The organism is Planctopirus limnophila DSM 3776, assembly GCF_000092105.1.
Lineage (GTDB): Bacteria > Planctomycetota > Planctomycetia > Planctomycetales > Planctomycetaceae > Planctopirus > Planctopirus limnophila.
The window spans coordinates 4,775,146-4,832,816 of record NC_014148.1 but is presented as its reverse complement, the minus strand read 5'-3'; the positions used below and the strand labels follow the sequence as shown (position 1 = coordinate 4,832,816).

The 57,671-nt window shown below is 55.1% G+C and carries 40 protein-coding genes (1 of these 40 running past the window's edge); 19 read left to right on the top strand and 21 right to left on the bottom strand.

Annotated features, from left to right (window positions below):
• Window positions 1–98: 98 nt before the first annotated feature.
• Window positions 99–1,697 (top strand): cryptochrome/photolyase family protein, encoded by a 1,599-nt coding sequence (locus tag PLIM_RS19320; protein ID WP_013111998.1) that lies wholly within the window; start codon window positions 99–101, stop codon window positions 1,695–1,697.
• Window positions 1,698–1,701: 4 nt separating this feature from the next.
• Here the strand turns inward: PLIM_RS19320 and PLIM_RS19315 are convergent, their stop codons facing one another.
• Window positions 1,702–2,568: a bifunctional NADP-dependent methylenetetrahydromethanopterin dehydrogenase/methylenetetrahydrofolate dehydrogenase gene (locus tag PLIM_RS19315; protein WP_013111997.1), complete on the bottom strand. Its 867-nt coding sequence runs from the start codon at window positions 2,566–2,568 to the stop codon at window positions 1,702–1,704.
• A 276-nt stretch (window positions 2,569–2,844) separates the two neighbouring features.
• Here PLIM_RS19315 and PLIM_RS19305 point away from each other — a divergent pair, with 276 nt between their 5' ends.
• Window positions 2,845–5,112 (top strand): SLBB domain-containing protein, encoded by a 2,268-nt coding sequence (locus PLIM_RS19305; protein WP_013111996.1) that lies wholly within the window; start codon window positions 2,845–2,847, stop codon window positions 5,110–5,112.
• Between the two features lie 2 nt (window positions 5,113–5,114).
• A complete protein-coding gene (locus PLIM_RS19300) occupies window positions 5,115–6,230 on the top strand; it encodes a disk-shape morphogenesis protein volactin (protein ID WP_041402282.1) in 1,116 nt (371 codons plus the stop codon).
• 123 nt (window positions 6,231–6,353) lie between these two features.
• Here PLIM_RS19300 and PLIM_RS19295 read toward each other — a convergent pair whose 3' ends face one another.
• The 6 genes from PLIM_RS19295 to speD all read right to left on the bottom strand — a co-directional run bounded on the left by PLIM_RS19295 (window position 6,354) and on the right by speD (window position 14,810).
• Window positions 6,354–7,709, bottom strand: coding sequence for a hypothetical protein (locus tag PLIM_RS19295; RefSeq protein WP_013111994.1), 1,356 nt, complete (start codon window positions 7,707–7,709; stop codon window positions 6,354–6,356).
• Window positions 7,706–9,349, bottom strand: coding sequence for a hypothetical protein (locus tag PLIM_RS19290; RefSeq protein ID WP_013111993.1), 1,644 nt, complete (start codon window positions 9,347–9,349; stop codon window positions 7,706–7,708). The genes PLIM_RS19295 and PLIM_RS19290 overlap by 4 nt, the downstream gene beginning before the upstream one ends.
• A 137-nt stretch (window positions 9,350–9,486) precedes the next feature.
• Entirely contained in the window at window positions 9,487–10,419 is a 933-nt protein-coding gene (locus PLIM_RS19285) for an ABC transporter ATP-binding protein (protein ID WP_013111992.1), read from the bottom strand.
• Between the two features lie 429 nt (window positions 10,420–10,848).
• Window positions 10,849–12,648, bottom strand: coding sequence for a SulP family inorganic anion transporter (locus PLIM_RS19280; protein ID WP_196349486.1), 1,800 nt, complete (start codon window positions 12,646–12,648; stop codon window positions 10,849–10,851).
• A 989-nt stretch (window positions 12,649–13,637) separates the two neighbouring features.
• Window positions 13,638–14,138, bottom strand: a complete 501-nt coding sequence (locus PLIM_RS19270; protein WP_013111990.1) for an FKBP-type peptidyl-prolyl cis-trans isomerase — start codon at window positions 14,136–14,138, stop codon at window positions 13,638–13,640.
• Window positions 14,139–14,381: 243 nt separating this feature from the next.
• Window positions 14,382–14,810 carry an adenosylmethionine decarboxylase gene (speD, locus tag PLIM_RS19265; RefSeq protein ID WP_013111989.1) on the bottom strand — a complete coding sequence of 143 codons (429 nt, stop codon included), beginning with the start codon at window positions 14,808–14,810 and terminating at the stop codon, window positions 14,382–14,384.
• A 774-nt stretch (window positions 14,811–15,584) separates the two neighbouring features.
• On the opposite strand from speD, the gene PLIM_RS19260 reads away from it, so the two are divergent.
• The 7 genes from PLIM_RS19260 to PLIM_RS19230 all read left to right on the top strand — a co-directional run bounded on the left by PLIM_RS19260 (window position 15,585) and on the right by PLIM_RS19230 (window position 26,010).
• The gene (locus PLIM_RS19260) at window positions 15,585–16,394 is read left to right on the top strand and encodes a hypothetical protein (protein ID WP_041402278.1); all 810 of its coding nucleotides are present in this window, start codon (window positions 15,585–15,587) and stop codon (window positions 16,392–16,394) included.
• 213 nt (window positions 16,395–16,607) lie between these two features.
• On the top strand, window positions 16,608–17,447 hold the full coding sequence (locus tag PLIM_RS23280; RefSeq protein ID WP_013111987.1) for an RDD family protein: 840 nt from the start codon (window positions 16,608–16,610) through the stop codon (window positions 17,445–17,447).
• Complete coding sequence (locus tag PLIM_RS19250) at window positions 17,444–18,442, top strand: stage II sporulation protein M (protein ID WP_013111986.1); 999 nt, start codon at window positions 17,444–17,446, stop codon at window positions 18,440–18,442. Before PLIM_RS23280 ends, PLIM_RS19250 begins: the two co-directional genes overlap by 4 nt.
• Window positions 18,439–20,355 (top strand): DUF4129 domain-containing protein, encoded by a 1,917-nt coding sequence (locus PLIM_RS19245; protein ID WP_013111985.1) that lies wholly within the window; start codon window positions 18,439–18,441, stop codon window positions 20,353–20,355. Before PLIM_RS19250 ends, PLIM_RS19245 begins: the two co-directional genes overlap by 4 nt.
• Window positions 20,352–21,608: a DUF4350 domain-containing protein gene (locus tag PLIM_RS19240; protein WP_013111984.1), complete on the top strand. Its 1,257-nt coding sequence runs from the start codon at window positions 20,352–20,354 to the stop codon at window positions 21,606–21,608. Before PLIM_RS19245 ends, PLIM_RS19240 begins: the two co-directional genes overlap by 4 nt.
• Before the next feature lie 278 nt (window positions 21,609–21,886).
• A complete protein-coding gene (locus tag PLIM_RS19235) occupies window positions 21,887–23,062 on the top strand; it encodes a KpsF/GutQ family sugar-phosphate isomerase (RefSeq protein ID WP_013111983.1) in 1,176 nt (391 codons plus the stop codon).
• Window positions 23,059–26,010 (top strand): hypothetical protein, encoded by a 2,952-nt coding sequence (locus PLIM_RS19230; protein WP_013111982.1) that lies wholly within the window; start codon window positions 23,059–23,061, stop codon window positions 26,008–26,010. The genes PLIM_RS19235 and PLIM_RS19230 overlap by 4 nt, the downstream gene beginning before the upstream one ends.
• 75 nt (window positions 26,011–26,085) lie before the next feature.
• On the opposite strand, the gene PLIM_RS19225 is transcribed toward PLIM_RS19230, so the two are convergent.
• Window positions 26,086–27,942: a GTPase family protein gene (locus PLIM_RS19225; protein ID WP_013111981.1), complete on the bottom strand. Its 1,857-nt coding sequence runs from the start codon at window positions 27,940–27,942 to the stop codon at window positions 26,086–26,088.
• 308 nt (window positions 27,943–28,250) lie between these two features.
• Between PLIM_RS19225 and PLIM_RS19220 the strand changes: the two genes are divergently transcribed.
• Window positions 28,251–29,450 carry a S1C family serine protease gene (locus tag PLIM_RS19220; RefSeq protein ID WP_013111980.1) on the top strand — a complete coding sequence of 400 codons (1,200 nt, stop codon included), beginning with the start codon at window positions 28,251–28,253 and terminating at the stop codon, window positions 29,448–29,450.
• A gap of 79 nt (window positions 29,451–29,529) precedes the next feature.
• On the opposite strand, the gene PLIM_RS19215 is transcribed toward PLIM_RS19220, so the two are convergent.
• The 3 genes from PLIM_RS19215 to PLIM_RS19205 form a co-directional block, all read right to left on the bottom strand.
• Window positions 29,530–30,840: a UDP-glucose dehydrogenase family protein gene (locus tag PLIM_RS19215; protein WP_013111979.1), complete on the bottom strand. Its 1,311-nt coding sequence runs from the start codon at window positions 30,838–30,840 to the stop codon at window positions 29,530–29,532.
• A gap of 102 nt (window positions 30,841–30,942) precedes the next feature.
• Window positions 30,943–31,956 carry an NAD-dependent epimerase gene (locus tag PLIM_RS19210; protein WP_013111978.1) on the bottom strand — a complete coding sequence of 338 codons (1,014 nt, stop codon included), beginning with the start codon at window positions 31,954–31,956 and terminating at the stop codon, window positions 30,943–30,945.
• 198 nt (window positions 31,957–32,154) lie between these two features.
• On the bottom strand, window positions 32,155–32,988 hold the full coding sequence (locus tag PLIM_RS19205) for a DUF1223 domain-containing protein (RefSeq protein ID WP_013111977.1): 834 nt from the start codon (window positions 32,986–32,988) through the stop codon (window positions 32,155–32,157).
• Between the two features lie 443 nt (window positions 32,989–33,431).
• Here PLIM_RS19205 and leuS point away from each other — a divergent pair, with 443 nt between their 5' ends.
• Both leuS and PLIM_RS23275 read left to right on the top strand, forming a co-directional pair.
• A complete protein-coding gene (gene leuS, locus PLIM_RS19200) occupies window positions 33,432–36,242 on the top strand; it encodes a leucine--tRNA ligase (protein ID WP_013111976.1) in 2,811 nt (936 codons plus the stop codon).
• Window positions 36,243–37,203: 961 nt separating this feature from the next.
• Window positions 37,204–37,614, top strand: a complete 411-nt coding sequence (locus PLIM_RS23275) for an SMI1/KNR4 family protein (protein ID WP_013111973.1) — start codon at window positions 37,204–37,206, stop codon at window positions 37,612–37,614.
• Window positions 37,615–37,923: 309 nt separating this feature from the next.
• On the opposite strand, the gene PLIM_RS19185 is transcribed toward PLIM_RS23275, so the two are convergent.
• Both PLIM_RS19185 and mfd read right to left on the bottom strand, forming a co-directional pair.
• Complete coding sequence (locus PLIM_RS19185) at window positions 37,924–38,988, bottom strand: TolB family protein (RefSeq protein ID WP_013111972.1); 1,065 nt, start codon at window positions 38,986–38,988, stop codon at window positions 37,924–37,926.
• A 97-nt stretch (window positions 38,989–39,085) separates the two neighbouring features.
• Window positions 39,086–42,397, bottom strand: a complete 3,312-nt coding sequence (gene mfd, locus PLIM_RS19180) for a transcription-repair coupling factor (protein ID WP_013111971.1) — start codon at window positions 42,395–42,397, stop codon at window positions 39,086–39,088.
• A gap of 331 nt (window positions 42,398–42,728) precedes the next feature.
• On the opposite strand from mfd, the gene PLIM_RS19170 reads away from it, so the two are divergent.
• The 5 genes from PLIM_RS19170 to PLIM_RS19145 all read left to right on the top strand — a co-directional run bounded on the left by PLIM_RS19170 (window position 42,729) and on the right by PLIM_RS19145 (window position 47,392).
• Window positions 42,729–43,334 (top strand): hypothetical protein, encoded by a 606-nt coding sequence (locus PLIM_RS19170; RefSeq protein ID WP_013111970.1) that lies wholly within the window; start codon window positions 42,729–42,731, stop codon window positions 43,332–43,334.
• Between the two features lie 761 nt (window positions 43,335–44,095).
• Window positions 44,096–45,022: a DUF1559 domain-containing protein gene (locus PLIM_RS19160; RefSeq protein WP_013111969.1), complete on the top strand. Its 927-nt coding sequence runs from the start codon at window positions 44,096–44,098 to the stop codon at window positions 45,020–45,022.
• A 186-nt stretch (window positions 45,023–45,208) separates the two neighbouring features.
• Window positions 45,209–45,544, top strand: coding sequence for a hypothetical protein (locus PLIM_RS19155; protein WP_148227190.1), 336 nt, complete (start codon window positions 45,209–45,211; stop codon window positions 45,542–45,544).
• Between the two features lie 298 nt (window positions 45,545–45,842).
• A complete protein-coding gene (locus PLIM_RS19150) occupies window positions 45,843–46,844 on the top strand; it encodes a DUF1559 domain-containing protein (protein ID WP_013111967.1) in 1,002 nt (333 codons plus the stop codon).
• Window positions 46,845–46,969: 125 nt separating this feature from the next.
• Complete coding sequence (locus PLIM_RS19145; RefSeq protein WP_013111966.1) at window positions 46,970–47,392, top strand: hypothetical protein; 423 nt, start codon at window positions 46,970–46,972, stop codon at window positions 47,390–47,392.
• Between the two features lie 103 nt (window positions 47,393–47,495).
• On the opposite strand, the gene PLIM_RS19140 is transcribed toward PLIM_RS19145, so the two are convergent.
• The 5 genes from PLIM_RS19140 to PLIM_RS19115 form a co-directional block, all read right to left on the bottom strand.
• Window positions 47,496–47,927: a response regulator transcription factor gene (locus tag PLIM_RS19140; RefSeq protein ID WP_013111965.1), complete on the bottom strand. Its 432-nt coding sequence runs from the start codon at window positions 47,925–47,927 to the stop codon at window positions 47,496–47,498.
• Between the two features lie 425 nt (window positions 47,928–48,352).
• On the bottom strand, window positions 48,353–49,645 hold the full coding sequence (locus PLIM_RS19130; RefSeq protein ID WP_013111963.1) for a DUF1501 domain-containing protein: 1,293 nt from the start codon (window positions 49,643–49,645) through the stop codon (window positions 48,353–48,355).
• Between the two features lie 150 nt (window positions 49,646–49,795).
• Window positions 49,796–51,793 carry a DUF1549 domain-containing protein gene (locus tag PLIM_RS19125; RefSeq protein WP_041402264.1) on the bottom strand — a complete coding sequence of 666 codons (1,998 nt, stop codon included), beginning with the start codon at window positions 51,791–51,793 and terminating at the stop codon, window positions 49,796–49,798.
• A gap of 192 nt (window positions 51,794–51,985) precedes the next feature.
• The gene (locus tag PLIM_RS19120) at window positions 51,986–52,657 is read right to left on the bottom strand and encodes a ParB N-terminal domain-containing protein (RefSeq protein WP_013111961.1); all 672 of its coding nucleotides are present in this window, start codon (window positions 52,655–52,657) and stop codon (window positions 51,986–51,988) included.
• 108 nt (window positions 52,658–52,765) lie between these two features.
• Entirely contained in the window at window positions 52,766–53,221 is a 456-nt protein-coding gene (locus PLIM_RS19115; RefSeq protein ID WP_148227189.1) for a hypothetical protein, read from the bottom strand.
• Between the two features lie 236 nt (window positions 53,222–53,457).
• Between PLIM_RS19115 and PLIM_RS19110 the strand changes: the two genes are divergently transcribed.
• Window positions 53,458–54,522 carry a ThiF family adenylyltransferase gene (locus PLIM_RS19110; protein WP_013111959.1) on the top strand — a complete coding sequence of 355 codons (1,065 nt, stop codon included), beginning with the start codon at window positions 53,458–53,460 and terminating at the stop codon, window positions 54,520–54,522.
• Between the two features lie 49 nt (window positions 54,523–54,571).
• Here PLIM_RS19110 and PLIM_RS19105 read toward each other — a convergent pair whose 3' ends face one another.
• The 3 genes from PLIM_RS19105 to PLIM_RS19095 all read right to left on the bottom strand — a co-directional run.
• Window positions 54,572–55,108, bottom strand: coding sequence for a dihydrofolate reductase family protein (locus PLIM_RS19105; RefSeq protein WP_013111958.1), 537 nt, complete (start codon window positions 55,106–55,108; stop codon window positions 54,572–54,574).
• Window positions 55,109–55,367: 259 nt separating this feature from the next.
• Window positions 55,368–56,636, bottom strand: a complete 1,269-nt coding sequence (locus PLIM_RS19100) for a glycosyltransferase (protein ID WP_013111957.1) — start codon at window positions 56,634–56,636, stop codon at window positions 55,368–55,370.
• Between the two features lie 344 nt (window positions 56,637–56,980).
• On the bottom strand, window positions 56,981–57,671 hold the 3' portion of the coding sequence (locus PLIM_RS19095; protein WP_196349485.1) for an endo-polygalacturonase. Its footprint extends 902 nt past the window's final position; 691 of the gene's 1,593 nt are visible here — the last part of the coding sequence; its start codon lies off the right edge, out of view; it ends in the stop codon at window positions 56,981–56,983.

Here is a 57,671-nt window from a genome sequence, read left to right as displayed (position 1 = left end):
GGGTTGCCTGCCCCGCTGGATCATCGCTCAGCCGCACTGTCATTGTTTGATGAGATGATCTGCCGGTTCGAGAGGTGAGCCATTTTCAGGGTCATGATATGCCGCGCCGGTCTGCCGTCAGTCACACGCCGCCTCCGGGGGCTCATCGCTTCCTGATCATTCTGGGCGATCAGCTCGATGTAAACTCCGCTATCTTTTCGCAGTATTGCCCTGAGACGGACATTCTCTGGATGGCCGAAACACCGGAAGAGGTCGAGCAGATCTGGTGTCATCGACTGCGAATCACGTTCTTCTTTTCAGCCATGCGGCATTTTCGTGATGAACTGCGAGCGAAAAAGTTTCGTGTGCACTATCGCGAGATGAACCAGGATCCGGCGAAGGATGAAGGGCAGACATTCACGGACTTACTGTTGCGTGATGCCCATGAGGTTGGGATCAGGGAACTGGTGGTTGTCGAACCCGGAGATTGGCGGGTCAAGCAGCGACTCGAAGCTGCGGCCCAGAAATTGGGTGTCCCACTGACGTATCTCGACGATACGCACTTCTTTGCCACGCATATGGACTTTCAAAAGTTCGCCTCAGGCAAGAAGAAGCTGATTCTCGAATACTTCTATCGCGAGATGCGAAAGAAACATCAGATTCTGGTTGATGAAGCAGGACAGCCGGAAGGTGGGCAATGGAACTTCGATCATGAGAATCGTGAGAGCTTTGGTTCGAGCGGGCCGGGCAAGTTGCCAGCTCCGCTTAAGTTCTCCGCTGATACAATCACTCAAGAAGTGACTGACCTGGTGCGTGCCAGGTTTCCATCGAACCCCGGGGAGGTGTTTGATGAAACGTTAGCGGTGACACGGGTCGATGCACTGAAACTCCTCAAGCATTTTGTCAGGCACCATCTCCCGCGATTTGGTCGATATGAAGATGCGATGTGGACGGGAGAGGCCACTCTGCATCACTCCCGGCTATCGGTTTATCTCAATGTCAAACTGCTCAATCCGCGGGAATGTGTGCAGGTGGCCGTGGAGGCTTATCAGGCGGGCCATGTCGATCTGGCGAGTACTGAGGGATTTGTGCGGCAAATTCTTGGCTGGCGTGAGTTCATTCGCGGCATTTACTGGAGCCATATGCCCCGATATGCGGAACTGAACTTCTTTGAACATCAGCAACCGTTGCCCTCGTTCTTCTGGGATGGCCAGACGGAGATGGTCTGTGTGCGTGAATCGATGAGCCATGTGCTCAAGCATGGGTATGCCCATCATATCCATCGGCTGATGGTGCTGGGCAATCTTTCTCAGACCTTTGGTGCTCATCCTTATCAGTTTCATCAGTGGCATATGGCGATGTACCTGGATGCCATTGACTGGGTGTCGTTGCCGAACACACTCGGGATGAGTCAGTTTGGTGATGGTGGAATTGTCGGTACCAAGCCTTATTGTGCCACGGGTGCTTACATCAGCCGGATGAGTAACTTCTGTCAGAGCTGCCAGTTCGATCCCAAGAAATCGACAGGGAAAGACGCTTGCCCGATCACCACCTTTTACTGGGATTTTCTTTCGCGTCATCGGGAACAATTGCGCGGGAATCAGCGGATGGCGATGCAGCTGAAGAACGTGGATCGGAAGACCGAACTGGAACTTCAAGAAATCGCACAGCGTGCCAAAGAGCTTCGAGAGCAGTGGACGTCTCTGGAGCCGAGTTGAATCGCTAGGCCAATGCTGTCAATTCGCGAGCAATTTCCAGCATGGCCTGGGTATCGAGCTTCAGGTCATTTGAAGTAAACAGCTTTTCGATCGCTGCTCTATGAACCTTGATCTTGAGGTTCCCGACACCCAGTGCGCCGTAACAGATCATCCCTTCCCGCTCTTTGGCTTTATCGGTGGATTCAACGCCTCGAACTCCCAAGGGCGGAACGGCATTCACATCGACCACCACCCGGATTCCGGTTGCTTTCAAATCTTCGAGTGCTGCCACTTCGATCCCAGCTGCACCGGCTGCGATTAACAGATCCGCTCCCGCACACAGAGCGATCGTCTCCTCAAAACTGGTCGAGACATGCGGCGAAACGGTTCCCGGAAGTTCCAGCAGCTTCAGTTGGACGCAGGCTTCACTGGCTTTGGCGGCATGACGTGAGACCAGTTTGACACGCGCACCTTGAGAAGCCAGGAGTTGTGCTGCTCGAAATCCCACGGGGCCGGTGCCACCCAGAATGACCGCTTGTGTCTCTTTCAGTGCAAGATGTTTGCCGGCAGAGGCGACAGCTGCAGCGGCTGTGGTGTTGGAACCATTCGAATCGAGCATGACACTGACACGCATGGGCCCGAAGAACGAATGCAGAACTTTGGCGTAGACCGCTTCTCCGGCTTGAACATCGCTGCCACCGACAAAGATCGCGGTGGATTTCAGGTCAGCCACTTTGCGGGTAAAGATCGCCCCATGCGTCAGGCCCACGGCAGCTTCGGGTGAAACGCTTCCGTAGCTGAAGAGCTCATCGACGCCGGCATCGACGGCGACAACCCGGTCAAACACGCTGGCCAGAGGATCGGTATCGAGCTGAATCAGTATGCGTTTCATGAGATCTCCTGACCGCCTTCTGCAGTGCGAATCAATGCCGGTGATGGATTGGAACTGTGAATATATCCATCTCACGAGAGAAAAGTTGATTGATTGAACCGGCAGAAACTGCTGCTGAGGAAACGATGCTGGGAAGAACTCGAACGAAGAATACCTGTGCTTATGTTCAATTTTCTGCTGCAGAATCCATTTCGCTGATGGCTGTTCGCGGTCGTGCCGATGATGACAAACAAGGCGGCTGTGCGCCCACTAACGATTGCAGCGGGAGTGAGCATTATGTGGTGGCCAAAAGTGGCGACCTTGGTACTGGGGTTGTTCTGGGTGGGAGAAATGGCTTTGGCCCAGTCTCGTCCATCGTCGCCTCGTATCATCAACTTCCAGACAACCGTTCGCGAAGAGATGTTCGTGGCTGTGGTTGGCGAAGTCTCACAACCTGGTGTTTACCGCCTCCCCGCCGGTGCGGATTCACAGAATCGAGTCGCGACCATCGAACAGTTGGTGGCACAGGCAGGTGGCCTGAACCCGACAGCATCGCCCAGTTTGCGCGTGATTCGAAAATCGAGGCCCGATCAACGGGTGTACTACCATCCCGCAGGGGCGACGTCATTAGAGGCTGGTGATGTGATCATCGCGGAAAACCTGCCAGACTACGCACCACCCGATGCAGCCAGAATCGAGCAAAATGGAGTGCAACTGGTTCTTCTGGGTGTACTTCCCAGACCGATTGTCGTGCGCGTCAAAACTCAGCAGGCCAGTGTCAGCAGTATTTGTGCAATGCTGGGGCAACCTCCTGAGTTATCACGAAATGTCAAAGTCCTTTCTCCAGCGAGGATTGAACACGTCGATCAGACGATCCCGCAGACCGCTTTGCTGATCTTTGCACCGGGCTCGATCAATCCTGCTCAATTGCCTGAGTTTCCACCAGTTCGCGAGTGGGTGGCGAACGCAGGAACCACCACAACCAATGTCGCTGGGCCTCAACGGGATCCTCAGATCACTCCGACTGCCATGTTGCGCACTCCCTCATCGAACCAGACCACTGAAGAAGCCAATCTGGCTCTGCTCCAGCAGGCTGAGATTGGTGTTGGTCGAACAGAGCCACTGGGTGAACCCTATGTTCCCGGAAGTCAACCGCGAGAGGTGGCATCGAATCCTTCTGCTCCATGGCCAAGACAGGCTGCGAACCCGGCTTATCCACAACCCCGCACAAATCGCAGTCAGGTCGAAGATGTCCCACCTCCCCCGGGAATGGATGGCCATGCATTGACGGCTGATCTTCAGCGATCGGCCAGTCAGAATCCTGCCTACCCCAGAGAGACCATTCCGGTACAGACGACACAGCTTCCCGGAGGATCAAATCCGGGTGAGAGGTATTCGGCATCGGGGATGAGTCTTCCGCTGCTCCCGGCGATTTCTGCAGGTACGGCTGGCCGAACCGAAGCAGCGATGGCCTCTCAATCGGGAGCTTCACCATCAGGGACCAGTGCGGTCTCCTCTGCACCGATTTCCCTGCCAGCGCCAGAAGCTTCGTACACGGGGTCTTCGTACGCAGGTTCTTCATACACTGGACCGACCCGTGTAGAGATCCCTGCTTACTCGCAAAACAACGCGTTGTCAGGCAATTCGTCGATCCCGGTCGCGCCACTTCCGCCGGAGGTTGCCGACATGGAAAACGAAAGTGCTGCCAGCCAGGGATTGGGAAGCTATCTGACCACGATGGCTTTGATTCTGGGGACCGTGATCGGATTGATGGGAGCAGCTTTTGCGGCCGGTCGATTTCTGGACCCGCTGCATGGTCAATCTGTGAAAGAGAATCATGCCCGCGAAGAGCACGAGATGGCACAGGATTTCAGTCTGGCCAGATTGCAGGCTGAGATGCCAGCTCCACTCGTTGGTCAGTCGATTCTCAAACCCGCAGATTCTTCTGTGCAGGAAGAGAAACGACTCATTGATGATGAAGATCAATCCTATCGAAGCATTCTGAAGCCGGCTGCCAATCGAACAGGGATGGCACGAGCTTCGATGGAGAGCGAAAGTTTGCCCGCTGAGCGGACTTTGCCTGAACAGCCAACTCTACCGACCAGTGAGACGGCATCGATTCAGCAGATGATTGAAGATCTGTTGCACAACCGGCTGGAGCTGCATGAAGAACCCGCCTGGATTAACCGCCAGTTGCGATTCCAGGAATTGCCTGCTGATCGTCGCTTTGCCAGGTTTGATCCGGCTGAAGCACCTCTTTCTCAAGAATCTGGCCAAACGCCACACTTCCTCTTGAGCCAGAGTTCGCGGACGCTCCGCGAGCCCAGCATGGGAGATCGACCGATTCATCGCGAGACTCATGAAGAACTGCCGCGTCGAAGCAGTCTGGGTGCGAACCAGAACCGCAGTTCCCATTCGAGTTCGGCAGTTTATCGGCGAGTCGATACGGCGCAGGATGCCCTCTCACGAGATCGAACAACACCTCCCGGGAGTGCTGCCAGCAAAGGAGCGACGGCTCCCTTTGAACAGGCTCTTGTGCAATTACGAGGGACAAAAAAGTCATGAGTATGGGTCTTGATCTTGGAACCTCGGTCTTTCGATCTGTCCGTGCGCATGGGCGTGAGCTTCGAGCCCGGAGATTTCCCGCCAGTTATGCCATGATTCCTGATCAACCGGCCAATCGCCAGAAACTGGAGCGATCCGAAGGACTGTTTGTCCCCTGTGGTGAGCATCTGGTGGTTCTGGGAGATGCCGCTCTGGAATTGGCACGCAGCCGATCGCTGCCACTTTATCCGCTGTTGCCTGGCGGTAAGCTCGATATGCGAGATGCACTTTCGCGGCAGATTATGGCTGCGATGGTGGATGCTGTACTTCCTGAAGCGAAAACGCCGGGAGAGATCTGCTGTCTGACGGTGCCATCGACGCGTATGGCAGAGACGCAGATCGCACTGAGCGGTGACTTGCTGGACGACCAGAGTTCCACATTCGACTGGCCCGAACTCGATTACAGTTGCCAACTGGTGAAGCTGCGCGGCTACCAGCCAGTCGCTGTTGGTCAGGCCTTGGCGGTCACTCTGGCAGAACTTGTGGGTGAGAGTTTCTGCGGAGTCACGGCTGTCTTTGGTGCGTCTGTAACCGAATTTGCGGTGGCCCATCAAGGGCGAGAAATCGCCCGAGTGGTGATTCCCCGTGGTGGGGACTGGATTGATGAGCAACTCACGACGATGTCGAGCTCGAAAATGAATCCACACGAGCGAAATCCGGAGACAGATCGAATTGATGCGGATGTCCGTCATCTGCTGAGTATTCAGAAGGCGCGACATGATCGGGAGCAGGCCTCACGGGCACCATCGAATGAAGCACATGCTTCCATGATGGTCGAGGGGCGTTATGCCGATCTGTATCGACAGTTTCTGATGGCGGTTCTTTCGGAAGCTGGTCGAAGGCTGCATCAGGTGGTGGCACTCGCGAACTTCCCGCAACCGACGGTACTGGCCTACGCGGGGGGTCTCAGCCGCGCCACGGGATTCCCGACCATGTTGAAAAATGCCATGCGGCAGATCGACTGGCCGATTGCGATTGAGTCATATCGATCAGCCGAGCTTTCGCCCTTTGGTGTGGCTCGTGGCTGCCTGATTCATGCCGCCTTGGAAGAATTGGCGATCCAAAAGCCAGCCGCCTGATTCATCGCGGGATGCAGCGATGAGAATCAGTGAAGATAGCTCAGCATGACGAAGTGAAGAGGGTGCAATCCGTCGGAACTTCTTGCACCATGCCACTATCACAAAGCCTGAAAGCAACCCGGGTTATTTTTTGTCGATGTTGCGAGACTGTTCGAGCAGCCAGCGATCGAGGCGGGCCTGAACATCCGGAATGCGTCCCTGCTGGCTATCCCAGATGACTTTCAGTGGATAGTCGTCGGTGGGAGTTTCGCCACTGAGTTTGAGAATGTACTGCCACATGAGCACTGCAGTCAGTGCGTCTTCGAGCAGCAGGTCATCGTATTGCAGCAGGTCGGGATACTTCTTGAGCATGGCCGCGAAATTCTTCATGCCCGATTCCACGAGGGCTTTCGCTTCCGTCAAACGCTGTTCGCTGTAAGCAACCTGTGCTTCGTAGATTTCCCGGTGAGCATCAGCCATCTGCGGTTCACGTTCACAACGGGCACGTTCTCGCCAGTAGCGATAGTTGCAGATTTTCTGATAGTCATCGACGGCTTTACGAAGCCGGCGTTCTTCGTCGCCCGTCTTGGCCTGTCGGCTGATATCGTCCTCAGTCATTTCCATCGACATGCCGACTTCGGGGACTTCGGGAACGTAGAAGACTTCCCGGCCGAACTTCGTTGTCCAGTCGCGATAGGCATCATCCCAGGCCACGCGTGTCTGCTCGCCGAAGACGCCGTCTTTTTGCAGAGCGGCGGCATAGTCGAAGTACGAGCGTGCGGGATAAGACCGGAAGAGAGTCCGGTCAAGAATGCGCTGGCGCTGATTGAGTTCGCGATCGTTGGCCTTCAGATACCAGTCACGGGCGACGAGATAGTTATCGAGCCCCTGTTCGTTGAGTTTCGGATCGGGCCCGCCTTTGTAAAGTTCGGTGTCCGGATCGTTCTTGAAGAACTTGCGGAAGTAGCGGGCTTCGTCGGACATACCAATTTTGAAGCCGATGATCCGGCCTTCTTCCCAGGCGAGATCGGGATTCTTGGCGTTGATATCAATCCCGTTCTGCAGAAATTTGGCCCCTTCCTTCACCCAGTGGAAGCGATCTTTGACGCTGTCCCATTCGGCACTCACATTGAAGGCGAGGTTCCAGCTGGTGAATCGCCAGACTGAGATGAAGTGCGGCTGCAAGCGGATGATGGCATCCGACGTGGACTTCATTTGAGCCCAGTTCTTCGTGTTCTTGTAATGATCCATATTGGACCACAGGGTGTTCACGGCAATCCCTCGAAACCCGAGCAGCACCATATTCATGGCGGCACTGGTGGGATCGATCTTGCCGATATCGGATTCACCCAGTTCGAACTTGGATCTCATCGAAGAGAGCAGACCCGGAGGGGTGGAACTTCCACCACCTGGCATCCCCAGGAGAACGATGGGAACGAGGAGCAGGACGATAAAGCCGAGATAGGCCAGTTTTCGATTACGTGATTCGGACTGGTTCATTTTGCCTCCAGTTCACGCGAACGCAGACAGTAGTAGCCGATAAGTACACAGGGAATGAAGTAGCCAATCGTGACCAGCACTGCGGGAAGCAGTGTGTTCCAGTTATCTACGTCGAAACCGTTGGCAACGTAGCCAGTCATATTGAAATAACTGACATTCGGGAGAATCTGCTGGATGAGCCATAAGAACCCATTCATGATCCAGTCGACCCACTTGATGAGTTGAGTGCCCGGATTGCTGGGCAGATCGGTCGTATCGTTCATGTAGGTCGGGATGCGGTAAGCCGATTCGAAGGCCCCACCACCTTTCCATTCGTCAGAAAGCAGCTTCCTGATGAATTCACGGCCAGTGATGCTGACCGTCAGGAACGTGAAGATCGTCATAATGGCAAACGGGCCCTTCACGAACGTACTGGCTGTGACACCTAAGGTGACAGTCAGCACCATGAATAACCAGATCCCCAGAATGGCTTTGAAGAATGTGACTGCAAAGGGTGCATCAGGAAGGCGAATGAAGAGATCTGACCTGGCCATCCCCAGGTATTGGCCGGGATCGGTACAGGCGACGGCAATGGTGAGGCTGCCATCTTTGGCGACGAGATCGTTGATTAAGTCGACCGTCTTGGACTCATTGTCTTTCGTTTCGGCAATCAGCGTGCGGCGAATGCCATCGGTTCGGCCGCTGAATTCATCACCAATTTCGAGAGTGGCGGCAGTCACCTCCAGATTTCGCTCGGGATTCAGGATGATGTACTGAAAGCGGGTGGTGCGATCCATATTCCCTTTATGAGAACGGAACGCTTCGATACGGGATTCGAGCCGGAGAGCTTCGTAGGTTTTGCCATCTTCGTCCGTCATGGTTGTCAGCATGGCGGGAGTGACGTTTTCGAAGCGCCAGATGGCCCGACTTTTGGTGGCCCCTTCGATATAGCTGCGGTAGTCCCAGATATCGCCCACATTAATTCCAGCTGTGGTCTCGTTACCCATGCGATCAAGAAAACTCAACTGACCCCAGATGGGCTGTCTGGCAGTGAGTTCTGAACGGGCCGATACCGGTACCTGGCGATAAATCCAGACCAGTGACGTGGCGGACATGATTCCCAGCAGCACTGTCCCGACGCCGACGTAACCCAGGATACGCGAGAGAACAATTTCGAATCGCCGGGCGGGTTTGGTCACGACGGTGTGAATGGATCGCAGCCGGATATCTTCGGGAATGCCGATGCAGGCCAGCAGCAGCATGACAATCATCGTCAGCCACGTGAGGACGTTGAGAATAAAGGTCACGTGGATTTTGACTGCATCTTTGGCGTATTTGGCGGATTGATCGGGATCCGAAAGGAACCATCCGGCAAACATGAACAGGACAGCAAAGACCACAAAAACGAAGAGTGCTTTGCGGCGAATGGCCTCGGTAAATGTCAGTTTGGCCAGAGCGTAGCAGCGAGAAACAGAGGTCGAAAAAATCTCGACAAGGCTTTGGCCCAACGATTGGCCATACAGGGCAGCACCTGCGGCACCGTTTGAAACCAGATTCGAGGTGAAGGTGATGAGCAGGACGCTCGAAAAAATGACCGCGATCACAGCCAGCCATTGCAAGAAGGCCGAGAGCAGCGGAAAGGGATCCGGAAGGAAGTCCATATTCGATTACGCCGTAGAAAACTGATGATGATAAAGAGAAAATCCCAAACGCATTCACGGGCCATCCCTGAATGCCTGCCCTCGATGATTTTCAAAGAAGACAGGCCAGTGGCCACAGGCTTTGTAGCCGGGGTTGCCTAGACCGAAATGCGGCGACCAGGACGTTCGCGGCTTTCCTGAACGGTCCGCAGGAAGAGGTCTTCCAGCGACGATGTGGGTTGATCGATCTGCACGTCGGAGACGCCATGTTTCTTGAGGACATCAAGCACTTCTTTGGCAGCGGCTTCGGACAGCTTGCTTGAACGGATCTGCGTGGCATCCTGTTCTTTGACCAGTTCATCGACCCGGCCCATCACCTTCAGTTCGCCGCCGTAGAGAATCGCGATCCGGTCGCAGACGTCCTGCACGTCGGCAAGGAGGTGGCTGCACATGACGATGGTTTTGCCCTGCTCTTTGAGCTTGAGGATGAGGTCTTTCATATCCCGGTTCCCCAGAGGATCGAGACCGCTGGTGGGTTCATCGAGAAGAATCAGTTCGGGATCGTTGATCAGAGCTTGAGCCAGACCGATACGTCGAGTCATCCCTTTGGAGTACTCTTTGAGTTGCCGCTTGCGGGCATGAGAGACTTTGACGAGTTCGAGAAGTTCGTTGGTGCGCTGCTTGCGAACATCGGCGGGGAGACGGAAAAGGCGGCCGTAAAAATCGAGGGTTTCTTCAGCATTGAGGAAACGGTAAAGATACGACTCTTCGGGCAGGTAACCAATGCGTTCATTTTTGGAGACATCGGTCGCGGGTTTGCCGAGGATGGAGATTTCGCCTTCTGTCGGGAAGAGCAGACCGAGCAGCAGCTTCATGGTGGTGGTTTTGCCGGAACCATTGGGGCCGAGGAGGCCGAAAACTTCGCCTTTGCGAACTTCCATGGTGAGCGATTTGAGCGCCTTCACCTTGGGGCGACCCCAGAAATCCCGATAGTCTTTCGACAGGTTTCGAATCGAAATGACGGGTTCATTCCCGGAAGACAGGGAGGATGAATCTTTAGCCGCTGTCGGAGAGGCGACATCTGTGCTCATCAGTGACTCAACTCTCAGAATGTGCTGGCTTGGCCAGCGGGTAAAATGAACAAATCACCAGTATAAAGACGGATCAATCTCGATCATCGGTGGCAAACTCTGGAATTAATATTGAAGGGCTGATTCCAGATTTCGCAAGTGTCAATCGATCATGTCTTCACCAGCCACTCTCCGCAACCGGTGGAGGCACTGGATATACGAGGCTCATCGAGAATTCGCGGGAGAATACGAATTCGCGGGGGATTTCGCGGGTTGAGGAGGCTTAAGATTCGTGGAAACTTCATGAAATGGGAGTTTTCGCTGACCAGAAGCCATTGCGGAGGCACATCAGAAGTGGCTTTATGTACACAATTTTCTGCCTTGGAGATCCGGAGAAACAGGCAGAACAGCGATTTGCCCTTGGGAATTTTTCAGCAGGTCGACTCCGGGTTAAACCGAGTCGGAAGGAACGACTGACGGTGCGGTTTCCTGCGGAAGGGATGCTTTGGAGGTGGAAGCGGGTTTTTTTCGGCCGGCCAGCGGATGCAGGGAAAACGGTGTATGGTCATCGAGGCCGACCACCTCGAAGGTGCGATTGCTGCTCCGGCAGTGGGTTTCGAGTTCGTGGAGTTTTTCCATGACGGTATGATCGACAAAAGTCGTTTCTGTGAGATCGAGGATGACTCGCTCTCGCAGGGTAAGCTGCTCTTCGATGGTCTTCTGGAGCCGGGGCCAGTTGCTGAAGACGACAGCCCCACTCATTTCGAGTGTGACCGCAGATTCCGTCTCAGCTTCGATCGAAAGCTGTGGTGTCAGCATGCTGCGGGGTGACCGGCTGTGCCAGAGATTGATCATCAGCTTGCAGCCCACACCGGTCACAATGCCAATCAAGAGGTCAGTGGCCAGCGTCGTGACAATCGTGACCATGAAGATGGCCAGTTGCTCACTCCCCACGCGATAAGTACGCACAAATGTGGCTGGCGAAGCGAGGCGAAAACCGGTGTAAACCAGCATGGCTGCCAGTGCTGCCAGTGGAATACTGTGAATCAGACCCGGAAAAAGGAGCACGAATGCGAATAAGAACAATCCGTGCCAGAGATTTGCGAACCGGCTTTTGGCACCACTCGCGATATTGGCCGATGACCGCACGATTTCGGAAATCATGGGGAGTCCGCCGATCGCAGCAGCGATGGAGTTCGCCACTCCCACGGCCAGCAGATCGCGGTCGTAATTCGTTTTGCGTTTTTCGGGATCGAGCAGGTCGACGGCTTTGGCACTCAGGATCGATTCAAGGCTGCCAATCAGCGTGAAGAGCAACAGATACTTCAGACCAACCCAGCTTGAAAGACTGCGAAAATCGGGGAAGGTAATCGCTGCGAGTGGATCGCTCAGCACATCCGGAATCGTTACGAGAAACTTGGGGCCGACGACGTACTCGATGGCTGTTTCTGAGGAGAAGGCACCAATGGGAAACAGATATTTGTGCTCGTGTTCGAGATCGAACCACAGACCCATACCAATTGAGACCACAATCACAACCAGTTGTGCAGGGACCAGGCGGAAGAGCTTCCAATAATGTCCGATGATGGGCAGGGTGAACATGATCAGCAGGCTGACAGCGCCAATCAGAAAGATTTCCGGATTGGATTGCAGAATGGCTGCGGGGAGGCTGGCGAGCAATACCAAGGGAGAAGCTGGCTCGTGCCCATGGCCCAGGGGTGCATCAGTTCCCAGGAGACCATAAGCCTGTTTGGCAATGACAATCAAACCAATTGACACCAGCATGCCATGCACTGGGGTGGAGGGGAATAAATCGGAGATTTTCCCGAGTTTCAGGAGACCAATCAGCACCTGGAGGAGGCCGGCAGCGAATCCGATTCCCAAAGTCAGGCGATAACCCAGCAGCATCCCTTCGGCTGTCGTTGTGTCTCCACCAAAAGCAGCGCTCAGTTCCATAACAGCACCAGCGACAATCACAATCAGACCGGCAGCAGGCCCTTTGATAGTCAACTGAGAATTGCTTATGAAGGTACAGACAATTCCACCAATAACGGCTGTCCAGATACCGGCAATCGGCGGGAAATTGCTGGCCTTGGAGATGGCCAGACACAATGGCAAGGCAATGAGAAAGACGAGAAATCCCGAGACGAGATCAGCAGTCATCCCCGCTATGATTGACGTGGAATGAGGCGACTTTCGCCCTGAAGGATTCAAGACCTGGGAATTTTCCAAAGTACTCGGCGTTTCCATCTGCATGTTCGCGACACACTCAAGCGGTTGTCAGGTCAATTTCTCTGATGACTTTCAAGGTCAAACCCATCGTTCTGGTCACCTTCCACTGGCAAAGCCCGCAACCGGACGCATTCCTGTCTCGATTATCCCCAAAATTCTGCAATTGCAACTGCCACGCCAATCCGTCGGCTTGATCGCTGAATTCGTGGAGAAGAGTTGGCATTCCCAATGAGACGGCTCGCCAGAAAACGATTTCCAAGAGTTTGACATGCATTTGGCTGGGGGCGATTGTCGGATACGAAGCCTGACAGAACTTTCAGGAAAAGCTTGTCGTTTTGCCAGATGTTCGTGATCAACGACCTAAGAAAATGTCGTGTTTGCCGATCGAATGAGCTGTAATGACAGCTTTTCCAGCAGGAGTGCCTGCTGAGTTGAGCGGCAGAATGACGACACCTCGGGTTCAGAACAAGCTGAATTGTGAGTCAAAATGCCGAGAGATTGTACGGTTCCCAGGATAGGACAACGCTCTGTGGGTTGGGAAGACAGGCTTGCCCGGTATTAGTTCAAGACGGGCTGCAAGCATGGCACATTGCTGAAGAATGGGTGGCTGGAGATGATGTGGTTGGGGTCAAACGAAAGTCTAATGGGCTCTCTGGCAGCGGAAAGCCCCATCGCGAACAAACGTTGGGCCCACATCCGCTGCCGCAAACCCCGCAACACATCCCCATCGAATGTCTTGTCGGCTCACTGGCAGCGGAAGACCCAAACGTGAATGAACGTTGGGCCTTCATCCGCTGCCCCAAACCCCGCGAATCATCCTCATCGAAAGTCTTGTCGGCTCACTGGCGGCGGAAGACCCAAACGTCGATGAACGCTGGGCCCACATCCGCTGCCCCAAACCCCGCGAATCATCCCCATCGAAATCTTGTGGACTCTCTGGCAGCGGAAGACCCAAACGTCGATGAACGCTGGGCCCACATCCGCTGCCCCAAACCCCGTCAGGGGGGCTACTTGACTTTGAGAGTTTCGACGAGGAAGTGGAGTTTGGCGTTGGGGGGGATGACGCCACCGGCACCGCGAGCGCCGTAGCCGAGTTCGGAGGGGATTTCGAGTTCGATCATGCCACCTTCGCCGACGAGTTGCATCCCTTCGGTCCAGCCGGGGATGACCTGGTTGAGTCCGAAGGAGATCGATTCCTTGCGGTCGTAGCTGCTGTCGAAGACTTTGCCATTATCGAGCCAGCCGTGATAGTGAACTTCGACGGCGTTGGTGGCTTTGGGCTTGGCCCCTTTGCCTTCGCGGAGAACGCGGTACTTCAGACCTGATTTGGTGGTGGTAAAGGTCTTGGGGGCATTGGCATCGACGGCCCCGGCACCGGCTGGCAGCTTGGGAAGTGGAACTTCGGTTTCAGCACTCATAGCGACTCCTGTAATGCTCATTGTCAAAACGACAGCCATGGCCCGGAAGGCAATTTCCTGAAAGGCAAATCTCAGCAGAGAACTTTTCATCTGGGTCTAACTCCCTGAAATGTGATCGCCACGATCACTGGACTGACGGCAGACGCACCTGGTCTGACGATGAATAGCAGCGGACAGTGGCTGCAACATCTTCATACCGTAGCGAAACCCGTCTTTCGAGGAAAACCAGCCACTCAAGAAACCATGTTCGCGTCAGTAAAAGGACCCGGAACCTTGATGGTCCCGGGCCGATTGGAAATTCGAGTTTCTGGTATCTTCGAGAGGTCAAAGGGATTAATTGATGGTGGCTGTCAGAGAATTGTGTTCGGGTTGATAGTTGAGTTTGCGACGTCGGAGCGATGGCTTGGCTCCGGTTTCGGGACGCACTCCGCGGATGACTTCCTGAACATCGACCTGGCTGGGTTGGAAGTACTCACAGAGAACTTCGGCGGCAGCGACAGGCCGCGTGGTCTGGCCGCAGGTAAAGACGTCGGCAGCCAGGTAGCCATGCTCAGGCCAGCTATGAACCGAAAGGTGGGATTCCGTCAGAACAGCAACTCCCGTCACTCCCTGGGGGTCGAACTTGTGAACGTCAATATACAAGATCGTGGCTCGAGCAGCTTTGACGGCGTCCAACATGGCTTGCTTCATCAGATCGGCGTCGTCGATCCCGCTGTTGCAGCCCCACAATTCGATAATCACGTGCTGACCCAAGTGTTCCATCAAAACCCTCCTTTTGGCATCTGTTGGCCGATGCCCACCATGTGGCGTCGCTAGGACATAAAACCTCAAACTGACTCGGACACGGACAACCCACCCGTCAGAAACTTGCGGCTCCAGCCGTCATGATGGCTCCCATCTCGATGACCAGTGCCAGAGCGAGGCTTCCGCGGGAACATGCAGATTCTCAGAGAATTGGGGGGCGTAAAGCCCTGCCCAGGTGCGGGGGGTTAAAATTATGGGGGTCACCATGCGAAAGGTCAAGTCGCACAGAATTTTCCGACAGTAAAACCCTCTGGATTACCCCTGCAATCGACATAATCTTTTCACCCGGCCCTGGGTGGCACGACCCTGTAGGCCCAAAAATCAAAACCGTGCGTAAGGGTGTGGTCTTGGCGTCTTGACGCCACCTTTGATAACAGGCCGGGTGGCAGGGGTCGAATGTCTTCATTCGCCCCCTGGCCATTCGAGTTCACCAGCACCAATGCATCTGTGAAGTTCCTTCCCGTCAAAATCGAGAGAACAACCAGCGCCGAACAACCTGGGGGCAAACGAGGACGTTTGACCCCAGGCACCCTCACGCGTCTTTTCGAACTGTCTGAAACTCGACGCGTAAATCATGCACTGGTAGTGATTTGGGCGGATTTGAGGCCCTTCAGAAAAATATTCAAGTTTTTCTCAAGTTTCGTTCCAAAACCGTCGATTCCATCTTGCAGTGGAAGAATTGCTCGCGTTGGTGGGAAAGTCTTCCTGAGAAAATCCATTTTGGAACAGATCATGTCCCGCTCGGGTTATCGCGCATTCAGCCTGCTGGCTCTTGCAGCTTGCAGTGTGGTGTGTGGCCTGCCCGAGTCGGCCCAGGCTCAGCTTACGCGGAACTGGTGGACACGTTCTCAAATGGCCTGCCCTTCCTGTTCGCTCGCCTCATCTCATAAGCATTCACAGACTCCTGCCTACTTTCATTCGTCTTCCATGATTCCCACAACCGAGGCTCAAGCACCCGGCTGCGATTGCCAGTCCGTGGGTGAGTGGCCATCGGCGGAACAATTCACGCCTCAATATCAATCCTCGCCAGGAGTTCTCCCCCCGGAGTACTACCAGTCGAGGCTGCCCGATGTTCGTTCGCAATCGACCGATCTGATTCCTCAGTCACCACTTCCTCAGGCACAGCCTGTTGATCCGGCTGCGATTGCTCCGTTACCTGTTGATCTCACACTGATTCCTCCCTCACCGGCTGCGAAAATCACGACGCGGCCCGTGGGCACATCCGTACCATCGACATCATCATTCGATCCACCACCCCCATGGCAGCCTGTGCTGCCGCCCGAACCACGGATTGTCCGCAATCCCAAGTCGGGCCCCATTCCTACTACACCTGTTCGCTCGTCGGCTGTTCTCGATCTCCCGGTCATGAACATCCTTCCTGAAAAAACCGGCCCGATTACAGTTCAGCCGTCGAAGGCTGATTCTCAGATCACGGAACTACCAACAATCACTGTCCCCGCACCACGAACTGCCGTACGAGACGATTGGGAGTCGATTCCCGCTCGAATCTCGAATGAAAAACCAGCGTCAACACCCCGTTGATTTTCTTGTCGAATCAAGTGCCTGTTCCTGTGAGAGAAGCGTCGTCCCCCGAGTTCGCAGGCGGGGGACGACGCTTCGGCGTTTTGATGTGTTCAAAATTGAGCTTTTCGTCGTTCGCTCACAAATGTGCTGTGAAGCTCAGCCCGCCGCTATCTTCTGACCAGATCTCCCTGATACGATTCATCTGCGGTCATGTTTCCCGGGAGAATCTGTGTGGCTGCTGAAGTCAGTTTGAATGTTCGTATCGAGACGCCGGAAAATGTCCGGCTCGCCTACCAACTGGCAGGCCCAGCCCTGCGCAGTGCGGCCTACGCCATCGACTGCCTCTTCCGCGTGTTGCTCATCACAGCACTTCTGATCGGTGCCTGTCTAATGGCTGCCATCCTGCCCGGGTTCACAATTGGTGGCATCCTGCTGGCACTCTTCTTTATCGAGTGGCTGTACTACATCGTTCAGGAAGGCTTCTGGAATGGCTATTCGATGGGCAAATGGCTGGTAGGGATCCGGGTGATTCATACCTCGGGAGCACCACTCACCTTCTGGGGGGCTGTTCTGCGGAATCTTTTACGTGTGGCCGACATGCTGCCTATTGCCATGGTGTTTGAGGATGTGGCCTGGCTCGGAATTCTCCCTTTCTATGGCCCGGGGCTTCTGGCCATGTCGATGACCCAAAAGTTCCAAAGGCTGGGCGATCTCGCTGCGGGAACAATGGTCGTGCAGGTTCACCCGATTGTCCTGCCGAAACAACCGATGATCCTCGACCATATTGCCCCGATCACCCGGTACGAATCGAATGGCTTTACCCCCACTCAGGCGCAATTGTCGACGATTGCCGAGTTTCTCGGGCGACGTTCCAAACTGACTTATCAGCGGGGGCATCAGCTGGCTTCCGAACTGGCGGATACTCTGGCAGAGCGGATGGAATTCACCGGTGACCGCGAACAGGTGCGCAAGTTCCCGATGGCCTTTCTCGCCCGGGTCTGTGCTACATTTCAAACCGCACGAGATGAGAAAGCGGCCGTCATCACGCCTGCGAAAGCGAGGCTCATGTGAAGCGAGCCACTTTTCTGGCCCAGCGAAAACCGGCCTGGCAAAACTTCGAAAAATCGCTCAGACGTGTCGAAACCGTCAACCAGCGGCGGCTCTCGTCTGAGGAAGTGCTGGCCTTTTCGCGTCAACTGCGCGAAGTCGCCCACGATCTCGAACTGGTACGGACACGCGACTGGGGCCTTGATCTCGAAGAATATCTGAACCGGCTGTTGGCTAGGGGGCATGATTATTTCCACGCCCCTCGCGCGGGAACGTGGCATACCATCGGTCAGTTTCTGTTCATGGAGTTTCCCCGCATCTTCCGCACCTGGTGGGGCTATCAACTGCTGGCCGCTCTTCTGTTCTTTGGGCCGCTGATCATCAGTTGGATTCTGATTCAGAATGAGCCCCCACTGGCAGCACGTTTCATGTCGCAGGAAGCGCTCGATCAGTACGACATGATGTACTCGAGCGAAGATTCAGCCTCTCTCGACGAGACGGCCTTCTCGTTTGATTCGTGGAACGATTACGGCAACGAGCGGGCTTCGATGGCTGGCTTCTATGTCCAGCATAACGTTGGGATTGCCCTGCAATGTTTTGCCCGCGGGATTCTCCTGGGCATTGGGACGATCTACACGCTGCTTTTTAATGGCATTTCGATTGGAGCCACGGCTGGTTATGTCCTTTCGCTCGGTCATGCCGATCGCTTTCTGGGCTTTGTCGTTTCTCACGGCTCATTTGAATTAACAGCGATTGCGATTGCTGGTGGGGCCGGGCTGCTTGTGGGAGATGCAGCACTTCATCCGGGCCAGTTGTCACGCTGGTCGGCACTGCGTTTGCGAGGGAGAGATGCCGGGCAAATGGCCGTAGGAGCAGCCTTCATGCTGGTGGTGGCGGCACTCATTGAAGCGTTCTGGTCACCTGCTCCGATTCCATCGGAATACAAATTTCTGGTGGGTGGATTTCTGTGGTTCAGCGTCGCCATGTACCTGGGCTGGTCAGGCAGGGAGCGCACATGAACCAGAAGCCAACCCTTGATGCCGCTTCTTCGGATCGACGAGAGCCAGCCGCAGTCCCTCAGGTCGATCTGCGTGGCCTCTCGCTGCTGAACTCGATCGATCTGGCCTTCCATGCTCTCCGCTGGCAGTGGAAAGGTTTGATTCTGACCTACCTGGCCATGGCCTTGCCCACGGCATGTGCGATTGCCGGGTTGTCGATGATTGATTATCGCCTGGCGTGGTGCGCCCCGGTTCTCTGGGTGCTGGTTTCGGGCCCATTGGGTGCCGTCATTGCCACCACCATGACGGCTTTACTAATGGGAAATGCCACCACCTATCGAGAGGCGTTACGACAAGTCCGTTCCAAGCTCATTGTGATGTCAATTCTCCGCCGGATGGCTGCACTGGCGGGTCTTTTGATGTGTGGTATTGGCAGCCTGGTGGCTGCTGTCCATTTCACTTTTCAACCCGAAAATCATGCGTTGCGGTCGCGGCGGAAAAGTGGACACGAACACCATCTGAAGAAGCTGATCAGCTCGCATCATTCCGATCTCGTGGTCAATGCCTTTGGTCTGGGGATCTGGATCTTCTGCCTGTCGATCGTGCTCCTGATCTCTGCAGATGTTCTGGCGGAAGTCTGGTTTGGTGCTTCGTTCTGCCTGGGGCCACTGCTGAAAATGAATCAGGGATTAGCAGCCATCGATGCTGTCCCCGAAGAGTATTGGGAGATCTCGACGTTGTTTCTCACGACCGATCCTCGACTGCTCTTTGCAGCTACGTTGTGCGTACTGGCGGCTTTTTCGCTGGGTCGTCTCGCCTGGGTGGGTGAATATATCAATCTACGTGTCCGCGAAGACTGCTGGGATCTCGAACTGGCGATGAACCAGGCGGCTCACGACATTCGCCGGAAATCGACGCCCAGGCCTTTACGCGTGGGCCTGTTGGCTCTGGCGACATTGGGATTACTTTCGCTGATACTGGGAAATGCACCGCTATCGGCCCGCGCTGCCGATGCAGTTCAAGTTCCCAGTCACCCCGTTGTTCCTCAGGCGCGGAAAACACTCGAACAACCGGAGTACCGTTACTTCGAGCACTTCAATGCCGACGATGTTGAAGGCGTTGAACAGTCTCGGGAATCGTTATTACCTCCCAGATCCCGCTCGTCTAACAGCGATACCAGCAGTTCCCGCACCTTGCCAGGTTCCATGCGTTCTTCAAAGAAGGGTTCTGGCGATGGCACAGAAAAAAAGGTCCAGCGATCGAAATCACGTGCCAGTTCCAAGGGGAGTGAATCCTCCAGTTCGCAGAGTCAACCTTCGTCATCCAAAAGCTCTTCTCCTTCGGAACCCGCCACACCTTCCTCCGGGATGAACGCACCCTCTCTGGATCTGAGTTCTCTACTCGGGCTGGGGGCCGTCGGAACTTTTCTGGCCTATCTCATCGTGGCGGTCGTCGTCGCGGCCATTATTATCGCAATTGTCATGTCGATTATGGCCTCTCTACGTTCCCGAGAACTGGAGTTCACCGACGCAAATACGACAGCCCTTGAAGAAGGTGAAATTCTTTCTGAGCCTGGCCTCATCCCGGCTGATATCTACCTGGCCCGGGCTGACGAACTGGCAGGGCTGGGTCGTTATCGCGATGCGATTGCCCAATTACTTCTCAGCGGGATGAGTTTCGCCGAACGATCGGGCCTGGTGCGTTATCGACGGGGTTTGACTCTCCGCGACTATCAGCGGGCCATGGGATTTGAAACCGATCTTTCGCACGGATTCTCAGCCATTGTGCGAGTTTTTGAACCACTCGAGTTCGGCAGGCAACCTCACACAGCCGAGGCCTGGCTGGCCGCCCGCACTGCTTATGCCAGCACTTTTGAACCGCTGATTCGCAACGAATCCCTCCCAGCAGCTCTCCGCACAGGAGAAGGCTTATGAGTCGATTTCCTGCGGATCGATCGGCAGGCGCTCCCCCTGGGACAATGAACCCTCAGAACCGGTCGGCAACTGCTCCCCTTCTGACAAAGGGGACTCGAAAACCCGCGTGGAAGCAGCAGCAGTGGTTGATACCCAGTCTGATCTGGGGTTCGTTGGCAGCCGTTGTGCTGGGTATGCACTTTTACTTCCCCCCGATTCCTGCTCCTCGAACTGCGACGAGTTACAGTGCTTCTGCCGATGGTTTTAAGGCGTTGTACGAGATTCTCGAACAGGATGCTTTTGTCTATCGCAACGATGCACCACTGGATCGACTGATGGAACTGGTTGACCCCGATGGCACACTCTTGTTGATTTTGAACCCGCCGCGAATTCCGAATGAAGCCGAGTGGAACAGCCTCTATTCGTGGGTCAACATGGGTGGTCGCCTGGTCTATGCGCCTCCTCCGGGTGAAGTCGACTCTTTGGGCCCATTCGATGGCGAAATCACGCCCGAACAAGGCCCGGCTGACGACCGCATTCCACCGCAGTTGAACCTCCCCTTAGGAGGCCGGTTTCTGTGGTGGCCGGAAGGGGAAGTGACATCGACTCCCGGCGGAAAGGTGCTTGTTTCTCAGGATGGCTCGCCTCAGGCTGTCATGGTGAATGCGGGGCGAGGGTCGGCTCTTTTTGTTGCCAGCCCGTGGATCTTTTCCAACCAGCTTCTGACCTATGGCGATAACAGTGCTCTGGCTTTTGAACTGATTCGCGAAGCTGCCGGGCCGGGGCAAAGCCTGGACGATGTCGTCATCGCTTTTGATGAATCTCTCAATACCCGGGCGACACCCCAGATGATGGGTGTCTTGTTTCAGCCGCCACTGCGTTCGATTTCCGTGCAGATTCTGCTGCTGTTCATGCTCTATGGCTGGTGGAACAGTTGCCGGTTCGGGCCCACGGTTGTTCTCGAAGAAACGTCTCAGCGGGAAATCGTCGAACACACCAGTGCTCTGGGGCGAATTCTCTGGCGATCAGCGGATTGCCAGTTCGTGCTATTTCAGTATTTAAGGTACTGGCTGACGGAATATCGACTGCAGGAAGCTTCCGGTCGCAAACGCCGCCTGTCGAGTCGCTTACAGAATGATGCTCAACAGGTCGATCAGGCACTGGAAGCGATCCATCAGGCCGAGATCGCTGCGATGACACCCCGGCTGGGCCATCGCGAAGCGGCACGCCATATTCGAGCACTTTCATTGATTGGCCAGAGCCTGCAGCGCTAATTTCTCGCGCACCAGAAGCTGAAAAGATGAAGGGCGAGTGAACTGCGAATTTGCTCACGTCGTTCAGCAACCCTGTGAAACTGATGCGATCTGGACAATTTGCTTAAATCAACACAACATCTTTTGTCTGTTCAACTTATGTGCATTTATGAGCCGCTGCAGTTCTGCCCGATGCGGATTGACCGAAAATCGATTGCAGTCTATCTTTCCTATCCCGCTGCTCAGGGATTGAACGCATGTCGGGAAGAGAGTTCTGGTCTGTTCATGGAGGATCAGTCATGAGTGCGCGACCTGCTGCCGCCGCGTCGGCTTTCGAGCCCGCGCGCCATGCTGACGAAGCAGCCATGATCACTCCACTCGACGAGCTGCGTGAAGGCCGTGAGATTCTCCGCACCGAAGGACAGGCGCTGCTCGATCTTTCCCGTCGGCTCGATGCTTCGTTCTGTGCGGCTGTCGAATACCTTTCGAATACTCGCGGGGCCGTGATTGTCACCGGGATTGGTAAAGCGGGCCTCATTGGCCAGAAGATCACCGCCACGTTGTGCTCGACGGGCTCGCGCGCTTATTTTCTCCATCCCACAGAAGCCTTGCACGGCGACCTGGGCTGTGTGGGGCCAGACGATGTGATCCTGGCCTTTTCCAACAGTGGCGAGACCGCAGAACTGCTCGCCTTGCTGCCGATTTTTGAAGCACGGGGCATTCCCGTGGTCAGTGTCACCGCCTCGCCCGTCAGTACTCTGGGCCGGGCCTCGCAAGTGGTTGTCACCATGGGTCGCCTGCATGAGTGTGGTGTCCAGGGACTCGCCCCTTCGACCTCGACAACCGCCATGCTGGCGATTGGCGATGCACTGGCGTTTGTCACTTGTAAACGTCGATCTTTCTCTGCTCGCGATTTTGCCCGATTGCACCCTGCCGGGACCTTGGGCCGCCGCTTGACGGTCGTCAGTGAAGTGATGCGAAAAGCACAGGATGTCCGTATTGCTCTCGAAACAACCTCTGTGAGGAATGTCTTTATCGGGCAATCCAGACCCGGGCGACGGACTGGGGCCGTCATGCTCGTCGATGAAGAGGGCCTGCTGACAGGTATTTTTACTGATAGCGATCTTGCCCGATTGCTCGAACAGAAACGTGACGAGCAACTCGATGCCCCCATTCGTAACGTGATGACCAGCCGCCCGACCACAATTTCACCCACCATGCTGCTGGAAGAAGTGCTGCAGCTGTTTGCCGAACGCCGCCTGAGTGAGTTCCCTGTTGTCGATGAATCAGGACATCCTGTCGGACTGGTTGATATCACCGACATGATTGGCCTGACGCCTCTCGAAACGGCAGCTCCTGTCGATCCTTCAGGGGCGGGGCGAGAGCATTCACCCAGAGATTCCGCATCGCCTCATACCATCACCTTTCCCGCCAGGACTGCGGGACATTCCCCGGATACAAAGCCCTCCGCATGAAGCGACTGATGCTGACAGGGACTGTCGTATCGGGCCTGTTGGGCCTCTTTATGGCCTATCGCGTGGCGAGTGGCTGGCTCCTGGCCCGTCCCGAGAGACAGGTCACCATAGCGGTCGCGGAACCCCACGAACGTCTCTCCAGCAGTGCCGAGAACGTACGCATTGCCCGCGAACATCTGCCGCATGTCCCCTGGGCGATCGATTCTCAGTATCAGATTCGCTCGGATCATACCTACCTGTATGCCAACGAGTGGATGCCGGAAGGAAATCGAGGCGAAATTCGCTTTCGTCCACTCGCCATGGTGATGGTCAATGAGCGTAAAGGGAAAACGCAGATCACTACACTGGTCGCAGAATCGGCACTGCTTAAGTTTGCCTCGCAATTCGATGTCCGCTCACCAAACCCGGGGCGTATTATCGCCGGTGCGCTGGAAGGCGAGGTCTCTGTAGCTGGCCCGGAAGGGCTGATGATCAAGGGGCGCAACTTTTATCTGTCGGAATCGGCAGCTCGCATGTACAGCGATCACCCGGTTTCGTTTGCCCTGGGGCCTCATCGTGGGACTGCCGGTCAGTTGCAGGCCGAGCTGATCCCCGCTGAATACACCATGCACTCTGATCGACCCGCCATTATCGGTCTCAAAAGTGTCAGGCTCCGGCGGAATGTCAAAATGGAAGTGGTGCTCAAGAACAAGCAGGAACCACTTCCTCTGCACATCAAAACCGCAGGCAGCTTCGAGTATCTGGTCGAAGATGAAGTGGCCATCTTCGAAGCCGAGCGTGCGCAGAAAGACGACGTGCTTGTTTATCGCGAACCCGTGGCCGGACAGACAGACTGGCTGCGCTGCGAACGGCTCACTCTCGGCTTTGTTCCCCGAAAGCCAGAGGACGTGTCGCAAGTCCCTGCTCCCCCCACAGCGAAGCCCGAAGAGGCCGAGTTCCGCAGGATCCGCACCGATCTGAGATTTGCATCACTCAAGGCCGAAGGACGACTGGTCCGCACCGTTTCGACTCAGCAGAACTTCAAAGGCGAGATGACTTCTCTCGTTTACAACGCCGTCGATCGCATTCTTGTGATGAGTGATCCCAAAGGGGTGCAGCTCTGGCATGGCGAAAATCGATTGCAGTCGCCCGGCGTGCAGATCGCCATTGGCGAGGCAGACACTATTGGCGACATTCTCTGCGCAGGGCCAGGCGTACTCGAAACTCGCGACCCAGCGACACAACTCATTCAATACGCCGCCGGCTGGAAAACTCACCTCAGAAAATTTGCCGATCCCGAAACCCGGCTCGATGTCATCGAACTGAATAATCAGGCGTCCTTCCGACAGCCAGGCCAGAAAACCGCTCTGGGTGCCGACCAGATCCGTGTCTGGGTCACACCTCTCAGCCTGGCTCCCGGCAGGCCCGCGCCTTCAGTGGCGAGCCAACAGAGTGGCAATTTACAGCCGGACGCTTTGAATATTCAGCCCCGTCGTCTCCTCGCGGAAAAGAACGTCGCCATGCTTTCGCCTCAACTCGAAGCCGAAGCCGAGACGTTACTGGTCGATTTCGAGGGCGACTTCAATCGTCAGCCAGGTGAAAAGAAACCAGAAAGCCAAAAGTCTGCTGGTAACAGTTCGGAAGGGATGCTTCCCGCGTCAGGCACTCCATCATCTGGTGCCAACTCGAAGCCATTTCGCATGAAAGCCGGACATTTGAAGGTGCTCATGAAGCCCGATCTGAAAACGGGCGAGCCCATGGTGAGCGATGTCTGGACGGAGAAAGATTTTCAGCTCAGCCAGGCACGCATTGATAACAAGCCACCTCTCGATCTGCGCGGACAGAAGCTTCATCTCAAAAACGAAGGCGAAGCCCGGCAAGTCGTGCACGTTTACGGCTCTCCCGCAGAGATTCGTGATAGTGGTATGCTCATTCGCGGGCCAGCCGTGCACCTCGATCGCACTGAGAATCTGGCCTGGGTCGATGGGGCAGGAAATATTCAGTTACCCATCGAAAAAGATACTTCGGGTCAATTGATGGCGCAGCCCGAAATTCTGGATATCTCGTGGCAGGAAAAAATGATCTTCGATGGCCGTAAAGCCTCCTTCGATGGAAACATCTTCGCCAGTTTTGCGAGCCACACTCCCGAGGCGATCAATAACCACCGGATGAATTGTCAGCAGATGGAAGTCGAACTGACGCAGCGCATCCTGTTCGCGCAGCAGCAAGGCCAGCAACCAAAAACCGATCTGGCGGTGATTCTGTGTAAGGATGGTGTGCGTCTGGAAAGTTACGAACGTAAGCAGGGCCTGCTCACGCAGATTCGCCGGGCCAATGTCTGGCAGTTGAGGCTGGAACCGGCGACTGGTGCCGCCAGTGCGATTGGCAAAGGGAAATTACAGATCTGGCGCCGCGAGCCGGAATCGACGATCCAGCAAGCTTCTGCCTCATCCGCCCGCGCCAACCGGCCACTCACAGCGGACCAGAGCCCGTGGGATTACACCAGTGTCGATTTTAATGGCAAAATGATCGGAAACATCGAATCACGCGGCACGACCTTCCATGATCGAGTTCAAGTGGTTCACGGGCCCGTCGATACCTCTGTCGCGACGATTCATCCCGATCAATTGACCAAAAATGCCGGCTCGATGCGTTGCGACAGTCTGGAACTTATCCAGCGTCAGCCGCTGGAGAGTGCGGCGAATTCCGGCCAGAAACCATGGATGGAACTGTTCGCCAATGGCAACACGATCCTTGAAGGCAACGGCTTTCATGCCCGGGCCGATCAGGTGAGCTACGATCAGTCGAAGGGACTGTTCATTCTTAAAGCCATTGGCAATCGTGAAGCCACGATCTGGCGCGAAGGCCCGGGAGGCGGCGTACCTCAAACAGCCAAACGCATCGAGTTTAACCCCACCACAGGCAAGCTGGATGTCAACCAGGCTACGTCCGCCGGTGGAAGTGGTTAGAAGCATCGCATGATGAGGCATACCGCTTCCGGGCGATATGCACAGTTGACAATGTGGGGGCAAAAAGCGGCTGCATTATGGGGTCTTCGAGGTTTCGAGAAGCCTTTGATGCCGGGAGAAGCCGAGGTGGGTTGGTCTGTTGCGGAGATCTTTCTGAATCACGCGGGCACGTTCGTGCAGGTTCTGCACTTCTCGTTCGAACTGCTCGAACTGATCGACCCGTTCTCGCAGCTGGATAAATAGGCCGCCCGGAATCTGCTGCCTGGCCAGATCGCTGGCTAAAGCTCGAATTTCGTGCTGTAGGCCCCGCTTCAGCCGACGGGTGATCAGCCAGACCCACAGCGCGCACCAACCAGCAAGAAGAAGTGCTGCGGGGAAATAAAAGCTCGTCTCGAGATGAGGCTTGCCCAGCCAGAAGGCCTCGTAAAAAAAGTTGTAGCAGATGCGCCACAACAGCCAGGCGGGGAAGAGGCACAACAGAATCTCGTAGCCCCAGCGGACAACCGGGCTGGCATTGGATTTGACCAGTTTCTGCACGAGTTGATCGACCAGTTCCCGCGCCTTCAGGCACATGGTGAGCTGCAACTGACCAGCTTCCTGCCGCCGCTGGTCGGTCGACCAGTCAATCGGATCAAACCCGGCCTGTGAGGCATCTCCCTGCACGATCGAGGCCAGGTTTCTCAAGTCGGCTTCCGTCAATGCCGATGTTCCCAGTTGATCCAGAGCCGCCCGGGCCTGACTATCCCGCTGCGATCTTTGCAGCCAGTCGACCGCCTGCAGGCTCCCCGCAATCGTCGCCTGCACAACAGTGCGCGATCTCAACAGGGCATACGAACCTAAAAAAGTGCTCCAGCGGGCTCGAAATCGTAAAAGAGCACTGAGTGGACTGATGGTCCACGCTTCGGCCACAGCAGAGATCAGGCGTTCTTCCCACGGCTGCTGTTCACTCTCGAGTTCGGTTTTGAGCCGCTCGGAAAGATTCGCTGTCAGTTTTCGATCTTCAGCCTCCAGACGGTCAGAAACGCGCTGCACGAGTGGACGATGGGCTTCCAATGCGCTTCTGGCCTGTGAGAGCGTGTTTTCGATGAGGTCAATGAGGTTGTTATGCCTTAAGAGTGGACGCAGGCCATCGATCGATTCCTGCTCGAGTGTGGCCATCAATTGACCAAACTCGCCGGCTGGTCGCATGCCGCGTCGGCTCTCTTCGAGTCCCTTTTTCGAATCAACAAAGAAGATCTCGACCCGTTCAAAATCGCGAACAAGATCCTTGCGCCAGTCTTCGCGGATATCTTCATCGCGATCGGCAAATGTCTGCACGAAGAGAACTCGCGCATGTGAGGCGGCAGCGCGCAATTCGGTCTGCAATCTGGCCTGGCGATACTTCTCCTGCGTACTGACGACGAGGAGAACATCGCATAACGGGAGGAGTTCGCGGACTCTGGCGAGATTGCTCCCTTCAATGGCAATTTCATCCACATCGACATCGGGAAAATCAAGGAGAGCAAACTGTTTGAGAATCGGCAGATCGAGTTGTTGAACGTGGAACTCGGGTGAGGATGTCTCTCGAAGAGCGGCGGAAGACCTGGGTGTTGAAAACCCTAAGGATGACAGCGAAGTTTCCTGATGGATCACCAGTGTCGGGACACATGTCGTGGGCCGGGTAACACCTGCCCGCGTGATTTCTGCACCGACCAGCGCATTGACAAGAGTACTCTTGCCCACACCAGTACCGCCAAAGGTGGCAATCAAAAGAGGTGACTGAATTCGTGCGACCAGTTCGGGAGCAGCGACCAGCAGGCTGCCCAAAAGCCTTTGCTGTTCGCGAACCACGCTCGAAGTTGCGCTGGCCTGGGCCCAGCGGCTCAAATCGGCCAGCAGGCTCTCGATCTGCGACTGCCTGACAACAGGCCGGAGTGTCTGATCAGTCGGCATCAATGACTTCGTCCTAGCGAGGGTAATTCGATTTCAAAGGCCCATTTCTGGCCAATCGTTTGGCCCAATGCCCTGATGGACAATTTTGCAGAACTTGACAATCGTCACTTGGTTATTGTCGCCACTTGGTTATTCTCGCCACAAGCAGACCATTTTCCCAGTCCATTCGGGACTCGAATTCTGAAGGAGAGATTGCCGAAAATCGATCTGGCCACTTCGCTCCGGCCGATAGGCTGCTCCCGACCCGTCTTGTTGGTCCGGTCGAAATCTCTTATAGAAGGAAGGTTCGTATTCGGTTGGGAGACTTCATGATGACCAGAGTGATATTTGCCAGTTTCATTTCGGCCCTGGCCGCCAGTGTGCTCACAGCCTGGTGGCTGCAACCATCCACTTTCGAGGCCCACGGTCTGGCTGTGGCCCAGGACCGCGGTGCCCGATTCAAATCGACCCCTTACAGCGAAGAAGATGAAGCCAATCAACCGAAGGTCAAGCCCATCTATATGGCGGATGGTCTGACGCCCGAAGAAGCAGTGAATATTGCGGTCTATCAGGCCGCGAACCGCAGTGTGGTGAACATTACGACAAAAGCGGTGCAATCGGGCCGGTTCTCGCTGCTCGAACTGCAATCCGAAGGAAGTGGTTCGGGTTCGATCATTGATAAAGCTGGTCATGTGCTGACCAATAATCACGTTGTCGAAGGGGCCACACAGATCAGTGTAACGCTCTATTCGGGCGAATCATTCGATGCCACCATCGTGGGAGCTGATCCTGTCAACGATATTGCCATCCTGAAGCTCGAAGCTCCAGAAGATCAGCTCTATCCCGTGGAATTCGGCGATTCGCGAAAACTTCGAGCCGGGATGCGGGTCTTTGCACTGGGAAACCCGTTTGGTCTCGAACGCACCTTAACCACAGGGATTATATCGAATCTCAATCGATCGTTGCAGATTCATGGCAATCGCACGATCCGCTCGATCATTCAGATCGATGCCGCCATCAATCCCGGAAACAGCGGCGGGCCTCTGCTCGATGCCCACGGCAAGCTGATCGGTATTAACACCGCCATTGCCACGACATCGGGTCAAAGTGCCGGTGTTGGGTTTGCGATTCCTGTGAATCTGGTCACGCGGGTGGTGCCGCAATTGCTCGCTTATGGGAAAGTGGTGCGCCCTGAAGTGGGGATTACCAAAGTCTTTGAGACGGAGAAAGGCCTGCTGATTGCTCAAATGAAGCCCGGCGGGCCAGCAGAACGTGCCGGGTTACGAGGCCCGAAAGTCGTTCGCGCCCGGCGTGGGCCATTCATCAGTGAATCTGTCGATCGTGCGGCTGCCGACCGAATTATGGCGGTTGATGGTCGCAAGATTTCGACGGCTGATGATTTTCTTGGTTATGTCGAAGATAAAAAGCCGGGCGATGTCGTTCGTTTGACGATCGTTCGCGATGGTCAGGAAATCGAGGTGCCACTGACACTCACGACGACTGATCCCCTGGGTGAGCGAACTCCTTAGTCCTGATGGTGCATTCCGTCGGAACTGCATGCACCCTACGTGACGCCTACATCATGACCATCCAACCAGGCGAGGCGGGTTATTGGGCGGCTTTTAAGCCGATGCCCGAGTATTCGAAGCCTCGTTCGGCCATCAGTTTGGGATCGTACAGATTGCGGCCATCGAAAATGATGGGCTGTCTGAGTTTATGCTTGATGTAGTCAAAATCGGGATTTCGGAACTGCTGCCATTCCGTCACAATCGCCAGAGCATCGGCGTTTTCAAGAGTATCGTAGTGATGTTTGCAGTAGGTGAGCCGGTCTTTGTAGATGGCTTCGACGTTTTCATGGGCGACGGGGTCGTGCACCTTGATCGTGGCTCCATGGGCGAGCAGTTGATCGATCAAGACCAGTGCCGGTGCTTCGCGGATATCATCAGTGCGGGGTTTGAACGACAGCCCCCAGATCGCGATGGTTTTACCGGCCAGATCACCACCAAATCGCTGATGGATTTTGGAGAAGAGAACTTCCTTCTGGAGGTTGTTCACTTCATCCACAGCATGCAGCATTTTTGAGGGAAGCCCAAATCGACTGGCCACAGCAATGAGGGCGCGCACATCTTTCGGGAAGCAGGAACCGCCGTAGCCGACGCCCGGGAAGAGGAACTGAAAACCGATCCGCTGATCGTGGCCAATTCCCCGGCGAACATCGTTGACGTTCGCATTGACGGCTTCACAGAGATTGGCCATCTCATTGATAAAGCTGATCTTGGTGGCGAGCATGCAGTTGGCGACGTACTTCGTCATTTCTGCACTTTCCAGCCCCATGACCAGAAACGGATTTTCCGTTCGCAGGAACGGCTGATACAGCTCGTGCAGCACATCGGCGACGGGTGGTCTGGTGACGCCCACAACGACACGATCTGGCCGGGTAAAGTCGTCGATCGCACAGCCTTCTTTCAGAAACTCCGGGTTCGAGCAGACATCGATCTCGCGACCGGCTTTTTCTTTCAACCGTTCCCAGGTCTGGCGATTGGTGCCGACGGGGACAGTACTTTTAATCACCACGACGGCATCGCGGGCGACATGCGGCGCAATTTGATCGACCACTTTCCAGAGAGCCGTCAGATTGGCCGAACCATCGTCTCCCTGGGGAGTTCCGACGGCAATAAAGAGGCATTTGGCTTCAGGAGCGACAGAGACAAGATCGGTGGTGAACTTCAAGCGACCGGCTTGTGAGTTTCTCAAGACGAGTTCGGTCAAGCCAGGCTCGTAGATGGGAATGATCCCCTGCTTGAGCCGCTCGATTTTGCCGGAGTCGATGTCGACACAGGTGACTTCGTTACCACTTTCGGCGAAGCAGGTGCCCGTCACCAGACCGACGTACCCTGTGCCTACAACCACCAGTTTCATGGGACTGACTTTCTCAATTCGCTCTGCAGAAATCGTCGAAGAACCCTATTGCCCGTTCGAAGTATCCTGTCTTTCGAAGGCAACGCCAGAGTGGAAATGGTTCTACGCAGGAATTTTATGGTAGGAGCGGTACCAGTCGACGAATCGCTGGATCCCTGTGGCGAGTGGAGTTGCGGGTTTAAAACCGACATCTTTGACGAGATCATCGACATCGGCATAGGTGGCGGGAACATCGCCCGGCTGCATGGGTAGGAGTCGTTTTTCGGCTTTTTTCCCGAGGCAGGATTCGAGAATCCCAATCATTTCCATCAGATCTTCAGGGCGATTGTTGCCAATATTGTAAACGCGATAGGGGGCGGAACTGGTGGCGGGATCGGGATGATCGCTCTGCCAACTAGTGTTTGGAACCGGAATGTTGTCGGCGACACGGACGACCCCTTCGACGATATCGTCAATGAAGGTGAAGTCTCGCCGCATTTTCCCTTCGTTGAAGACATCGATGGGGCGGCCTTCGAGAATGGCTTTGGTGAAGATCCACATAGCCATATCAGGTCTTCCCCAGGGGCCGTAGACGGTGAAGAATCGGAGGCCGGTGGTGGGGAGCCGGAAGAGGTGGCTGTAAGTGTGGGCCATCAGCTCGTTGGCTTTTTTGGTGGCGGCGTAGAGGCTGACGGGATGATCGACGTTGTCGTGAATCGAGAAGGGCATTTTGGTGTTGCCGCCATAAACCGAGGATGACGACGCATAGGCGAGATGTTTCACACCGGAATGCCGACAGCCTTCGAGAATCTCGCAGAAGCCGACGAGATTGCTGTCGATGTAGGCCTGTGGATTGGTGAGCGAATAGCGAACACCGGCTTGAGCCGCCAGGTGAATGACCACATCGAACTGATGGCGTTCGAAGAGTGATTTCATGGCTGGTCGATCGGCCAGTTCAATCTGCTCGAATGCGAAGTCCGGCAGATTTTTGAGCTGGGCCAGCCGGTCGTGCTTGAGGCTGACCTGATAGTAATCGTTGAGGTTGTCGAGCCCGACGACGGTATCGCCCCGGGCGATGAGTTTCTTGGTGGTATGAAAGCCAATAAAGCCAGCGGCCCCGGTCACGAGATACTTCATGCTGTTCTCCGAACTTCGTCAACTCGATCCATGAGTGTGAAGTCCAAGGAAAAGCGGCCAAACTGTCAAGAGAGGTTGTTTTGGAAGGGAAGAAGGCGGGAAGGGAGAAAGGGGGAAAGCTGGTGGAAGAGCAGGCTGGGTGCGGTTGATGAAAAGCTGGCTGTGAGCAGCGACTGAAGAGAGTTCCCCCGAAAGCCTTCACTGAACAGCCAGACGTGTCGCCCCGACGGCCTGATGGCTCTCTGCGTCATAAGCGACTGCGACCAATTCCAGATCCTGAACCGAAACGCCCACAGGAAGCCGAAACTGCCATGAATTCTGTATCGACTGGTTCGAGACGGAGGATTGCTTCGCCTCCTGAACGTCAAAGTCCCGGACGACGTTGACGTGCCGGAGTTGAAGACCGCTGTTTTCGCCGTGCTTGACGTTGGTTGTCGCTGATTTCTGGACCAAAGCCAGCAGAACCTGATACTTCTCAGCCATGGCCTCGCCAGGCGCCTTGGACAATTTCGTCGTGACGTTCAATGATTTTACTGAGGATGAAGTCGAGGGTGCCCGCTCGATGGCCAGGTGAACTTGTGGTGATAACGTGAGAGCTCTTTCGACAGCTTTTTCAGCCAGAGTTTTCTTCGAGCCCACGAAGCCAATCGCACCGTTGACCACCAATTGCGGGGTGTAGACCTGGTCATTGCCAAACTGAGAAGCGTAAGCATGCTGGCGGCGGGTGGCTGCCGCACTCGAAAATGGATCTTTCCAGCCGAGGCGATCCCAGTAATCGACATGAAAGCCGAGTGCGATGACCTCGCCGGACGAACGTGAGGGATTCTGCGAAACAAGCCCTGCGAGAACTTCATCGGCAGGCGGACAACTGCTGCAACCTTCCGAAGTAAAGAGTTCGACCACGGCAAAATTTCGCGATGGCAACGCTTGGGCAGCGGCTGGTGGCATGGTTGAAAATCGCAGTGATATCCAGGCCCCGATGCTGAACAGCAGGAGCAGTAACAGTTTTTTCTGATGATGAAACAGGCCCATGGATCGGGCTCCTTTTTCGAGAATTGGATGGCAACTGTTCGATCCGGTGCTTTCCCGGGTGATGACCAGTTGACGCTCTCCCTGATCAGATCTGATAGGCACGATGGAAGTGACAATCACACAGGAATCTGGGCCGGAAGGGAGGCTTATGGCACGAAAAGCGCAACATGCATGAAGCTTTGAGCCCGCGTGTTTTCTGGCTTCTTCTGGAACAGGATGACATATAAGTATGGCATGCTCACTCCGAGCCGTGAGCATGGCACGACGCGACCCGACACTCGACAAAGGTGTGACGTAATCAGGGCACGCAGCGGGAAAATGGTGAAGTTAAGACGAGGGAGGGTGGGTTCGTGGCGGGAATGGTTGGCGGGGTCTAAACTGGTGGCTCTGGTTCAGGACTTTGTGATCATTGATTCACCCTCTTTCAGCTGGTTTGATTCATTATGCCTCGTTATGACGCCGCCCGCATTGAACCCAAATGGCAGGCCTATTGGGACCAGCATGCCACTTTCCGTACGGAAATGGATGTTTCCAAGCCCAAAATGTATGTCCTCGACATGTTCCCTTATCCTTCGGGAGATGGGCTGCATGTGGGACATCCCGAAGGATACACAGCGACCGATATCACCTGCCGGTTTGCCCGCATGCGGGGGAAAAATGTGCTCCACCCCATGGGCTGGGATGCGTTTGGTCTGCCGGCTGAGCAGTATGCCGTCGAAACGGGGACGCATCCCCGGATCACCACCGAAAAGAACATTGCCACCTTCAAGCGGCAACTCAAGAGCCTGGGCTTCAGCTACGACTGGGAACGCGAACTCGCCACGACCGATCCGGATTACGTCCGCTGGACGCAGTGGATCTTTCTCCAGCTCTTTGACACCTGGTATGATGAAACCTGCGAGTGGACAGGTCCGGATGGCCAGGTGCGAACCGGTCGCGGCCGCCCGATCAGCGAATTGCCCATCCCTTTAGAAGTGAAGGCCCAGGGAGAGCCGGCTGTCCGCAAATATCAGGATGCGCATCGACTGGCCTACATTCATGAAGCACCGGTCAACTGGTGCCCCGCTTTAGGAACAGTGCTCGCCAACGAAGAAGTGACCGCCGACGGCAAGAGCGACCGGGGGAATCATCCCGTCGAGCGGCGAAACCTCAAGCAGTGGATGCTGCGGATTACGGCTTATGCCGAGCGCTTGATTGGGGAACTTGATCAGGTCAACTGGCCTGAGTCGATCAAGCTGCTGCAAAGGAACTGGATTGGTCGCAGCGAAGGAGCGGAAGTTGATTTTGTGATTGACCCGGCCAGCTGGCGCGGGAAATCGGCCGCTGGTGAGGAAAAGCTCCGGGTCTATACCACCCGGCCCGATACGCTCTTCGGGGCGACGTACATGGTGCTGGCCCCCGAACATCCGCTGGTCGATGCGATCACCAGGGAAGATCGAGTGGCCGATGTGGCGGCTTACCGCCAGAAGACCTCTCTCAAGAGCGACCTCGACCGAACCGATCTCGCCAAGGAGAAATCGGGCGTCTTCACCGGCGGCTACGCCATCAACCCCGTCAACGGCGAGAAGATCCCCATTTGGATCGCCGACTATGTCCTCATGAGTTACGGCACCGGCGCGATCATGGCCGTCCCCGCGCATGACGAACGCGACCTCGAATTTGCCACCTTGTTTGGTATTCCGGTGATTCCTGTGGTTTCTCCGCCTGAGGCACCTGGTGAAGGCTTGATTGGCTTCACGGGTGCCGGGATTGCGGTCAATTCCGGGCCTTACTCAGGCCTTACAACAGATGAGGTGAAGGCGCAGATCGTCGCTGATCTGGCGGCCAAGGGCGTCGCCAAGAAGGCGGTCAACTATCGTCTTCGCGACTGGCTGTTCAGTCGTCAGCGTTATTGGGGGGAGCCATTCCCCATCTGGCACGAACTGGATGCTCAAGGCGAGCCTACGGGGATGGTGCGGGCGGTCAGCGCGAGCGAGCTGCCGGTGAAGCTCCCCGAGATGGAAGACTTCAAGCCGACCGGCACGCCTGAACCGCTGCTTTCGAAAGCCCCTGCCGAGTGGCTCTACGCGACAGCAGCCGATGGTACGAAACTGAAGCGGGAAACGAACAGCATGCCTCAGTGGGCGGGGAGCTGCTGGTACTACCTGCGCTTCTGCGACAACAAGAACAGCGAGCGGTTTATCGATCCCGAGAAGGAGAAGTACTGGCTGCCGGTTGACCTCTACATTGGTGGTGCGGAGCATGCGGTGCTGCATCTGCTCTATTCGCGATTCTGGCACAAGGTGCTCTTTGATCGCGGGCATGTGACCCATGCCGAGCCATTCCAGCGACTGGTGAATCAGGGGATGATTCTCGGCGATTTAGAATTCGTCGCCTTTCAGAACCCGACAGGTGAGTTCGTCACGGCGAAGGGGACCGATGTCAATCGCTATATTGACGCCCAGGGGCAAACCGTTATCCCTGTGAAGCTCAAGGCGGACGATGTCGAGAAGCAGGGGGACAGTTTTGTCCTCAAGAGCGATCCGCAGATTGTGGTCGATGCCCGTTCGTTCAAAATGTCGAAAGCCCGGCGAAACGTGATCAATCCCGATCAGGTTGTCGAGCAATATGGAGCCGATTCGCTGCGGTTGTATGAGATGTTCATGGGGCCGCTGGAAGCGACCAAGCCGTGGAGCATGTCGGGTGTCGAAGGGATTTATCGCTTCCTGGGCCGTGTGTGGCGACTGATTGTCGATGATCAGCTTGACCAGGTCGTGCTGAACTCGAAGGTGCAGCCTGTCGAGCCGAGCCCTGCACAGAATCGGATCTTGCACAAGACGATCAAGGCGGTGACAGACGACATCGAGCGGCTGTCGTTCAATACCGCCATCAGCCGCATGATGGAGTTTGTGAACGAGTTCACTGCTGCTGACGTGCGGCCCAAAATCGCGATGGAAAAGTTCGTGCTGCTCATCTCGCCCATGGCGCCACATCTGGCGGAAGAGTTGTGGGAAGTGCTGGGGCATGAGAAATCGCTGGCCTATGAGCCCTGGCCAGAGTTCGATGAGACGTTACTGGAAGAAGCCACGATCGAAATCCCCGTGCAGGTGAATGGCAAGGTTCGCGGCAAGATCACGATTGCCAAGGACGCCACGGCAGAAGTCGTAGAAGCGGCAGCCGCAAGCGACCCGCACGTGAGCAGTCAGTTGGAAGGGAAGACGATTGTGAAGAAGGTCTATGTCCCAGGCCGGATGATGAATTTCGTGGTGAAATAACGCCGCTTGAACAAGCAGGCGTTCTTACCCCTTCTCCCGTTCCGACGGGAGAAGGCCGGGATGAGGGGAACTCGAACGTATCTGGTGTGCGATTAACGAATGACTTCATCGGAGTGTGGTCCTGGTCTCTAACCAATGGCCAACAATCATCGCTCCTGCGAAACAAATCCATGGGGACATGGGGACAAAGCCGTGTTTCGCAGAGTGTTTCTTGTGACGATCGTCACCCAGACGTGCAAAGCCACGTCTGGGCCACCCTTGCCATTATGGCGTAAACGACAAAACACATTTGGTATATCAATTGTGTACAATGATGAGAAAATTGGCGTCGTATCCGCTTGTATGAACGGAGGAAGGTTTTCATGTCACATAGAGATTCTAGTTCTAAAGAAGAAGAGGTCATGATTTCATGTGAAACATGGAAACAAATCGTCGAATCCGTGAACTTGGCTGGGACACAATTATCCATAACTTCACGAAGGAAACTTGGCTCTATTTTCAGACATTACTTTGCACTTTATGACCTGGAAGGAGCTTACGAGAACCTAAATAACAAGTCAGTGTCCCAGATATTTCAGGAATACGAGAACACAATACCTGGCAAGCCTTTGGCCTCTGGTCAAGTCGATGGCGTTTCATACGATTTATACGAGCAAGGCGACGACGTTGAGAACCATTAAATACAGATAGGCATAGACACTATAGATGGTCTTCGGAACAATTAAAAAGGTAAGGACTAAAAACCTACCCGAGTAGCTCTTCTTTTCTTGAGTCACTCTTAAAAGAAGTGAGCCAACCTTGACAATGAGACTTACTAGACTTTCACTTTCCAACGAAGGCGCACTCTGCCTCCTGCGCCAAGGACGCCCGCAACGGCCAACCTGTGCTACATCTTAGATGTAATTGCTCAATTTCATGAGATGTTTCCAAATGTCCTCCTGATCCCAAGAGATGGAACGCCATGAGCAGTTTCGGCGACAAACTGAAGACATATGTTTCGCATCGCAAGGCGCATGGTTGCTCTGCCGATCAGATTGCAGCACTGGCTGAACAGACGGAAGGGCACCTGCCATCAACGTATCTCCAATTTATGGAGGCCGCTGGCAATGGCGTTGACGACTTCTTGCGAGGGAGCGACTTCACCTTTAAGGACTTAGAAGGCGTGAGGGAAGCAGCCGAGGAACTTTTGGCCGAAGCTGGACTCGAACCGCTTTCATCGAGTGCGTTCGTTTTCACAATGCACCAGGGATACCAGTTCTATTACTTTCAGGATGGTGCCGTGTTCTACTTCATGGAAGGCGATCGTCGCCCAGAGAAACGGTTTGACTCGTTTGAGTCTTTTTTTGATTCCGTGCTGCACAACATGCAGTGACCGCAGATAAGCCAATCAAGACTTCATTCTTCGTATCACAGCTTTCATCTCTGGCGAAGAGCGATTATCGCTGCTGCGGAACAAACCCACGGAGTCATGGGCACTAAGCCGTGTTTCGCAGAGTGTTTCTTATGACGATCGTCACCCAAACGTGCAAAGCCACGTCTGGGCCACCCTGCTTTCCACCAAGAAGACTTCCCGAGGGCGTGGGCGAGGGTGGCGGGTGGAACATGGTCCGCACAGCGGACCCTACGGCTGGGTGCTCTTTGCGGATGATGACGGCATACGAAATCGCAGGGTGTTGGATGATCAGGGGGTTTTCCAGTCGGCGAGCCAGAGTTGGCTGGTGGCGTCGGAGCCGCGGGTGGAGGTCCAGAGAAGTTGTTTTCCATCGGGGCTGAAGACGGGGAGGACATCGGTCGCATCACCAAACGTGATTTGCCGGGGAGTGCCCGCCGTGAAGGTGGTGCTGGTGGTTTCAATCGGCATCCACCAGAGTTTGAACTTGGCACTGGCGGGGCCTTTCGAGTAATCGGCCCGCGACCAGATGAGCGACTTGCCATCGGGATGGAAATAGGGGCACCAGTTGACCTCGTCGAGGTTTTTGGTGAGCTGCACTTCATGCTTGCCATCGACCGAAATCGCATAGAGTTGGAGCATGTGCTCCTTTTCGCGATCACTGCGGAAGATGACCCACTGGCCATCGGGTGAAAAGAACGGGCCGCCATCGTAGCCGGGCGTATTGGTCAACTGGCGGATATTCGAGCCATCAGCATTCATCAGGTAAAGATCAGCATCGCCATCGCGGTTGGAAGTGAAGACAATCTGCTTGCCATCTGCCGAATAGCTTCCTTCGGCATCGTAACCGGGAGTATCGGTCAATCGCTGCATCCCTGTGCCATCGAAGTTGATGGTGTAGAGATCCATGTGAGGGTCGAAATCCCATTGATAGCGGCGGCGGCCCCCTTGAGCCGCTTCGTCGCGGGCTTTCTTCTCTGTGAGGTCGATTGCGGGATCGGTATGGGCCGAAGCAAAAAGAATCCGCTTTTGATCGGGGGTGAAGTACGCACAGGTGGTGCGGCCGCGCCCGGTACTTAAAAGCCTGGGGGTCTTTTCGTCGAGCTTCTGCACATAGATCTGATAGAACGGATAGCCGACGGGATAGGCCTGATAGACAATCCACTGGCCATCGGGAGAGAAATATCCTTCGCCAGCGCGTGGTAGGCCGAAGCTCACCTGTCGCTGATTGGAAAGAAATGTCGCTTCGCTGGCGGGCTGAGCCATCGCCTCATGCACAAGACCCAGACTGGCGAGGCAGATCATGGCCGGGAGGAATGCCCAGTGTCTTTTGTTACCAAGCGATGTATTCATCATGTTAAGGCTGCTCCATGTTATTGTCGATTTGATTCCAAACTATCGCATGCTGGTGATTAAAGACAGAGCCGGTTGACCTGGCGACGTTTTCATTGGGTTACTCGGCGGCAACCTGTGCCGTGTCTTCTCCTTTGCGGGGAGCAAATTCCCCCGCGGGATCGAGCACTTTGCGAACGAGCCTGAGCAGCTTGAGGCCGGTCTCGTAGCCACGGGGAAGAACGAGATGCGCCTGGCGGTCATCGACGACCCGAAGTGTGAAAGGGGTTTCCTGAGCCAGCTTTTCGATTTTGCGAGGGAGGCGATAACTGAAGACACAGTAGCCCCCTTCGAGGTGAATTCGATCAATCGACCATCGGCTGGCCAGGAGCTGAATTTCCCGCAGGTCGATCATCCGCTGGGCAGGCTTGGGAACCGGGCCAAAGCGATCCTTGATCTCGGTTTCGTACTGACGCAGTTCTTCCATCGAAACGACCTGCGACAGCTTCCGATACATCTCGATCTTTAATCGGCCCGGCGGAACGTATTCACTGGGGATGAATGCCGAGATGGGGAGATCGACATCGACATGCCGATGTTCTTTGAGAGGTTCCCGTTTGAGAGCACGGACGGCATTTTCAAGAAGCTGGCAGTAGAGTTCATAACCCACGATGGCGATATGCCCGCTCTGTTCCGTCCCGAGGATATTCCCGGCCCCGCGGATTTCGAGATCACGCATCGAGATTTTAAAACCAGCACCCAGCTCGCTGAATTCTTCAATCGCCTTGAGCCGTTTGGTGGCTTGAGGTGAGAGGATTTTCCCTTCTTCGACCATCAGGTAGCAATAGGCGCGGTGTTTGTATCGGCCCACGCGGCCGCGAAGCTGGTGCATTTCCGCAAGGCCATAATGCTCGGCCTGATTGATGAAAATCGTGTTCGCATTGGGGATATCGAGGCCACTTTCGATGATTGTGGTTGCCACGAGGACATCGAGATCGCCACGGACGAATCCGAGCATCGCCTCTTCCATTTCGTGTTCGTTCATCTGGCCATGCACCACACCGACCTGCGCTTCGGGCACAATCGAACGAATACGCTCGGCCATCGTCTGAATGTTGTAAACGCGGTTATGGACGAAGTAGATCTGCCCGCCTCGATTGAGTTCGCGAACGATCGCCTGCCGGATAAGGGTCGGATCAAACCGGCAGATGCGAGTTTCAATCGCCATGCGATCTTGTGGTGGAGTTTCGAGATTCGAGATATCGCGTACACCAATGAGCGAGAGATGCAATGTTCGCGGGATGGGTGTCGCACTCAACGTGAGAATATCGGTCTGAGTGCGCAGCTTTTTGAGCCGCTCTTTCGCTTCTACACCAAATCGCTGCTCTTCATCAATGATCAGCAGGCCGAGATCTTTGAAGTGGACATCGGATTGAACCAGTCGATGCGTACCAATGACGAGATCCACCGAGCCATCCATCAACCCGCTAAGTGTCAGCTTCTGCTCGGTCTTCGTGCGGAAGCGGGAAAGCTGACCAATGTTGATCGGGAACTCAGCAAAGCGGCTGCTGAAGCTGCGATAATGCTGTTCTGCCAGGACTGTCGTGGGGACCAGGACGGCGACCTGCTTGCCGCCATCAACTGCTTTGAAGGCAGCGCGCATGGCGACTTCGGTTTTACCAAAGCCGACATCGCCGCAAATGAGCCTTTCCATAGGCCGGGGGCGTTCCATATCGCGTTTGATATCGAGAATGGCTTTTGACTGATCGATCGTTTCGATGTAAGGAAACGAGGCCTCGAACTCTTCCATCCAGTGGCTGTCCGGGGGGAAGGCAATGCCCGGCTGCAATTCTCGTTCGGCTTGCAGGCGGAGCATGTCAGCCGCCATATCGGTGACGGCTTCCGCGACGCGTTTTTTCTTTTGAGCCCAGGCGGTTCCGCCCAGCTTGGAAAGTTCGGGAGCCGTTTTCTGCCCGCCGACATACTTCTGCACCAGATGGATCAGCGCGACAGGGACAAAGAGTTTGGCACCATCCTTGAATTCGAGGTGCATGTGCTCTTCGGACTGATCCCCTTTGGCGAGAATCTGCATCCCGAGAAATCGCCCGATGCCATGCGACAGATGCACGACCAGATCTCCCTCGTTGAGGTCGAGGAAGCTGTCGATGGCGCGTGTTTCGAGTCTGCTGCGAGTGGCAGTCCGCCGGACCTCGACCCGGCCAAACAGTTCGTGATCGGAAAGGACAACCAGCCGCTCCCAGGTGAGGCGGAAGCCACGCGTAATGGTCCCTTCGCACAGGCGAATGCGGGGTTTTTGTGCTTCCTCGAGGCCATCCAGGAGTTCCTGCATGCGCTCGATGGCGGCGGCATTATGACAAGCCAGGAGGACATGCTCATCGGGCTGCAGAATGGTGCAGAGTTCTCGTAGGGCTTCGGTTTTGGGGCCGGTGAGCCTCTCGACCGATTCAACCTGCAGATGACAGGTCGTATCAAAACCATCGGCGAGTAATGGTGCGATATTCAGCGAAGGGAACTGCAGCATCTTCTGCAGCGATGATTCGCTGGAAAACATGCCGCGACGGTCGCCCAATCGTTCGAGATACGCCTGGGCTTCGTGACGGATATCGGCATGATCGACGAGGACGACAACCGTGTTTTTCGGCCAGCTGCCGGAGAAATGTTCGGTCGGAAAGGGATCGTCGAGCGATGTGGGCATCTCCTCCTGCGGCAAGCGGCGAAGATCGAGCACACTCACTTCGATCTCATTCAGATCTGCCAGTTTTCGCTGAGATTCGACATCGAACGTGCGGATCGATTCGATCTCATCGCCAAAGAGTTCAATACGGATGGGATGTTCGAGGTCGGCTGTCCAGAGATCGACAATCCCGCCGTGAATGCTGAATTCGCCGCGGGTTTCGATCGAAAGCACGCGCTCGAAGCCTAAAGAAATCAGCCATTCGGATGTCGATTCGAGCGGGAGTTCATCCCCCACTCGAAAGCGACGCATCGACTTCTGGCGGGATTGCCGGGCGGGAACGGGCTGTAGGGTGGCGGCTATCGATGTCAGAACGAGCTGGGGGGGAGCTTCGCTCTCGAGTTGTTTGAGCAGACGCAGGCGTTCGCCATGAATCGGGTCGCTGGTCGATTGTTCGCTGGGAAGTGATTCCCAGGCAGGGAATACCAGTGGTGGCTGGCCCAGAAAGCTGGTGAGATCGCCAGCGAAATCTTCGATGTCGCGCGCTCGGGGCAGGATGGCAATGACGGGGCCGGATGTGGACGTCGCCACACAGGCGGTGGTGAGTGCGCAGCTTGACCCCCAGGCACCATCGACGGTGCCACTGTTGCCTTGCCTCAGACTTTCGAGAATGGCCTGTATCCCAGGGTGCTGACGAAGCCTGGGGACTAAGGACTGAAGAGAGGGACTATCGCTCACTCGGTATTCCGCCCTGATCTCGATTTCGTCCTGAACTCTGAAAGATTTGCTCGCTGGTTTTCGTCAGGAAAGTTTATCGTGACAGCAGCTTCCGACCAACTGCGGGGCCGATTTCATTGCTCAAATGAACAGGGTGGAGAGTTCGAACCCGGCTGGATCATGGGGTCATCGCGAGTTGCCATTGTCGTTTCAGGCAAGGCTGCACTACAACATTTCATGATCGTGGACGACCCATTGTTCCACCGCACGAGAACTTCTCGCACTTCGCGGGTGGAATATCTGGTTGCTGGGTCGTGGGACTTCGGGAAGCAGTCATTCCAGAGAATCGGCTATGAGAACTTCAGTCTCTTGCAACAAGATTATGGCTCTGCTGTGCCTGGGGTTGTGGTGTGGGATGATCCTGCCGGGCCGGGCTGAAGATCTCCCCATGCTGGTCGATCAGTTCGGCGAGAAGCATGCCGTCGGCGCTGCGGGAGACGGCGTGACGGTCCTCATTTATGGCGACCGTAAGGCGATGAAGAACTCCAAAGAGCTAGGCACAGAGTTGCACTTGGCATTTCATCCGACGGCGGAAGGTTTGCCGCCGGCAGAGAGTGCCAAGGCTCCTGTCCGGCCAGTCGCCGGTGCTCGCGGCCCATCACCCGAAGTGTTTGTCATTCCGGTGGCTTTGCTGGGAGACAAGATCCCAGAACCATTGCGGCCCGTGATCATCAAGCAATTCAAAAAGGGCTCACCCGATTTTCCCGTGTGGCTCGACTTTGAGAACATTCTCAAGACCCAATACGGTGCTGCTGAAGGAGCGACACAGGTGCTGCTGTTTGATCGCGAGAGCCGCCTGCGCTGGCAGGGAACCTGCACTCTGGAAGAAGCCGACGTCAATGCCCTGCTTCGCAAGATCGAGGCACTGCGGGTCGAGCAGCTCAAGAGTGGGACATAGACCCCGTTGGCTCTGCAAGACATCGCCAGTCGGCCTTGATGTTGGAGAATGAGTGGCTGGGGTCAAACGTCCGCGTTTGCCCCCAGGTTTTTGGCCGTTGGTTGTGCAGGGCAATCTCGATGGGAAGTCCTGACGAACGCTCCCGTTGCCATTGTGCTGGTCATCTCCGTTGAACTGGGGGCGAATGAAGACATTCGACCCCAGCCACCCGAGTCCGGTCGGGCTTAGTGATACTTCTGCACAAATCCATGCGGAAAAGACCCTCACCCGGCACTCCGTGCCACCCTCTCCCACGCAGACGCGGGCGAGGGTTTTCGAGGAGTACTATGATCCGGCTCTGGTTCGATGTGGCAGCCAACGATCAGTGTTGAGAATCCGTCGATCCTGGATTCCGGATCACTATGAATCTGATTACCACGGGGCTCGTTTATCGTACAAAGCGTTGATCTTTGCACCCCGCCATGGCACGAAGATTTTTATCGCTAGTGACGGCATTTGCCGACCTTCAGCAATCTCAAATGCCAACTGAGCTGAATACGACTGCCAATTTTCCGTGCAGCGGATTGCCTCGCATGGAGAACTGCTGCAAACAACTTCAGCAGTGAATCGCTACTGACGGTGCATGCTATCAATCGCTGTGCAGCACTTTCCGACGATTCGTGCGTGGAATCAATTCAATATTCTCTACATCCCTGGGGTATAAAACTTGCTGTATCAAGCATTGTCCATATTTTACTTTTCGTTTTTCATGGAGATGTCTCATGCGTCGGCGTGGATTTACTTTGATTGAATTGCTGGTGGTGATTGCGATTATTGCGATCTTAATTGCACTCCTTCTGCCCGCAGTCCAGCAGGCCCGGGAGTCGGCTCGAAGAACACAGTGTCGCAACAATCTGAAGCAGTTGGGGCTGGCCTTCCACAATTACCACGACAGGGCCAGCACCTTTCCTTACGGGGTGCGTTCGACCGATCTGAACTCGACTGTGCTCAATCGCGATTGCTGGATGCAGCAGATTCTTCCCGAACTGGATCAGGGTCCATTGTTCAACACCTACAATGTGATTAACAACATTCGCAATGTGCAGGATGTTTCGAATGCGATCAAGCAGGTCAAGATCCCGGCTCTGATGTGCCCATCGGATCCGAACGGTGGAGCTTTTTCGGGAAACGGTGCTCAGATAGGCTTCCACGGAAACTATGTCGTCTGCGCGGGGAACAACAGCCTGCCCATGGGGAATCCTATTTCGGCTACAGTCGCACCCCTCAACGGGATGTTCTGGAACATTTCGAGTGTCAAGATGCGCGATGTGACTGATGGGACATCGAACACGATTATGGCAGCTGAATGCCTGATTCGTTCGGGCAATACTGGCGATGCCTGGGGTGATGCCGGCTGGTACTGGGGTGGTGCCAACTGGGGTTCATATGGATTTTCGACGGCGAACCCTCCGAATACAACAGTTGTGGATCGTGCTCACACCTGTAAGTCGACCACCAATACCCGCGCTCCTTGCGTTTCTCACGGAGGTGGGACTAACTCCGAGAATTACACGCGCAGCCAGCACACCGGTGGTGCTCACGTACTGATGGCGGATGGTGCCGTTCGATTTATCTCGGACAACATTGATCGTGCGACGTTTCAGAATCTGGGAACACGCGCCGGTGGCGAAACGCTAGGTGAGTTCTAAGGCCTGCTCCATGATCCTGAGACAAAGAAGGTGGCTGTCTTGTGCAGCCACCTCCCGCTTTGTTCAAGTTGACTTGCTGTTGTTCGTCTTCAATGAGGCGTGTCTTTAATGGCAGTTTTAATTCCCGCATGGAAGTGTTTGGCTGTCACTGGCGTGCTCCTTGGGATCGGGGGTTGCACAAATTCGGTGCCCGAATCTGAAGTGACGGGAACCGTCACTGTCAATGAGCAGCCGGTACTGGAAGGCCAGATCACCTTTCATCCGGTGTCCGGCGGTGGAAAATCGGCTTCCGGGAGAATCGAATACGGCAATTATCAATTAAAAGTCCCTCCCGGTGAAAAACTGGTGGAGATTTATGGCCAGCGAGAAATTCCCGGTCGATATTCTTCGGAGCTGGTTAACGGCCAAAAGGTGCTGATGAGGGAAGAGTTCGTTCCCGCCAGATACAACACGAAGAGTGAACTCAAAGCTACGATCCCGGCAGCATCCTCCACACAGGATTTTCATCTCAAGCCGGAATGATGCAGCGGTCGCTGAGAAGATCTCTCTAAAGCCACTTCCGATCCATTTGGGATCGCGTGTAACCCGCTCCTTTTTGGAAGACATTGCCTAGTTTGAATGCATGCGCGAGATCAAAAACCGCACTAATGCACATTCAATCGGCTTCAAACGCCGTAAGTTTTGGGCATTAGGTCAATGCACCTGCTTGAACAGACCAATTGCGTGCATAGTGTCAATTCAAAGAGCTTGAACCCCGGCAAGGTACAGGTTTTGCTTCATTGATTAGTGTCTTCATCTAATCTACTCATGGAGAACTCTTATGTCTCGCCGTGGATTCACTCTGATTGAATTGCTGGTGGTGATTGCGATCATCGCCATTTTGATTGCCCTGTTGTTGCCTGCCGTGCAACAGGCACGCGAAGCCGCACGACGAACCCAGTGCCGCAACAATCTGAAGCAGATGGGTTTGGCGCTGCATAACTATCATGATGTTGCAGGCGTCTTTCCGATGGGGACGCGCGGCGGTGACATCTACGTTCAGGCGGGTGTGAAGAATGGCACGAACTGGCGGGTCGCCCTTTTGCCCTACATGGATCAGGCTCCTTTGTTCAACAGCCTGAACTTCTCGACGGGAAACTTTTCCGCAGGAACCGACCCTGCTCTGGCGTACTCGGGTGGCAATGAGCGTTTGAGGAATTTTGTGTTCTCAGGCTACTTGTGCCCTTCGAGTTCGCTGGAGACGTTCCCTCAGACTTACACCAGTAACAGCGGTGCCTCCCAGACGTTCAACAATCAGGGGAACGGCATGGGGATTCAGTATGTCGGGATCATGGGTGCCGCCCCGAACTTTGCCTGGACACCTGCGACGACTGGTCATCGCGATTGTGGACAAGGTTGGAGCTGCAATCAGGGGATGCTGCGAATGAATCAGGCCACGGGGATTCGTAATGCGACCGACGGAACCAGCAACACCATCGTCATTGCGGAACAATCGGGCTTTACTGGTGGATCGAACCGGACATCCAATTATTTTGGCGGGTGGTTCGGTGCACGCAATCAGTTGACTATCACCGACACGACCTGCACGGATCACTGGCAGACTGGCACAACCTGTGTCCGTCATCCGCCGAATTCGAGAATCTTCGACGCGGGAAACGACTTGATCTACCGCAATAACACCATGCTGACTTCGTTCCACACAGGTGGTGTGCATGTGCTGCTGGGAGATGGTGCGGTTCGATTTGTTTCGGACAATATCGATTTTCAGATGCTCAAAATGCTCTGCATCCGCGATGACGGACAGGTGGTTGGTGAGTTTTAGTCTCTCGACTTCCAATCTCTCCTGAGGCGCACCACCAGCTCTGCTTACGAGCATGTCGACTCTTCGAAGCGATCGAAATCGACATTCGTGGATTGCACTGATCAAACGGCATAGACAGGATTCCCGTGTTCCATAGAGACCTTCGCAACGCACTTTTCTCGATGTTGGTCGGCCTGACAATCGTCACCACTTTCGGTTGCGGGCCGGCCAAGCCTCCTATGGGCACAGTTCAGGGAAAAGTCCTGATTGGTGGCGGCCCTCCGTCTGAGAGGCTGGCTGTCTATTTCATCAATTCGATGATTGGGCAGGGTTCTATGTCGCCAGTGGATGTTGATGGAAGTTATCAACTCCCAGACCCTTTGCGTCCTGCAGAATACACGATCTACTTCGAGCGGCTGGTCGTCGCCGAGGGAGAGGTTTCCACGAATCAGCAGGTTGCAGGATCAATACCTGCTGCCTATCGATCCGAAGTTTCTTCGCCGATGAAGAAAACAGTCGCCGAGGGACGAAACGTCATCGATCTCGACGTTCCCACTGGAAAAAAATAAGCACTTCACCATTTTCAAGGATGAAGTGCTCGCAGTGATCGTAAGGCTTGTTCAATGGCTTAAAACCGTGGCCAGCCACTGCCACACATTAAACTGCCGGCCATTACGAAGTTTTTCGTCGGGTGGTTTTCTTTGGAGCGGCATCTTCACCAGTCCCTGCTTCGGCCGGGGGCGAGAAGATGCGGTTCACTGATTCGACCAGTGCTTCCATGGGGAAAGGTTTTCGCAGATAATCATCGACGCCAAGCATCTCGGCATAAGCCTTGTGCCGGCCCCCTTCGTTGGCAGTGATCATGATGACGCGGGGCTTTTTCGCGAGCGTGCGGATGAACTCCAGCACCGGAAAGCCACCCATGCGAGGCATCATCATGTCCGTAATCACCAGGTCCGGTGAGAGGGATTCGATGAGCCTCTGGCCTTCCATACCATTGGGAGCCAACGTCACCCGGTGACCGGCATGCTGCAGGACGGCCTGCAAAGTCGATGCGATTTCGCGGTCGTCGTCGATAATGAGAATCAGCTTCTGCTCGGCCATGTTTGTCTTCCTGCGGGAGATTCATCACATGGCGATATTGTAGCCAAACCAAGTGACTGCCGCATACAAAGGAAGGTAACGAGCGAGATGTTTCCGTGGGATTACGCGGATCTCATGGAGCCTAACTCCTGATGTGCCGCCTGCAAAGAAGAAACCGATAAGGATCAAGGCCATGCAAATCTTTGTGCCATGCTCACGGCTCGGAGTGAGCATGCCGGTCTTGCATTTGAGTTTTGGACCGACAAATCAAAGGAGCATGCTTGCTCAGAGCTGCAAGCATGGCACGATTCTTGAGACCATGCATGTGTCAGCCAGAAAGTCCGAAACTATGCCGTTACGCCGCGCTTTGATCGGGTGGCGAGCAGCACCTGCCTCTCAAACGTTTCAAGGCCATATCTTTCGCAATAGCAATAGGCGAACCGCCATCAGGCGAAGAGTCCTTGAATCACTTCGCCCGATTCAATGACCTTGAGAGGTCGGCCCTGGGGGCTCATGGTTTCATCCTTGGGATTGACCTTCATAGCCGCACAGATCGATGTGAAGAGATCACCCACAGTCACTGGTCGGTCTTCGATCTCTGTCCCCTCGGCGTTGGTGCGTCCAATCACCTGACCACCGCGAATACCGGCTCCCGCGAGGAAGCCGTTAAATGCTTTCGGGAAGTGATCGCGACCTGTGCGGGCATTGATTTTGGGAGTGCGGCCAAACTCACCCATCCAGACCACGAGTGTCGAATCGAGCAGGCCACGGTCTTTGAGGTCTCGAATCAAAGTGGCTGCCGCCGGATCAACTTCCCCAGCCAGCCGGGTCGTCGCATCAAAGTTATCGGCATGGGTATCCCAGTTCCCCACGCGCACTTCGATATAAGTGACACCTGCTTCAACAAGACGGCGCGCCAGAAGGCAACCACGCCCAAAGTTGGTATCGCCATAAGCCTCCTTGAGAGCGGCTGGTTCTTCATCGAGGTCGAAGACCTTCAGATCCTTCGACTGAGCCATCCCTGATGCCTTTGAGTAGAGATCGCGATGTGTCTGCACGACAGAGGCTCCACCACGTTCGGCAAACTGCTGATCCATCTGGCCGAGTAGACCCAGCCGTCGGTCAAAGCGTTCGGTACTCGTTCCAATCGTGACGTTATCGGGAATCTTACCGGCCTGATTGAGGTGCAGCGGCTCGTAGTTGATTCCCAGATACCCAGCACCAATCCCGGCTATCGCATTCCCGATGGTGACCAGCGACGGCAGATCCTGCCCGGCAGGAGCAATCTGTCGGGAGATATTCGCCCCCAGTGAAGGATGCTTGACCGAACCGGTGGGAATGTAGCCTGTATGCAACTGGTAAGTCGCCCGCTGATGATTCCCTTCTTTATTCGTGAGTGAACGGATCAGGGCAATCTCGTTCATCATTTTCGCAACTTGCGGGAAGGTCGAGGCAATCTGAATTCCCGGGGCGGCTGTCGAGATGGACTTCGTAGGGCCGCCTGTTTCCGTACCAGGCTTGGGATCGAAGGTCTCGAACTGGCTGGGTGCTCCCTGCATCCAGAGGACAATGATCGAACGCTTCTTCTGCTGCAGATCAGCCGCCTGAGCCGACAGACAAGCTGGCAGCAAACCACCGGCAGCCATCGCACCCATCCCAGCCGCAGTAGATTGCAGCAGACGTCGGCGGGTAAAGTGGTTTCTCGAAAGCTGAACAAGATCGTGAATGACTGGCGACATGATTCAGACCCTAGACAATGAGAATTGATTCGCAAGTTTTATGTAATGTTTTTGAATCGAATTAAATAGCGACTTAACAAGACCATCCTTGAATCAGCCAATGCATCCTGCAATAGGACTCACATTGATAGCGACAAGCACATGATCCACTTACCGTCGCGATAGAAACTCAGTCGAGTTAATGAGCGCCCAGAGGAGATCGACAGCAGCCTCGGGATTGTTGCCATGCTCATCGACATAAGCCCGCATCATTTTGAATTCGGCTTCTGTGGGCTTACGAGCCAGGGTCTTCAGATAGAGTTCTTCCACCGCAGCACGATTGAGAGTGATCGTCGAATTGCGGCCTGCCGGTGGATTATTACCAAAACGATTCCGGGCCACGGCGGCAAAGCCACGTTCGAGGGGAGTATCATCACCAGTGATGGCACTGCGAATCTGCTGTTCGACAGCCCGGTTGACGGTGGGACTGTTCATGAGCATCAAAGATTGAGGGATCGTGCCAGTCAGATCTTCCCGAGGAATCGAAGGATCGAATCCAAACAGCTGTGTGAACTGTGTGCGTGGCGAATTCCGCATGGCGAGGCGCCCCATCATCCCAGGGGCTTGTGACATACGTGTTTCTTCAGGCATGCCCAGAGCCGACGACATTGCCGAGAAGAGTTGATCAGCCCGCCAGCGACTGGGCTGACCCGCCGCAAAGGGAACTTCCGGCTGGCTGCTAGAACTGTTCCGCAAAGATCGCTGATAGGCGCTGGTACTGGCAATTGTGCCGACCAGCCATTTGAGATCGTAGCCCGATTCGGTGAAGGCCTTAGCCAGAGCTTCAATCGCCTGGGGATGGACTGCACTTCGCGATGGGCCCATGTCGTCGACGGGCATGTAGAAGGCGGAGCCCAGCATTTCATGCCAGACACGGTTCACCACGGCTTTCGAGAACCATTCGTTCTGAGGTGCGGTCACGAAACCCGCCAGAGCCTGGCGTCGTTCCTGGTCGTCCAGCTCTTTGCCGGGGGCTCGGCCATTGACGAAAAACTTGGGATGGATCAGCGTTCCCTTTTCGGCGGGCCGATCCAGGTTAGGCATATAGTATTCAATACTCCCCTGCCCAGGTCGCTCAGGTACCTGAACAGACTTGATTTCGGCCAGTGAGATCATGCCGTCTTTGTTGGTGTCGCCGTATTCGATCAATCGGGGAAAGACACGGGCGAACTGGCCACGGCCCCCTTTGGACTCTTCCTCGCTGATCTTACGGTCGCGATTGCGATCGAGTGCCTGAAAGATCATCTCAGGATTCTCTTTGAGAAAATCCGTCCCACGACGTTCGTTCGCCTGAATCGAAGCCAGCTCGAACTTGGGTGGCATGGCCTGAAGGTCTTGCTTCAAATTCACGCGAGGGAGGAAGGCGGCCAGTTCGTGAAATTGCCGACGCTTCCAGATATCCGAAGGATGATCGTGGCAATTCGCACACGACATCTGCACTCCCATGAAGATCCGCGAGATCTCCGAAGCCACTTCTTCAGGCTCGGCATCATGGGCAAAGAAGAGAGACGTGGCGCCATTCTCGTAGACATCGCCAGTTGCGGTGATGAGTTGTGTCACAATCTCATCCCAGCTCGCATTGCGATTGAGTTCGGCTGTCATCCAGTCTTCGAAAGGCTTGACGGCAAACCGGGCCCGGGCATTGGTCGCATTCATGAAGATGACATCCCGCCAATAGCGAGCCCAGTTAGAGGCATAGGCTGGCTCAGCCAGGAGCGACTGCACGATCTCGGCCCGCTTTTCGGCATCGCTGTTGGCAAGGAACTCGCGAATCTCTTCCGGAGTGGGCAGCCGGCCAGCGATATCCATCGTCGCCCGGCGGAGGAAATCTTCATCACTGCAGATGGCCGATGGCGCAATCCCCTTTTTGTCAAACTCCTGCTGCAGGAACGCATCAATCTGGCGGCTGATTTCGGAAATCGAAGGCTTTTCGGCAGGGGAAATCACCCGTGGTTTGTCGGCAGCAAAGATATCGTCACTCAGAACTGAGAGACAAACTGCCAGCGACAATAAACTCACGATCTTGCGAATCGATTGGATCCCTGAGCAGCATCGTGGAACCTGAGTGGAAGTTCGATCAACTGCCACATATGAAAGGCTCGTCTTCATGTTTCCGCCCCGATGAACACCACGTTGAATGATTATCTTCGTGCCACAGGTTTTCAGATCGACTGATACCCGCAGGCTATGAGAGAAACACACGGCACGACAATCAGGTATCGTTAAAATCTCTGGAAGTTCCGATCTGTCGCAATAATCGCGATGATGAGCGCGGGCAATCGTAGGCATCCTCTACGTGAATCAACTCCATCGCACATGAATCGGCATTGGGATTTGCTGAATCAGTTCGTCGAGGCGGGAGCGGACTTCTTCCCAGCGACTGGGCTCTACTTCCAATGTCACGATGACAATCGACTCCCCTTTGCTATGAGCTGCCGATGCATTGGAAGAGCTTTTCTTTGAAGGCTTGGAGGCAACCAGCGCGTCTTTTTCAAGTAAAGACTGTTTGGCTTGGATAGTCTTTTGACCATCATTTGCCACCTCTTCCATGGTCGAAAAGGGTGCCACCAGGGTGATTTCCCGTAGCTCCCGGGGATCAAAACCACTGAGCGTGGCATCGAAATCCGGGAGATCATTCAACTCAGCCAGCAGCCCCGACAGCCTGGGAATATCCCAATCGCTCCCCACTTCACGATTGTTGAGTGCCACATTCAGAGCCTGCTCACGAGCCAGCGATAGATCGACGATCACACAGGGAACTGTGGTGGCCCCCTGCGCCCGCAGGATTTCGACTCGCTGGTGACCACCGACAATATGGCCCGTCTGACGATTCCAGATCACTGGTTGCACCAGCGAAAACTCGGCCAGAGACCGCACCAGCTTTTCGTAGCCGCGATCACCCGCCTTCAACACTTTCCGCGGGTTGTAGGGCGCGGGGAGTAACTGACCGATGGGAAGCTCTTCAATCTGCATCCGAGACTCCTGACGACAAATACGCTTGAAAGACGAATTGATCTCACAGATGAGCCGTATTACTCAGCAGCTCGGAACCTGTTGAGTGCCATCGTCACACCAGGCTAACTACAGATTGCGATGCTTTCTGTTCATGACCGCCCTGTTCATGACCACCTGGGGACGCACAGCAGTCCTTTTCCTTCGGGGAATGGCCCTGCTGATCGCCTGACTCTCCATTTGCAGACGTTCATTCTCAATGGCGGCTTGCTCCTGTTCACTCAACTTGATGTCACCTTCATCAACTGCAAATCGTTTCGACATCTGGGCATCCGCCTGGAACCGCTGCTGCAACTCCTTTTTCACCTTGCTGAGGCAGCGGGAAATATGACCTCGCGGGTGGCCCGTCGCCCGCCCCAGTTGCTCAATTGTCCATCCGCAACTTTCCCGTAACGCCAATAACGCCAAGAGTTTCCACCGCAGGTGATCATCGGCGGCATAGTGCCTTTCCACCTCCTGCCAGAACGATGTGGCCGAATCCCTTGGCAACTCCACCTTCTCCCCGGAAACTTTCATTGCAGACATCTTCATCGACCCTTCCCAAACACAACTGAACAACATAATGAACAAACAGGCCCTTCACCCTATCCCTTTCTGGTGCGCCTAAACGATAATGTACTTGTGTTCAGTATAGTCTTTTGAGCGACGCTTCTCCATCGAAAACTGTCTCTTTTTCAGCACTCAGAATCCCGGGCCAACTTCCCCAGAAAATCTTCTCCAACCCCGTACAACGGCCTCCCAGAAACTGGCACAATGACTGCATGCCGAACCTCAGCCGCTATCACCGTCAGATGCTGTTGCCACAATTTGGAACAACTGGACAAGAGCGCCTCTCAAGGGCCGTGGTCGCCATACTGGGCATGGGGGCCCTGGGAAGCTGCGCCGCCGAACTCCTGGCTCGCGCTGGCGTGGGAACGTTACGCCTGATCGACCGCGACTTTGTCGATCTGACGAACCTCCAGCGGCAATCGCTCTACGACGAAACCGACGCCCGCGAACGCATCCCCAAAGCCATCGCAGCGGCCCGCCGTCTGGGCGAAATCAATCACGAGATCACTCTCGAACCCATCGTGGCCGACATCCGCCCCGAGAACATTCTCGAACTACTGGCAGGCGTCGATCTGGTCGTCGATGGAGCCGACAACTTCGAACTCCGCCTCCTCCTCAATGATGCCGCTCTCGAACGAAACCTCCCCTGGGTGCATGGAGGCTGTGTCGGCACCAGTGGCCAGGCCATGGCCTTTCATCCGACTCACACACCCTGCTTTCGCTGCCTCGTCAACCCGGTCGATGACGACGCTTCCGGGCAAACGTCCTCGTCAGCCACCACCCCCGCCACATGCGATGCCGTCGGTGTCGCAGGGCCAGCTGTCCATCTCGTCGCTTCCCTCCAGGCCATGATGGCAATACAGATCCTTCTGGGCGAGAGAGAAGTGCTCGGCTCACAATTGAAGCTGATCGATGCCTGGAGTGGTCAGATCCGCTCGATGGACCTTTCAGGTTTACGCGAAACGAACGATTGCCGGGCCTGCCAGCAAGGCGAGCGATTGTGGCTCAGTGGCCAGCAGACGTCACAAACAACAGTGCTTTGCGGCCGCAATGCCGTACAAATCAGCCCTGCCCATCCCCGCCCGCTCGATCTCAATCTGCTGGCCAATCAACTGGCTCCCCTGGGCGATGTGCGACCAAACCCCTATTTACTCCGCTTCAAACCCACCGGCCACAACTGCGAACTTACCATCTTCAGAGATCGCCGCGCCTATATCGAAGGCACCGAAGACCCCACCCTCGCCCGAACACTCTACACGCAGTTTCTGGGGGATTGAGCGGCTTATATAGGCATAGTAGCGACTCATTTAACCAAACGACTTGCTTCTACCCTACCCGATACGTCGTCTGCACAAAACCATTAGGGTAGGCCCGGGTCGATTCATGGATCAGAGGCAGATCCTCGGGCAGCGGGCCGAAGAGGCGAATGCCGCTTCCCAGGAGGATGGGAATCGAGGTGATCGTCAGGTCGCTGACGAGACCTGCTGCCAGGAAACTCTGGATTGTCGAACCGCCATCCACATAAGCCCGCCGGAATGATTCACGTTCCAGCGACTTCACAATCTCCGCGGGTGCTTGTGAAGCTATTCGGACGGAGGGTGGACAATCCGCAGGAAGCTGGTGCAGCGTCTGGCTGAGAACCACGACTCGCTTTTCACCATAAGGCCACTCCGGGAATCCCCAGACCGTCTCGAATGTCTTCCTTCCCAGAATGAGCACATCAACCGTATCGAAGAACTCCTGATAGCCAAAGTCATCTCCCGGCGGTGCCGACCTGTGCGCCTCTTCCAGCCAATCGATCCGGCCATCCTCCCGGGCAATGTAGCCATCCAGACTGGTGGCAATGAAGACCGAACATTTCATGGTCGTCAATCATTCCTAATGGTCATCAAGACAGAGCCCGGCGAGCCGAAAAATGTCTTCGCCAGTCGATGAGAATATTGCAAATGAATGGTCGATTAGAAGATAGCGAACACATCGATGTTCTCATATGTCCGGCGGTTTCTGCAAACTCGAATGAGAAGCTGGTGGCAGGCCCGTTATGTCGATCGACCGATATAACGAGCTTGTGAGAGGCTCCTTATTCCAAAAAATGCCAGTATTTGGGAATAAGGAATTCGCCTCACCGGCTGTTCATCAGCAGGTCGGCGGCGCGCTGGACGCCGTTCTCTTGCTCGATGAACTGCGCGCAGGCCTGCGATCGAAGCTGGTATTCGGGGTTGTCCAGCAGCAATTGAATGGCCTGCGCCAGTTGATGGCTGGTTACAGTTGTTCGCGAACCAAGAGAGATGCCAAGCTGCTTCTCCTGGAGACGCGCGGCCCAAAAGTACTGATCCGCGCCGTACGGGATCACGATCGATGGAAGACCGGCACGCAGGGCTGCCCCTGTCGTACCAGCGCCACCATGATGGACAGCGAGCGAGCACTGGGGGAACAGCCAGTCGTGAGGGCAGGAATCGAGTGCATAGGCCCATTCCGATAGTGAAGTCTCAGGCAGGCCGCCCCAGCCTGAAAGCAGGACAACACGCTGCCCAGCCAATTGCACGGCTTCCAGCACCAGTTTGGTCATCACTCCAGCATCACGACTCGACATACTTCCAAAGCCAATCGCCACAGGTGGTGGCCCGGCTTCAAGAAAACGCACCAGTTCCTCCAGTGGCTGCCAATCCGCCGGCCGATCGAGAAACCAATAGCCAGTGACATGGGCGCCTCGTGGCCAATCGACCGGTTGTGGCAGAAGTGCTGCCGAATATCCGTATAGCAAGAGTTCTCCCGGGGATCTCTGTCTTCCCACATTTCCCCAGAAGCGAATCGGCGCCAGATCGAGAATGGTTTTTCGGGCGGTATTCAGAGCAGGTCGCATCGCCTGCCAGAAGATCTGTCGCGATGCGGAATGAGTCCATCGATTGAGTGGTTTGATTGATCGCGGCAACCAGGTCGGAGCCAGTAATCCCGGATACTCTCCGGTCGTTGTCAGTGGTTGCAAGTGAGCCTGAATGAAGGGAATCTTCAGCTTTTCGGCAATCGATTCACCCACTAGCATGCCACCAAAACCGCCAATCAATCGGTCCGAGTGCTCAGCAGCTGCCAGGCCTGTTCGCATCGAATCACACATCGCACTTGTCGCATATTGAATCATTAATCGATGAGTGGCCCAGAACCCCTTCTCCATCTGCTGCGCGACTTCTGGCTTTCGCAGCACCGCCTCGACATCCCCCGGGAGCCCGCAAAAGGAAATGCCGTGCGGTTGCAGCACTTCTTCCGCCAGACGCGTATATCCCTCGGGTGCGATGAATCTCACGTCATCGCCGCGACTCTTCAGCTCGATGGCTAGGGCCAGATAAGGCTGAATTCCGCCGCGGGTATCATTGCAGATCAATGCTGTTCGCATAGGTGATGACTTGCCCGCAGACATGGAAATTGCCGGGTCGCTTACGTTTCCCGAGAGTCAACGATCCTCATTTCGCTTCGAGACAATTTGAGGTTCAAAACCTTCACCAGGAGTGACTGTGATGAACCGATCAAACCATTTGTGCAATTTGATCTGCGAGGGGTTACAACCATCCACGGTGGTTGCCAAAAGAGCCAAATGATGACGACGATACTACGTACACGGGAAGACTCATCGACCGCAAGACATTTCACTAAGTCACGATGCCTTCCCCTGCTCAAACGCCTGCGTCTTGAACGTCTAACCCGTTAGCCTTCCTGAGGGTCGCCATTGTTCCACAGGGTTCAAGGAACGAGTGGTGTGGTCTTTTCAAAAGTTAATCCATCGACATCAGCGTTGATCTTAAAGAACGAAGCATCGAGGATTGGTTGGCCTGAGACTGTCAGGTTTTCAAATCGCAAGTCCCGAATCCGGGCGTTGGGTGCGCCCCATAACAGCTGAGGTTCACCCAGAACGCTGGGGGCGGCAATCGAGATGTTCTGAAACAATATTCCCGCAAGATCACCCGCCGAGCGGCTTTCTCCGTGCCGCGAATAAGGCTCGGGCATCGTCATGCAAACGAAGAATTGCTGCAACGTTGGCCGGGGATCTTCGATATGGATATTCCGAAAGATCACACCGCGACCGGCAGCTCCGCCACCTTCACCGCGCATGTTAAAGACCCGCCCGCCACTCCAATGATGCCATTTCGCCCGACTATAGATGACATCACAATCCTCGACGATCAATTGCCGATCTGTTAACTCCGGAAGACTGCTGAGCACAAAGGACGAGCCATTGGCATCGTTCCAGAGCACAGTGCGGCGTATGCCCAAGCCGCTCACATACAGCGAGTCGTCCTGTGTTCTGATAAAACAATCTTCGATCAATGTGTTTCCAAACGGATTAATACCGTCTCCATTCGCCCGCCACGTAAATATCTTCGTCCAGCGAACTGTATTCGGGTGATCTTTCTTATAGGGATGAATGAGCATC

Coding starts and splice junctions, on each gene's coding strand:
- PLIM_RS19240 (WP_013111984.1), top strand. CDS start 20,352: ATGAGTCGATTTCCTGCGGATCGATCGGCAGGCGCTCCCCCTGGGACA.
- PLIM_RS19150 (WP_013111967.1), top strand. CDS start 45,843: ATGTCTCGCCGTGGATTCACTCTGATTGAATTGCTGGTGGTGATTGCG.
- PLIM_RS19280 (WP_196349486.1), bottom strand. CDS start 12,648: ATGGAAACGCCGAGTACTTTGGAAAATTCCCAGGTCTTGAATCCTTCA.
- PLIM_RS19125 (WP_041402264.1), bottom strand. CDS start 51,793: ATGAAGACGAGCCTTTCATATGTGGCAGTTGATCGAACTTCCACTCAG.
- PLIM_RS19230 (WP_013111982.1), top strand. CDS start 23,059: ATGAAGCGACTGATGCTGACAGGGACTGTCGTATCGGGCCTGTTGGGC.
- PLIM_RS19185 (WP_013111972.1), bottom strand. CDS start 38,988: ATGATGAATACATCGCTTGGTAACAAAAGACACTGGGCATTCCTCCCG.
- PLIM_RS19285 (WP_013111992.1), bottom strand. CDS start 10,419: ATGAGCACAGATGTCGCCTCTCCGACAGCGGCTAAAGATTCATCCTCC.
- PLIM_RS19205 (WP_013111977.1), bottom strand. CDS start 32,988: ATGGGCCTGTTTCATCATCAGAAAAAACTGTTACTGCTCCTGCTGTTC.
- PLIM_RS19215 (WP_013111979.1), bottom strand. CDS start 30,840: ATGAAACTGGTGGTTGTAGGCACAGGGTACGTCGGTCTGGTGACGGGC.
- speD (WP_013111989.1), bottom strand. CDS start 14,810: ATGGAACACTTGGGTCAGCACGTGATTATCGAATTGTGGGGCTGCAAC.
- PLIM_RS23275 (WP_013111973.1), top strand. CDS start 37,204: ATGAGCAGTTTCGGCGACAAACTGAAGACATATGTTTCGCATCGCAAG.
- PLIM_RS19115 (WP_148227189.1), bottom strand. CDS start 53,221: ATGTCTGCAATGAAAGTTTCCGGGGAGAAGGTGGAGTTGCCAAGGGAT.
- PLIM_RS19235 (WP_013111983.1), top strand. CDS start 21,887: ATGAGTGCGCGACCTGCTGCCGCCGCGTCGGCTTTCGAGCCCGCGCGC.
- PLIM_RS19210 (WP_013111978.1), bottom strand. CDS start 31,956: ATGAAGTATCTCGTGACCGGGGCCGCTGGCTTTATTGGCTTTCATACC.
- PLIM_RS19105 (WP_013111958.1), bottom strand. CDS start 55,108: ATGAAATGTTCGGTCTTCATTGCCACCAGTCTGGATGGCTACATTGCC.
- PLIM_RS19170 (WP_013111970.1), top strand. CDS start 42,729: ATGAGAACTTCAGTCTCTTGCAACAAGATTATGGCTCTGCTGTGCCTG.
- PLIM_RS19220 (WP_013111980.1), top strand. CDS start 28,251: ATGATGACCAGAGTGATATTTGCCAGTTTCATTTCGGCCCTGGCCGCC.
- PLIM_RS19120 (WP_013111961.1), bottom strand. CDS start 52,657: ATGCAGATTGAAGAGCTTCCCATCGGTCAGTTACTCCCCGCGCCCTAC.
- PLIM_RS19140 (WP_013111965.1), bottom strand. CDS start 47,927: ATGGCCGAGCAGAAGCTGATTCTCATTATCGACGACGACCGCGAAATC.
- PLIM_RS19245 (WP_013111985.1), top strand. CDS start 18,439: ATGAACCAGAAGCCAACCCTTGATGCCGCTTCTTCGGATCGACGAGAG.
- PLIM_RS19110 (WP_013111959.1), top strand. CDS start 53,458: ATGCCGAACCTCAGCCGCTATCACCGTCAGATGCTGTTGCCACAATTT.
- PLIM_RS19260 (WP_041402278.1), top strand. CDS start 15,585: ATGTCCCGCTCGGGTTATCGCGCATTCAGCCTGCTGGCTCTTGCAGCT.
- PLIM_RS19225 (WP_013111981.1), bottom strand. CDS start 27,942: ATGCCGACTGATCAGACACTCCGGCCTGTTGTCAGGCAGTCGCAGATC.
- PLIM_RS19305 (WP_013111996.1), top strand. CDS start 2,845: ATGTGGTGGCCAAAAGTGGCGACCTTGGTACTGGGGTTGTTCTGGGTG.
- PLIM_RS19290 (WP_013111993.1), bottom strand. CDS start 9,349: ATGGACTTCCTTCCGGATCCCTTTCCGCTGCTCTCGGCCTTCTTGCAA.
- PLIM_RS19300 (WP_041402282.1), top strand. CDS start 5,115: ATGGGTCTTGATCTTGGAACCTCGGTCTTTCGATCTGTCCGTGCGCAT.
- PLIM_RS19100 (WP_013111957.1), bottom strand. CDS start 56,636: ATGCGAACAGCATTGATCTGCAATGATACCCGCGGCGGAATTCAGCCT.
- leuS (WP_013111976.1), top strand. CDS start 33,432: ATGCCTCGTTATGACGCCGCCCGCATTGAACCCAAATGGCAGGCCTAT.
- PLIM_RS19130 (WP_013111963.1), bottom strand. CDS start 49,645: ATGTCGCCAGTCATTCACGATCTTGTTCAGCTTTCGAGAAACCACTTT.
- PLIM_RS19270 (WP_013111990.1), bottom strand. CDS start 14,138: ATGAAAAGTTCTCTGCTGAGATTTGCCTTTCAGGAAATTGCCTTCCGG.
- PLIM_RS19160 (WP_013111969.1), top strand. CDS start 44,096: ATGCGTCGGCGTGGATTTACTTTGATTGAATTGCTGGTGGTGATTGCG.
- PLIM_RS19320 (WP_013111998.1), top strand. CDS start 99: ATGCCGCGCCGGTCTGCCGTCAGTCACACGCCGCCTCCGGGGGCTCAT.
- PLIM_RS19295 (WP_013111994.1), bottom strand. CDS start 7,709: ATGAACCAGTCCGAATCACGTAATCGAAAACTGGCCTATCTCGGCTTT.
- PLIM_RS19315 (WP_013111997.1), bottom strand. CDS start 2,568: ATGAAACGCATACTGATTCAGCTCGATACCGATCCTCTGGCCAGCGTG.